Annotated in this window: 45 protein-coding genes and 5 pseudogenes (1 of these 50 running past the window's edge); 28 read left to right on the top strand and 22 right to left on the bottom strand. The window is 68.0% G+C overall.

Annotated features, from left to right (window positions below; translation table 11 throughout):
* Positions 1-96, bottom strand: the start of a protein-coding gene (locus ASF49_RS09655; protein WP_056471382.1) for a methyl-accepting chemotaxis protein. Its footprint begins 1581 nt before the window's first position; the window shows 96 of its 1677 coding nt (coding positions 1-96); its start codon is at positions 94-96; its stop codon lies off the left edge, out of view.
* A gap of 137 nt (positions 97-233) precedes the next feature.
* Complete coding sequence (locus ASF49_RS09650; protein ID WP_056471379.1) at positions 234-890, bottom strand: GntR family transcriptional regulator; 657 nt, start codon at positions 888-890, stop codon at positions 234-236.
* A gap of 180 nt (positions 891-1070) precedes the next feature.
* Between ASF49_RS09650 and dctP the strand changes: the two genes are divergently transcribed.
* The 6 genes from dctP (at position 1071) to minE (ending at position 6228) form a co-directional block, all read left to right on the top strand.
* Complete coding sequence (gene dctP / locus ASF49_RS09645) at positions 1071-2090, top strand: TRAP transporter substrate-binding protein DctP (RefSeq protein ID WP_056471375.1); 1020 nt, start codon at positions 1071-1073, stop codon at positions 2088-2090.
* On the top strand, positions 2087-2803 hold the full coding sequence (locus ASF49_RS09640; RefSeq protein WP_056471372.1) for a TRAP transporter small permease: 717 nt from the start codon (positions 2087-2089) through the stop codon (positions 2801-2803). The genes dctP and ASF49_RS09640 overlap by 4 nt, the downstream gene beginning before the upstream one ends.
* Positions 2800-4152, top strand: a complete 1353-nt coding sequence (locus ASF49_RS09635; RefSeq protein ID WP_056471370.1) for a TRAP transporter large permease — start codon at positions 2800-2802, stop codon at positions 4150-4152. Before ASF49_RS09640 ends, ASF49_RS09635 begins: the two co-directional genes overlap by 4 nt.
* Before the next feature lie 237 nt (positions 4153-4389).
* Entirely contained in the window at positions 4390-5103 is a 714-nt protein-coding gene (minC, locus tag ASF49_RS09630; RefSeq protein ID WP_056471367.1) for a septum site-determining protein MinC, read from the top strand.
* A gap of 13 nt (positions 5104-5116) precedes the next feature.
* Positions 5117-5932, top strand: coding sequence for a septum site-determining protein MinD (minD, locus tag ASF49_RS09625; RefSeq protein WP_056471364.1), 816 nt, complete (start codon positions 5117-5119; stop codon positions 5930-5932).
* A complete protein-coding gene (gene minE, locus ASF49_RS09620) occupies positions 5929-6228 on the top strand; it encodes a cell division topological specificity factor MinE (protein ID WP_056471360.1) in 300 nt (99 codons plus the stop codon). Before minD ends, minE begins: the two co-directional genes overlap by 4 nt.
* Positions 6229-6261: 33 nt before the next feature.
* Here minE and ASF49_RS09615 read toward each other — a convergent pair whose 3' ends face one another.
* Positions 6262-7512 (bottom strand): NupC/NupG family nucleoside CNT transporter, encoded by a 1251-nt coding sequence (locus tag ASF49_RS09615; RefSeq protein ID WP_056471357.1) that lies wholly within the window; start codon positions 7510-7512, stop codon positions 6262-6264.
* Between the two features lie 259 nt (positions 7513-7771).
* Here ASF49_RS09615 and ASF49_RS09610 point away from each other — a divergent pair, with 259 nt between their 5' ends.
* The 3 genes from ASF49_RS09610 to ASF49_RS09600 all read left to right on the top strand — a co-directional run bounded on the left by ASF49_RS09610 (position 7772) and on the right by ASF49_RS09600 (position 11870).
* Positions 7772-8794, top strand: a complete 1023-nt coding sequence (locus ASF49_RS09610; protein ID WP_056471354.1) for a CorA family divalent cation transporter — start codon at positions 7772-7774, stop codon at positions 8792-8794.
* Positions 8795-8919: 125 nt separating this feature from the next.
* Positions 8920-11262 (top strand): Orn/Lys/Arg decarboxylase N-terminal domain-containing protein, encoded by a 2343-nt coding sequence (locus ASF49_RS09605; RefSeq protein WP_056471351.1) that lies wholly within the window; start codon positions 8920-8922, stop codon positions 11260-11262.
* Positions 11262-11870: a GNAT family N-acetyltransferase gene (locus ASF49_RS09600; RefSeq protein WP_056471347.1), complete on the top strand. Its 609-nt coding sequence runs from the start codon at positions 11262-11264 to the stop codon at positions 11868-11870. Before ASF49_RS09605 ends, ASF49_RS09600 begins: the two co-directional genes overlap by 1 nt.
* Before the next feature lie 47 nt (positions 11871-11917).
* Here ASF49_RS09600 and ASF49_RS09595 read toward each other — a convergent pair whose 3' ends face one another.
* Together ASF49_RS09595 and ASF49_RS09590 are read right to left on the bottom strand one after the other, a co-directional pair.
* A complete protein-coding gene (locus tag ASF49_RS09595; protein WP_056471345.1) occupies positions 11918-12133 on the bottom strand; it encodes a hypothetical protein in 216 nt (71 codons plus the stop codon).
* 89 nt (positions 12134-12222) lie between these two features.
* Positions 12223-12846, bottom strand: a complete 624-nt coding sequence (locus tag ASF49_RS09590) for a helix-hairpin-helix domain-containing protein (RefSeq protein WP_056471343.1) — start codon at positions 12844-12846, stop codon at positions 12223-12225.
* 191 nt (positions 12847-13037) lie between these two features.
* Here ASF49_RS09590 and ASF49_RS09585 point away from each other — a divergent pair, with 191 nt between their 5' ends.
* A complete protein-coding gene (locus ASF49_RS09585) occupies positions 13038-14894 on the top strand; it encodes an ABC transporter ATP-binding protein (protein ID WP_056471340.1) in 1857 nt (618 codons plus the stop codon).
* Positions 14895-14900: 6 nt separating this feature from the next.
* On the opposite strand, the gene ASF49_RS09580 is transcribed toward ASF49_RS09585, so the two are convergent.
* Entirely contained in the window at positions 14901-15341 is a 441-nt protein-coding gene (locus ASF49_RS09580) for a response regulator (RefSeq protein WP_056471336.1), read from the bottom strand.
* On the bottom strand, positions 15338-16459 hold the full coding sequence (locus ASF49_RS24720) for a histidine kinase dimerization/phosphoacceptor domain -containing protein (protein ID WP_056471333.1): 1122 nt from the start codon (positions 16457-16459) through the stop codon (positions 15338-15340). The genes ASF49_RS09580 and ASF49_RS24720 overlap by 4 nt, the downstream gene beginning before the upstream one ends.
* 416 nt (positions 16460-16875) lie before the next feature.
* Between ASF49_RS24720 and ASF49_RS09570 the strand changes: the two genes are divergently transcribed.
* The gene (locus ASF49_RS09570) at positions 16876-18069 is read left to right on the top strand and encodes a patatin-like phospholipase family protein (protein ID WP_056471330.1); all 1194 of its coding nucleotides are present in this window, start codon (positions 16876-16878) and stop codon (positions 18067-18069) included.
* 147 nt (positions 18070-18216) lie between these two features.
* Positions 18217-19842, top strand: coding sequence for an ABC-F family ATP-binding cassette domain-containing protein (locus ASF49_RS09565; protein WP_056471327.1), 1626 nt, complete (start codon positions 18217-18219; stop codon positions 19840-19842).
* Between the two features lie 19 nt (positions 19843-19861).
* On the opposite strand, the gene ASF49_RS09560 is transcribed toward ASF49_RS09565, so the two are convergent.
* Positions 19862-19990: a hypothetical protein gene (locus ASF49_RS09560; protein WP_055945825.1), complete on the bottom strand. Its 129-nt coding sequence runs from the start codon at positions 19988-19990 to the stop codon at positions 19862-19864.
* Between the two features lie 194 nt (positions 19991-20184).
* On the opposite strand from ASF49_RS09560, the gene ppk2 reads away from it, so the two are divergent.
* The gene (gene ppk2, locus ASF49_RS09555; RefSeq protein WP_056471324.1) at positions 20185-21102 is read left to right on the top strand and encodes a polyphosphate kinase 2; all 918 of its coding nucleotides are present in this window, start codon (positions 20185-20187) and stop codon (positions 21100-21102) included.
* A 95-nt stretch (positions 21103-21197) separates the two neighbouring features.
* Positions 21198-21992, top strand: coding sequence for an enoyl-CoA hydratase/isomerase family protein (locus ASF49_RS09550; RefSeq protein ID WP_056471316.1), 795 nt, complete (start codon positions 21198-21200; stop codon positions 21990-21992).
* A gap of 3 nt (positions 21993-21995) precedes the next feature.
* Here ASF49_RS09550 and minC (ASF49_RS09545) read toward each other — a convergent pair whose 3' ends face one another.
* Entirely contained in the window at positions 21996-22661 is a 666-nt protein-coding gene (gene minC, locus ASF49_RS09545) for a septum site-determining protein MinC (RefSeq protein WP_056471313.1), read from the bottom strand.
* Positions 22662-23146: 485 nt separating this feature from the next.
* Between minC (ASF49_RS09545) and ASF49_RS09540 the strand changes: the two genes are divergently transcribed.
* The 5 genes from ASF49_RS09540 to ASF49_RS09520 all read left to right on the top strand — a co-directional run bounded on the left by ASF49_RS09540 (position 23147) and on the right by ASF49_RS09520 (position 28257).
* On the top strand, positions 23147-23449 hold the full coding sequence (locus tag ASF49_RS09540) for a hypothetical protein (protein WP_056472610.1): 303 nt from the start codon (positions 23147-23149) through the stop codon (positions 23447-23449).
* A complete protein-coding gene (locus tag ASF49_RS09535) occupies positions 23446-24984 on the top strand; it encodes a PepSY-associated TM helix domain-containing protein (protein ID WP_082511074.1) in 1539 nt (512 codons plus the stop codon). Before ASF49_RS09540 ends, ASF49_RS09535 begins: the two co-directional genes overlap by 4 nt.
* Positions 24981-25319, top strand: coding sequence for a DUF3325 domain-containing protein (locus ASF49_RS09530; protein WP_056471306.1), 339 nt, complete (start codon positions 24981-24983; stop codon positions 25317-25319). The genes ASF49_RS09535 and ASF49_RS09530 overlap by 4 nt, the downstream gene beginning before the upstream one ends.
* A gap of 52 nt (positions 25320-25371) precedes the next feature.
* Positions 25372-26664: an ArgE/DapE family deacylase gene (locus ASF49_RS09525; protein WP_056471302.1), complete on the top strand. Its 1293-nt coding sequence runs from the start codon at positions 25372-25374 to the stop codon at positions 26662-26664.
* A gap of 93 nt (positions 26665-26757) precedes the next feature.
* Positions 26758-28257: a hypothetical protein gene (locus ASF49_RS09520; RefSeq protein WP_243214541.1), complete on the top strand. Its 1500-nt coding sequence runs from the start codon at positions 26758-26760 to the stop codon at positions 28255-28257.
* Positions 28258-28261: 4 nt separating this feature from the next.
* On the opposite strand, the gene ASF49_RS09515 is transcribed toward ASF49_RS09520, so the two are convergent.
* From ASF49_RS09515 to ASF49_RS09505, 3 genes are all read right to left on the bottom strand, one after another.
* Positions 28262-29590 (bottom strand): dicarboxylate/amino acid:cation symporter, encoded by a 1329-nt coding sequence (locus ASF49_RS09515; RefSeq protein ID WP_056471299.1) that lies wholly within the window; start codon positions 29588-29590, stop codon positions 28262-28264.
* A 279-nt stretch (positions 29591-29869) separates the two neighbouring features.
* A complete protein-coding gene (gene aspA / locus ASF49_RS09510; RefSeq protein ID WP_056471296.1) occupies positions 29870-31285 on the bottom strand; it encodes an aspartate ammonia-lyase in 1416 nt (471 codons plus the stop codon).
* Positions 31286-31505: 220 nt separating this feature from the next.
* Positions 31506-32405, bottom strand: coding sequence for a LysR family transcriptional regulator (locus tag ASF49_RS09505; RefSeq protein ID WP_056471294.1), 900 nt, complete (start codon positions 32403-32405; stop codon positions 31506-31508).
* A gap of 161 nt (positions 32406-32566) precedes the next feature.
* Here ASF49_RS09505 and ASF49_RS09500 point away from each other — a divergent pair, with 161 nt between their 5' ends.
* The 3 genes from ASF49_RS09500 to ASF49_RS09490 all read left to right on the top strand — a co-directional run bounded on the left by ASF49_RS09500 (position 32567) and on the right by ASF49_RS09490 (position 39275).
* Positions 32567-33883 (top strand): MFS transporter, encoded by a 1317-nt coding sequence (locus ASF49_RS09500; protein ID WP_200930034.1) that lies wholly within the window; start codon positions 32567-32569, stop codon positions 33881-33883.
* Positions 33884-34040: 157 nt separating this feature from the next.
* On the top strand, positions 34041-35861 hold the full coding sequence (gene typA, locus ASF49_RS09495) for a translational GTPase TypA (RefSeq protein WP_056471283.1): 1821 nt from the start codon (positions 34041-34043) through the stop codon (positions 35859-35861).
* Positions 35862-36299: 438 nt separating this feature from the next.
* Positions 36300-39275: an Eco57I restriction-modification methylase domain-containing protein gene (locus tag ASF49_RS09490; RefSeq protein ID WP_056471280.1), complete on the top strand. Its 2976-nt coding sequence runs from the start codon at positions 36300-36302 to the stop codon at positions 39273-39275.
* Positions 39276-39302: 27 nt separating this feature from the next.
* Here ASF49_RS09490 and ASF49_RS09485 read toward each other — a convergent pair whose 3' ends face one another.
* Complete coding sequence (locus ASF49_RS09485; protein WP_056471278.1) at positions 39303-40958, bottom strand: acyl-CoA synthetase; 1656 nt, start codon at positions 40956-40958, stop codon at positions 39303-39305.
* Between the two features lie 97 nt (positions 40959-41055).
* Entirely contained in the window at positions 41056-41583 is a 528-nt protein-coding gene (locus ASF49_RS09480; RefSeq protein ID WP_243214558.1) for a lipocalin-like domain-containing protein, read from the bottom strand.
* 24 nt (positions 41584-41607) lie between these two features.
* On the opposite strand from ASF49_RS09480, the pseudogene ASF49_RS23045 reads away from it, so the two are divergent.
* Positions 41608-41859, top strand: a pseudogene (locus ASF49_RS23045) (efflux transporter periplasmic adaptor subunit); the annotation flags it as partial.
* Between the two features lie 191 nt (positions 41860-42050).
* On the opposite strand, the gene ASF49_RS09470 reads toward ASF49_RS23045, so the two are convergent.
* From ASF49_RS09470 to ASF49_RS09460, 3 genes are all read right to left on the bottom strand, one after another.
* Positions 42051-43313, bottom strand: a complete 1263-nt coding sequence (locus tag ASF49_RS09470; RefSeq protein WP_082511072.1) for a polysaccharide biosynthesis/export family protein — start codon at positions 43311-43313, stop codon at positions 42051-42053.
* 698 nt (positions 43314-44011) lie between these two features.
* Complete coding sequence (locus ASF49_RS09465) at positions 44012-45895, bottom strand: polysaccharide biosynthesis tyrosine autokinase (RefSeq protein WP_056471269.1); 1884 nt, start codon at positions 45893-45895, stop codon at positions 44012-44014.
* Positions 45896-45907: 12 nt separating this feature from the next.
* Positions 45908-46843 carry a hypothetical protein gene (locus tag ASF49_RS09460; RefSeq protein ID WP_156652951.1) on the bottom strand — a complete coding sequence of 312 codons (936 nt, stop codon included), beginning with the start codon at positions 46841-46843 and terminating at the stop codon, positions 45908-45910.
* A 287-nt stretch (positions 46844-47130) separates the two neighbouring features.
* Here ASF49_RS09460 and ASF49_RS09455 point away from each other — a divergent pair, with 287 nt between their 5' ends.
* The 4 genes from ASF49_RS09455 to ASF49_RS09435 all read left to right on the top strand — a co-directional run bounded on the left by ASF49_RS09455 (position 47131) and on the right by ASF49_RS09435 (position 52463).
* On the top strand, positions 47131-47967 hold the full coding sequence (locus tag ASF49_RS09455) for a sugar transferase (RefSeq protein ID WP_272481501.1): 837 nt from the start codon (positions 47131-47133) through the stop codon (positions 47965-47967).
* Positions 47968-48386: 419 nt separating this feature from the next.
* Positions 48387-49853 (top strand): hypothetical protein, encoded by a 1467-nt coding sequence (locus ASF49_RS09445; RefSeq protein WP_056471259.1) that lies wholly within the window; start codon positions 48387-48389, stop codon positions 49851-49853.
* The gene (locus ASF49_RS09440; protein WP_082511070.1) at positions 49850-51403 is read left to right on the top strand and encodes a lipopolysaccharide biosynthesis protein; all 1554 of its coding nucleotides are present in this window, start codon (positions 49850-49852) and stop codon (positions 51401-51403) included. The genes ASF49_RS09445 and ASF49_RS09440 overlap by 4 nt, the downstream gene beginning before the upstream one ends.
* Before the next feature lie 739 nt (positions 51404-52142).
* Positions 52143-52463 (top strand): hypothetical protein, encoded by a 321-nt coding sequence (locus ASF49_RS09435; RefSeq protein WP_056471252.1) that lies wholly within the window; start codon positions 52143-52145, stop codon positions 52461-52463.
* Between the two features lie 1123 nt (positions 52464-53586).
* Here ASF49_RS09435 and ASF49_RS09430 read toward each other — a convergent pair.
* The 5 genes and pseudogenes from ASF49_RS09430 to ASF49_RS09415 all read right to left on the bottom strand — a co-directional run.
* Entirely contained in the window at positions 53587-54723 is a 1137-nt protein-coding gene (locus tag ASF49_RS09430; RefSeq protein WP_056471249.1) for an FAD-binding domain-containing protein, read from the bottom strand.
* Between the two features lie 95 nt (positions 54724-54818).
* Positions 54819-55151, bottom strand: a pseudogene (locus ASF49_RS23035) (transposase); the annotation flags it as partial.
* A gap of 134 nt (positions 55152-55285) precedes the next feature.
* Positions 55286-56492 (bottom strand): IS3 family transposase gene (locus ASF49_RS09420; protein ID WP_156652963.1). Its coding sequence is split into 2 segments (ribosomal slippage), with 1208 coding nucleotides annotated over them: positions 55286-56213 and positions 56213-56492; the frame shifts between segments, so codons are not numbered across the junction. This gene is flagged as partial in the annotation.
* Positions 56493-56549: 57 nt separating this feature from the next.
* Positions 56550-56652 (bottom strand): annotated as a pseudogene (locus ASF49_RS23605) (IS110 family transposase); the annotation flags it as partial.
* A gap of 49 nt (positions 56653-56701) precedes the next feature.
* Positions 56702-57422 (bottom strand): annotated as a pseudogene (locus tag ASF49_RS09415) (IS110 family transposase); the annotation flags it as partial.
* Positions 57423-57488: 66 nt separating this feature from the next.
* Here ASF49_RS09415 and ASF49_RS24855 point away from each other — a divergent pair.
* Positions 57489-57671: pseudogene (locus ASF49_RS24855) on the top strand (hypothetical protein); the annotation flags it as partial.

Raw genomic sequence — 57671 nt, 5'->3', positions numbered from 1 at the left:
ATCCATCTTCGACAGGGACAGCAGACCCTGTCCCGCGGTGATGATGGCCAGCAGGCCGAAGAGGCCGATCAGTGTCGATTTGAGCGAGAAGCGCATGGGAAGCACCGCGTGGCGAAGAGATGCGTCCTCGAATAATCGATCCGCCTTAAGATTGACTTGCGCTTCCCATCGATACAACCAATAATTGTTATTCCATTTCTCGTAATGACTTTGATGGCATGCCTGCTCGGCCGTTAGGCCGCGGCATTGATCGAGCGCAGGCCGGCCACGAGATCCGAGAAGCGGTCGCCCTGGACGATGACGTGCGCCCGCAACCGGTCGGAGGCGCCCGCCTCGTCGCCCGACACGATGGCGGCGACGATGGCCTCGTGTTCGGCCAGGGACTGGCCGAGACGGTTGCGGGCCCGCAGCTGGAGGCGGCGGAAGGGAGCGAGCCGGCGATGCAACTGGCGCGCCTGCTCCTCCAGGAAGCCGTTCCGGCAGGCCCGGTAGACCACCGTGTGGAAGATGTAGTTCTCCGCGTAATAGGTCTCGGGATCGCCGGCGGCGGCCGAGGCGGCGCAGGCGGCCAGGGCCGCCTTGAGAGCGGCCTCGTCGTCGGGGACGAGCCGGCGCGCCGCCAGCCGCCCGCACGAGGCCTCGATCTCCGCCATCGTCTCGAACATCGCGATCAGGAGCTGCGGATCGGGGGCGCTGACGATCGCCCCCCGGCGGGGCTTGATCTCCACGAGTCCGGTCATCGCCAGCTGCAGGAGCGCCTCGCGGATCGGCGTGCGCGAGACCCCGAAGCGCTCGGCGAGCTCCGTCTCGTCGAGGCGCGCGCCGATGGAGAGGCGTCCATCCACGATCTCGGTCTCGATGGTCTGCCTGAGGCGGCGCGACTGGTTCATGCGCTGAGGTCCCGGCCCGTTTTAATCCCGCCGACTCGCAAAAATCAGGCGTCCACTATTATTCAATCGCATTGACAAAATATACAAGACATCGTTTCATGTATAACGAAGACGCGGCGCAGTATAAATGCTGCGCCGCAAAACGACGCGGCCGCGCACCGGCCCAGGGAGAGACACGCCATGATGCTGACACGCCGTGCCCTCGTGGCCGGCGGCCTCGCCGCCCCCGCCATCCTGTCCCTGGGCTCGCGCGCCCGGGCCGCCACCACCCTCAAGCTCTCGCACCAGTTTCCCGGCGGCACCATCGACGAGGGTGATTTCCGGGACCGCATGTGCCGCAAGTTCGCGATGGCGCTGGCCGAGCGTTCGAAGGGCGCCCTGGAAGTGCAGGTCTATCCCGGCTCGTCGCTGATGAAGACGAACGCCCAGTTCGCGGCCATGCGCAAGGGTGCCCTCGACCTGTCGCTGTACCCCTCGCCCTACGCCGGCGGCGAGGTGCCGGAGCTGAACATCGGCCTGATGCCGGCGCTGGTGAGCTCCTACGAGCAGGCCATCGCCTGGAAGAAGGCGCCGGTGGGCCGAAAGCTCACCGAGATCCTGGATTCCAAGGGTATCATCCTCGTCTCCTGGGTCTGGCAGGCCGGCGGCGTCGCCAGCCGCGAGCGCCCCCTCTACGCGCCGGCCGATGCCAAGGGCCTCAAGGTCCGGGGCGGGTCGCGCGAGATGGACCTGATGATGAAGCAGGCCGGCGCGGCGACCCTGTCGATCCCCTCCAGCGAATCCTATGCCGCTATGCAGACGGGCGCCTGCGACGCGGTCATCACCTCGTCCACCAGCCTGATCTCGTTCCGCCTGGAGGAACTCGGCAAGGCGCTGACCTCGGGGCGCGAGCGCTCCTACTGGTTCATGCTCGAGCCGCTGATGATGTCGAAGCTCGCCTTCGAGCGCCTGCCTAAGGACCAGCAGGACCTCATCATGGCCATCGGTGCCGAGCTCGAGCCGTTCGGGCAGGCCGGCGCCAAGGCGGACGACACCAAGGTCGAGGAGATCTTCGCCAAGGCCGGCGCCAAGGTCCAGAACCTCGACGAGAAGACCCTGGGCCAGTGGCGCGACATCGCCCGGGACACGGCCTGGAAGGACTTCGCGGGCAAGTCCGCCGGCTGCGCCGAGCTCCTCAAGCTGGCGGAGCAGGTGTCGTGAGCCACGCCTTCGACGCGGCCTCGGCCGCCGCCGAGACGCACACCGTATCCGAGCCCCGGGTTCCGGGGCTCCTCGGCACCATCGACCGGGCCCTGAAGGGGGTCAACCACGTCATCATGCTCCTGGGTGGCATCGCTCTCGTCTGCGCCTGCCTGGTGCTCAGCTACAGCGTGGTGATCCGCTACGTCCTGCACGAGCCCACCGACTGGCAGGACGAGATGGCGGTGTTCCTCATCGTCGGCGCCACCTTCTTCTCGGCCGCCGCCGTGCAGGCCAAGCGCGGCCACGTGGCGATCGAGGCCCTCACCGGCCTGCTCTCGCCGCGGGTCAACCGCGCCCGCCTGCTGATGGCGGACGTCATCAGCTTCGTCTTCGTGGCGTTCTTCGCCTGGAAGAGCTGGACGCTGCTCCACGAGGCCTGGGTCGACGGCCAGGTCTCGCAGTCGAGCTGGGGGCCGCCGCTCTGGATCCCCTACGTCCTGATGGCGATCGGCATGACCCTGCTCGGCATCCAGTTCGCCCTGCAGATCGCCGAGGAGATCCTCTACGGCGCCGAGAAGGCCGGCTGGGCGAACCCGAAGATCGGCCTCGGTGCCGATCTGAACCGCGACACGCAGGCGCGCGCCGGCCTCGCGCCGGAGGGCACCCGGCCCCTGGGCGATCCCCTCGCCAACACCGTGCAGGACACGAAGGTCACCGGGAGGCATCCATGAGCGTCGCGGCCATCGGCTTCCTCTACGCGGGCGCCACCCTGAGCGCGATGCTCGCCGGCATCCCCATCGCCTTCGCGCTGGGCTTCGTGGCGCTCGCCTTCATGTACGTCTTCATGCCGGGCGCCTCGCTCGATACGGTGGCGCAGAACGTCTACGAGGAGATGGCCTCGATCACCCTGCTGTCGATCCCGCTCTTCATCCTGAAGGGCGCGGCGATCGGGCGGTCCAAGGCCGGCCAGGATCTCTACTCGGCCATGCATGCCTGGATGCACCGCATCCCCGGCGGCCTCGGCATCGCCAACGTCTTCGCCTGCGCGCTCTTCGCCGCCATGGCGGGCTCAAGCCCTGCGACCTGCTCGGCCATCGGTTCGGCCGGCATCCCGGAGATGCGCAAGCGCGGCTACTCGCCGGGCTTCGCCGCCGGCATCATCGCGGCGGGCGGCACCCTCGGCATCCTGCTGCCGCCCTCGATCACCATGATCCTCTACGCGGTGGCGGCCGAGCAGTCGCTGGGACGCCTGTTCCTCGCCGGCATCGGGCCGGGCCTCCTCCTCGTCGGGCTGTTCGCGACCTGGTCGGTCTACCGCTTCCGCTCGGAATACGCGGCCGCCAAGATCGCCTACGAGCGGAACGGCACCGCTTCGGCGATCCTCGCGGAGGACACCTACAGCATGCGCCAGCGCTTCTCGACGCTGCCGCGGGTGCTGCCCTTCGTGATCCTGCTCACCGGCGTGATGGTGGCGCTCTACGGCGGCTACGCCACCCCGTCGGAGACGGCGGGCCTCGGCGGCCTCCTGGCGCTGGGCCTGATCGCGGTCATCTACGGTGTCTGGCGTCCGCGCGATGTCAGCCCGATCCTGACCGCGACCCTGCGGGAATCGACCATGCTGATGCTCATCATCGGCATGTCGCTCCTCTACGCCTACGTGATGAGCTACCTGCACATCTCGCAATCGGCGGCGGCCGCGATCGTGGCGATGCAGCTGTCGAAGTGGGTGCTGCTGGTGACGATCCTCGGCCTCGTGATCCTGCTGGGCTTCTTCCTACCGCCGGTCTCGATCATCCTGATGACGGCGCCGATCATCCTGCCGCCGCTGAAGGCCGCCGGGTTCGACCTCGTCTGGTTCGGCGTCGTGATGACCATCACCATGGAGATGGGCCTGATCCACCCACCGGTGGGGCTCAACATCTTCGTCATCAAGAACATCGCCCCCGACATTCCGCTGAAGGACATCATCTGGGGCACGCTGCCCTTCGTGATCCTGATGGCGGTGGCGATCCTGATCCTCTGCTTCGTGCCCGGCATCGCCATGTGGCTGCCGAACTGGCTCCTGCCCACCACGCGGTGAATTGCGGGCGTCGCTCGAGCGACGACCCTCCGAGACGGAACCGGCCCCGGACGGGGCGCGCGACAGGCCGAGGCCGTCGCGCGTCCCGTCCGGGGCCGCTGCGTTTGGCGTGCCCGCCGCATCCCTGGATCACCGGATCAGAGGAAAATGTGCGCCTTTAATCCTTTGAACACGGGTTGTTAACGAAGCGGTAACCATACCGGGCATCAATGGTCTGGTAAGGAATCGCGAGAGCCCGTGACTGACACAAGCCCTCCCCGCAGACCCGTTCAGCTTCGCGGCCGCGCCTTCAAGTCCTTGGTGCTGGCCCCGGAGACTCCGCTTCCCGATTGGTTCGCCGATCTGGACGAAGCGCTCAAGCGCTCGCCGACCCTGTTCGACGGGCGCGCCCTGATCCTCGACGTGGCGGGGCTGGCGCCCGCCGCGCCGGACCTCGACAGCCTGCTCGCCGAACTCGGCAGCCGGCAGATCCGCATCCTCGGCATCGAGGGCACGGACCTGTCGCTCCTCGGACCCGGGCGCCCGCCGCTCCTCGTCCAGGGACGGCCCTCGAGCACGATCGAGATCCCGGCCCAGCCGGAGCCGGAGCCCGAGCTGCCGCTGGCGCCGCCCGAGCCGGCGACGACCTCTCTCACCATCGAGGGGTCGGTCCGGTCCGGGCAATCCATCGTCCACCCCACCGGCGACGTCACCGTCATGGGGTCGGTCTCCTCCGGCGCCGAGATCCTCGCCGGCGGCTCCATCCACGTCTACGGCGCTCTGCGCGGCCGGGCCATCGCCGGCGCCGCCCGCAACCCCCGCGCCCGCATCTGCTGCCGCAAGTTCGAGCCCGAACTTCTCGGCATCGACCGCCTCGTCCGCACGGCCGAGGAGATGGGCAACCACCTGCGCGGCAAGGCCGTGCAAATCTGGCTCGATGGCGGCGCCATCAAATTCGCATCCTTGGATTGAGGAGACAGCTCATATGGCCAAAGTTCTGGTCGTGACATCTGGCAAGGGCGGCGTCGGCAAGACGACGACGACCGCGGCCCTCGGCGCGGCGCTCGCGCAGGCCGGCAAGAGCGTGGCGGTGGTCGACTTCGACGTCGGCCTGCGCAACCTCGACCTCGTGATGGGCGCCGAGCGGCGCGTCGTCTACGACCTCATCAACGTGGTCAACGGCGACGCCAAGCTCAACCAGGCCCTCATCCGCGACAAGCGCCTGGAGAAGCTCCACCTGCTGCCCGCCTCGCAGACTCGCGACAAGGATGCGCTCACCGACGAGGGCGTCGCCCGCGTCATGGACGAGCTCCGCGAGAAGTTCGACTGGGTGATCTGCGACTCCCCGGCCGGGATCGAGCGCGGCGCCACGCTGGCCATGCGCCACGCCGACGTCGCCGTGGTGGTGACCAACCCCGAGGTCTCCTCGGTGCGCGATTCCGATCGCATCATCGGCCTGCTCGACTCCAAGACGCTCAAGGCCGAGCGCGGCGAGACGATGGACAAGCACCTGATCCTCACCCGCTACGACCCTGCCCGGGCCGATCGCGGCGACATGCTCAAGATCGAGGACGTGCTCGAGATCCTCTCGATCCCGCTGCTCGCCATCATCCCGGAGAGCATGGAGGTCCTGCGCGCCTCCAACGTCGGCTGCCCGGTGACCCTGAACAACCCGCTCTGCGCCCCGGCCCGCGCCTACACCGACGCCGTGCGCCGCCTCAACGGCGATGCGGTCCCGATGTCGGTCCCCACCGACAAGAAGTCCTTTCTCGACAAACTCTTCACCCGGAGGGCAGCATGAGCCTCCTCAACATGTTCAACCGGCGCGGTTCGGCGCCGGTCGCCCGCGACCGCCTGCAGCTCATCCTCGCCCATGAACGGGCGGGGGTCGGCGGCTCCGATCTCGTGATGGTGCTGCGCGAGGAGATCCTCGCGGTCATCGCCAAGCACGTCGAGGTCAACAGCGACAAGGTCCAGATCCGCCTCGACCGCGGCCAGGACATGTCGACGCTCGACATCGACATCGAGCTGCCGCTCACGGCCATCACCAAGGCTGGTCCCGCGAAGGTCAAGGCGGCGAAGCTCGCCGCCGCATGAGCCTCTCCACGCCCGTCCCGGCCGGCACAGCCGTCAGGCACCGATGAACAACCCGGCGAGCGTCGCGCTCGTCAGGTTGGACAGGGTGCCGGCCAGGATCGCGCGCAGGCCGAACCGGGCGATCTCCGCCCTGCGCTCCGGTGCGAGGCTGGCGAGGCTCGCGAGCTGGATGGCCACCGAAGTCAGGTTGGCGAAGCCGCAGAGCGCGAAGCACAGGATCGCGGCCGTCCGCGGGTCCAGGGTGCCGCCCTTCAGTACCGGCGAGAGTTGCGCGTAGGCCAGGAACTCGTTGAAGGCGATCTTCTGGCCCAGCGCCCCGCCGACGAGGCCGGCCTGCTCCCAGGGCACGCCCATCAGCCAAGCCAGGGGCGCGAACACCGCGCCGAGGATGCCCTCCAGGCTCAGGGCGGGATAGCCGGCGAGACCCCCGGCCCAGCCCATGAACCCGTTCAGCAGGGCGATCAGGCCCGTGAACGCGATCAGCATCGCCCCCACCGACACCGCCACGGCCAGCCCCTTCTGGGTGCCGTCGGCCGCCGCCTCGATGACGTTGACCGCCCGCGTCTCCGCGAAGGTGACCCGCGTGGAGGTGACCCGGCTCGGCTCCGTCGTCGGCACCAGGATCTTGGCGAAGAGGAGTCCGCCCGGCACCGCCATGGCGCTGGCCGCCAGCAGGTACTCCATCGGCACGCCGAGGGCCGCGTAGCCGGCGAGAATCGTGCCCGCCGTGGACGCGGCCCCGCTCGACATCACGGCGAACAGCTCGGCCGAGGTCAGGGCCATCAGGAACGGGCGCAGGGCGATGGCGATCTCGCTCTGGCCGATCGCGATGGTGATCACTGCCGAGAAGGTCTCGATCCGCGACGTGCCGATCACCCGCTGCAGGACGGTGCCGATGGCCCGCGCCGCCGCCTGCATCACGCCGAAATGGTAGAGCACCGCGATCAGCGCCGAGACGTAGAGGATCTGCGGCAGGATGCGCAGGGCCAGGATGAAGCCGCTGCCGCCGAACAATTCGAACATGCGCGGCTCGACGAGGCCGCCGAACAGGAACGCGGTGCCCCGGTCGCCGTAATTCAGCACGGTCTGGACGAAGGAAGCCGCCGCGGCGAGGCCCATGCGGCCCGCCGGGACGAACAGCACCAGGGCGCCGAGCGCCACCTGCAGCGCCAGGGCCGAGAGCACCACCCGCGGCGAGATCGCCCGCCGATTCGTCGAGAACAGCACCGCGACGGCCAGCAGCAGGGCCAGGCTCGCGCCTGCGTGGAAAAGTTTCTCGACCATGCCGCCCCGCTGTTCTGGCTCAAGCGGAGCAAGCCCGATGCCGGGCCGCTTGTCGCGGGGGAAGTGGCGGCATCCACCGCTGCTCGCCCCGGAGGATTCGCCCATGGCGGCGTGCCTCCCTTCGCCGCTTCGTCGGGAGGCGAGACGGCGGGCGGTCGCCGTCCCATCTCCCGTGCCGGCCACCGTCATGACAGTGTCGCCCGCACTTGCGATCCAGCGCGGCGACCGTCGGCGGTTTGCCGGCAACAGGGCCGCCCGCATGCAGCGCCTTCTCACCGATACCACCGCCCTCCCGTGCCTGCTTTTCGCGATCGCGTTCGACGCGGAAGGGCGCGGGCGCCTGCTGGAGGCGGATGGCGGCCTGCCGGCGCCCGTCGCCGAGGGATTTCTCTGGCTGCATCTCGACCTGGTCGATGCACGCCTCGACGGGCTGATCGCCGCCGGGCGCCTCGGCCCGCCCGCGCTCGCCGCCGCCACCTTCGCCCGCGACGGGCATCAGCGCGTGGTGATCGAGGGCGCCGATCTCGGCCTCGTGATCGCCGATCGGGAGCGCGAATTCGGCGGCCGGATCGAGGACGAACCGGCCGGGCGCCTGCACTGCGTGCTGGGCGCGCGCCTTCTCGTGAGCGGACGACGGCATGCCACCGCCGCGGCGGAAGCCGCCCGCGACGCGGTGCTGGCCGGGCGGCGCGTCTCCAGTCCGGCGGGACTTCTCGAGATGTTCGTCACCGGCGTCGCCGCCTCTCTCGACGCCTCTGCCCGGCGCTTCTCCGACGCCCTCGACGCCATCGAGGACCGGATGCTCGACGAGGATCAGCCCGACGATCCCCGGCCCCTGGCGCCGATCCGCCGGCAGGCCGTGCGCCAGCATAGGCAGCTCGCCGGCCTCAGCGCGGTCTTCCACCGCCTCGAATCCGAGACCGAGGAAGAGGACGACGCCCTGCCGGAGGCGGTGGTGACCATGGCCGCCCGGGTGGTCCAGCGCCTCGATTCGCTTCACCGCGACATGCTGGTCCTGTCCGAGCGCAGCCGCCTGCTGCAGGACGAGATCGCCGGGCGCACGGCGGCCGAGACCAACCGCCAGCTCTTCACCCTCTCGATCCTCACGGCCCTGTTCCTGCCGCCGACCTTGGTGACCGGCGTGTTCGGCATGAACACCAAGGGGTTGTTCCTCGGCGATTTCGAGAACGGCTCGTTCCTCGCCCTCGTCATCTGTGCGGCGGCGGCCCTGGCGGTCTACGGCGTGATCCGCCGCCTCGGGCTCGTCAAACGGCGCGGCTGATCGTAAGCCGGCTCCCCGTCGCGCCGCGCGGAGCCAGAAAACACCGCGGCCGCCGCAAGATCGTCATCGAAGCGTCACGTCCCGTCGCGAACGGTGCGCCAAACGCCCCTGGGAGCCTTTTCCGCATGGATTTCTTTCGCCGCTTCACCGTCCTGATGTGCGCGCCGAACTTCGACCCGGACGATCTCGAGGGCGTGCGCGTCCAGCAGATCATCGGCTCCGTGGAGAAGCTCGGCTTCGAGGTGGTGCGGGCCCGGCGCGTCGAGGACGCGGCCATCGCGGTCCAGACCGATTCGGCCATCGGCTGCATGGTGGTGGATTGGGGCAAGCGCGGCCTCGACGGCAAGGCGGCCGCCCTCATCAACCTCATGAGGAAGCGCGGGCTGGAGATGCCCATCGTCATCATGGTCCGCCGCAAGCGCCTGGAGGACATCCCCGTCGAGGTGCTGGACTTCATCGACGGCTACATCTTCCTCGCCGAGGAGACCCCGGACTACATCGCCCGTGGCCTGGTGAGCCGGGTGAAGCAGTACGCCGAGACCCTGAAGACGCCGTTCTTCGGCGCGCTGGTCGACTATGCCGAGCAGGGCAACCAGCTCTGGACCTGCCCGGGCCACAACGGCGGCATCTTCTACAACCGCTCACCGATCGGGCGCATCTTCGTCGAGCATCTCGGCGAGGCGGTGTTCCGCGACGATCTCGACAACTCGGTGCTCGATCTCGGCGACCTCCTCGTCCACGAGGGCCCGGCCCTGAAGGCGCAGAAGGAGGCGGCCGTCATCTTCGGGGCGGAGAAGACCTACTTCGTCCTCAACGGCACCTCGGCCTCCAACAAGATCGTGCTCTCCGCCCTGGTGGCCGAGGGCGACCTCGTGCTGTTCGACCGCAACAACCACAAGGCCGCGCATCACGGGGCGCTGTTCCTCGGCGGCGCGATACCCGTCTTCCTGGAGACCGACCGCAACGCCTACGGCCTGATCGGCCCGATGTACCACGAGGCCCTCGACGAGACCGTCATCCGCCAGAAGATCCGCGACAACCCGCTGATCACCGACAAGGAGGCCTGGCGGCGCGAGCGCCCGTTCCGCGTCGCGGTGATCGAGCAGTGCACCTACGACGGCACGATCTACAACGCGCAGATGATCCTCGATAAGATCGGGCATCTCTGCGACTACATCCTCTTCGACGAGGCCTGGGCCGGCTTCATGAAGTTCCACCCGCTCTTCGCCGGCCGCTTCGCCATGGGACTCAAGGGTCTCGACGAGACCTCGCCCGGCATCATCGCCACCCAGTCGACCCACAAGCAGCTGGCGAGCTTCTCCCAGGCCTCGCAGATCCATACCAAGGACAGCCATATCCGCGGCCAGACCCGGCGCATCGAGCACCGGCGCTTCAACGAGACCTTCCTGGTCCACGCCTCGACCTCGCCGTTCTACCCCCTGTTCGCCTCCCTCGACGTCGGCGCGCAGATGATGAAGGGCCGCTCCGGCGTCGTGCTGTGGGACGACACCATTCGCCTGGGCATCGAGTGGCGCAAGAAGGTCCGCGCCATCCGCCGCGAATTCGAGGAGAAGGAGGGCGATCCCCTGCGGCGCTGGTTCTTCGACCCCTTCGTGCCGGACACGGTCAAGGGACCCGACGGCAAGGTGCCGTGGGAGAGCCTCTCCACCGACGAGCTCGCCGGCAACGCGAAGTACTGGGAGCTGACGCCGGGGGCCGACTGGCACGGCTTCACGCACGTGGCACCCGACTATGCCATGACCGACCCCAACAAGCTCACCGTGCTCACCCCCGGATTCAACCGGCACACGGGCGAATATGCCGAGCACGGCGTGCCGGCGCCCATCGTGGCGCAGTACCTGCGCGAGAACCGCATCGTGCCGGAGAAGAACGACCTCAATTCGCTCCTCTTCCTGCTGACGCCGGGCGTCGAATCTTCGAAGGCCGGCACGCTGATCTCCGGGCTCGTGGCCTTCAAGCGCCTGCACGACGACAACGTGCCCCTCGAGGAGGCGATGCCGGAATTCGTGCGGCGCCGGCCCAATCGCTACAAGGGCGTGCGCCTGCGCGACCTCTGCGCCGACTTCCATGCCTTCCACCGCGAGCACGGCACCAGCACGCTCCAGCGCAAGCAGTTCGAGCCGGGGCACCTGCCCGAAATGGTGATGACCCCCAAGGAGGCGGTGCAGCAGCTCACCCGCAACAACGTCGATTACGTGCCGATCGCGGAGGCCGAGGGGCGCGTGGCGACGACCTTGCTTCTGGTCTACCCGCCGGGCATCGGCACGGTGCTTCCGGGCGAGCGATTGGACGAGCGGGCCAAACCCATGCTGGACTACTTCAAGATGTTCGAGCGCTCCGCGAACCTGTTCCCGGGCTTCGAGGCCGAGATCCAGGGCGTGTTTCGCGATGTCGATCCGGATGGGACCATCCGGTTCTACACCTACGTCATGCGCGAGGGCCGCTGATGGCGGGCTCGTCCGAGAGCGACCCCGACCTCGTCATCCGGCCCTCGTCGGATGCCGACGTGCCGGATATGGTGGACATCTACGCCCATCACATCCGGCGCGGCGTCGGCGATGTCGGGGATTTCGAGGCGGACCCGCTCCATCCCGACGACCTGAAGAAGCGGCGCAAGGCCATGCGCAAGAAGCGCCTGCCGCACCTCGTGGCCGACCGGGACGGGATCGTGGCGGGCTATGCCTACGCGGTGCCGTTCCGCAAGCGCCCGGCCTACCGCTACACCCTCAAGCACTCGATCTACGTCCATCACGAGCACCTGCATGCCGGCATCGGCCGGCGTCTGCTGCCAGCGCTGATCGAGGCCTGCGCGGCGGGGGGCTACCGCCAGATGATCGGCTACATCGACGCGCAGAACGAGGCGTCGTTACGCCTCCACGAGGCCTGCGGCTTCGTTCGCGTCGGGCTGCTGCCGGCGGTGGGCTACAAGTACGGGCGCTGGAGCGACAGCGTCATGGTCCAGTGCGCCCTCGGAACCGGGGCCACCGACCAGCCCGGCACCTGGACGCGCCCGGTCGAGGCGGTGGTGGCCGGGCACGACTGGATCGGGAAGTAGGGATCGACGGGATCGGTTTAGCCTCACAGGGCACCGGACCGCAGACTCTATTGCTGCGACCGGTTGATCAGCGCCTGCAATGCCCGGGCCACCGCCTCGCTGACGTTCTTGCGGTACTTGCGGTGGACCAGCTGGCCGTTGTGATAGATGTCGTGTTCGACGTAGAGCTTCTCGCCGTCCCAGCGGACGACGTTGTCGGTCTCGGTGGTCTCCTCGACGCCGAGATCCTCGCGAAAGGTAACGCCCCCGGCTTGCGCAAACATGGCTCGTCCCTGGTGATCGAAGCGACTTTCCGGCTTCCTGGAGCCGCATCTTAGGCAGGCGGCGCGCGCCGCGCTACCCGAAACGGGCTTCAGCGCACCGTGACCTGATCCTTGATCCGCTCGTAGACCGCCCGGCTGAGGACGCGCTTCGACAGGAGCTCGCCGACGGAAGCGTAGGGACGCTTCTGCACGATGGCCCGCCCGATCATGCCGCCGCCCCGCAGGCCGTTCAACTCGGCGACGCTCCCCGTATTGAGGTCGACGATCGCAATCCCGCGTGGCCCCGCCGTCTCGGCGGCGTTGTCGATCTCCTGCTCGCCGGCCGATGGGGCCGCCGGGCGAGCCGTATCGACGAAGCTCCTGTCGGGGGGCGAGGGCGCCTGGATCGGCCCCGGGAGGCTCGGCGGCAGGGGCACGTTCGGCGATGGCGCCGGCCCGGCCGGCGGAGACGCGGCGGGGGGAATGGCGGCCTGTGGCGCCGGGGCGGGGCTCGGCTGGGGCGCGGGCGCCGGGGCCACCGGGGAGACCGGACGCGTGACGGCCGGCGGCACCGCCGCCTGGGTTCCGGCCTTTCCGGTCTCGGGGGTCGTCCGGACGGTGGGGGCGTCCGCCGGTCCGCCGTCGTGCGGACGCAGGACCTGGACGATTCCGGCGAGGATGGCCGCCACCACGATGAGAACGCCGACCCGCAGGACCGCTGAACCGCTGAGCATTGAGGGCGGCCTCGCGCCTGTGGACATGACGAACGCCTAACATGGGCGATAAAGTGAAGTCTCGCCGTCGAATCGGCTGTCCTCAAGAGCTTGAACACTTCGGCCGGTCACCCACTGACATCTGCGCGACCGCGCGGGTGCGGCGTCTGCGGTATCGACGGAGGTGCCGGCCCCGGTCATGGTCCCGGCCGATGCCCGACCACCTCTCCCCCCTGACGGCCCTATCCGCGCGCCTCGGCGCCCTGCGTCACCTGCCGGCCCTGGCCCGCCTCGTCTATTCCGCCAGTCCGCGCCTCCTGGTGGCGAGCCTCGGCCTGCGCCTCGCGCGGGCGAGCCTGCCGGTCCTGATGCTCTACCTCGCCAAGCTCATCCTCGACGCGATCGTGGCCGAGCATGCCCGGCCGCACCCGATCGGCCTCGGGTTCGAGGCATGGCTCGCAGATCCCGCCCTGCGGCACCTCGCCCTGCTGGTGGCGGCGGAGTTCGGTCTCGCCATCCTGGCCGACCTCCTCGGCCGCGCCAGCACCTTGGTCGACGGTCTCGTGGCCGACCTCTACGGCAACGCCGCCACCCTGAAGCTGATGCGGCACGCCGCCGACCTCGACCTCGAACAGTTCGAGGACAGCGCGCAGCAGGACCGCCTGGAGCGGGCACGGCGTCAGGTCACGGGCCGCTCCAACCTCCTGTTCCAGCTCTTCGGTCAGGGGCAGGACCTCATCACCCTGGTGGCTTTCGCCCTCGGCCTCGTGGCCTTCGCGCCCTGGCTGATCCTGCTCCTCGTGGTGGCCCTGGTGCCGGCCTTTCTCAACGAGACCCACTTCAACCGCGAGGGCTACCGGCTCGCCTGGACCCGGACGCCGGAGCGGCGCGAGATCGACTATCTGCGCTTCCTCGGAGCCAGCGTCGAATCCGCCAAGGAAGTGAAGCTGTTCGGGCTGAACGGCTACATCGCCGAGCGCTATCGCGGGCTCGCGGCCCGGCTCGTGGCCGACAACCGCGCCCTGGCCCTGCGCCGGGCCGGCTGGGGCGGGGCCTTCGCGGCGCTCGGCACGCTGGCCTACTACCTCGCCTACGCCACCATCGTCTGGCGCACCGCCGCGGGCCAGTTCTCCATCGGCGACCTCGCCTTCCTGGCGGGCTCCTTCCAGCGCCTGCGCGGCCTGATCGAGGGGCTGCTGCTGGGCTTCTCGCAGATCGCCTCGCAGGCGCAGTATCTCGACGACCTGTTCTCGTTCTTCGCCGTGGTGCCGGCGATCCGCTCGCCGACCGACCCCGTTTCCCTGCCGCGCCCGATCCGGAGCGGGATCGTGTTCGAGGATGTGGGCTTCCGCTATCCCGGCACCGAATCCTGGGCGGTGCGACACCTGAGCTTCCACCTCGCGGCCGGCGAGGTCCTGGCCCTGGTGGGCGAGAACGGGGCGGGCAAGACGACCATCGTCAAGCTCCTCACCCGGCTCTACGACCCGACCGAGGGCTGCGTGCTCCTCGATGGCCTGCCCCTCTCCGCCTACGACCTCGACGACCTTCGCGGCCGCATCGGCGTGACCTTCCAGGATTTCGTGCGCTTCAGCTTCACCGCCCGCGAGAACGTGGCCGTGGGCCGGATCGAGGCGCGCGGCGACGCCGGCCGGGTCGCCCGGGCGGCCGGACGCAGCCTCGCCGACGGAGTCATCGGGCGCCTGCCGCTCGGGTACGACCAGCCCCTGGGCAAGCGCTTCGCCGAGGGCGTGGATCTGTCGGGGGGCGAGTGGCAGAAGATCGCCATCGCCCGGGCCTACATGCGGGAAGCCGAGATCCTGATCCTCGACGAGCCCACCGCCGCCCTCGACGCCCGAGCCGAGTTCGAGGTGTTCCAGCGCTTCCGCGAGCTGAGCCACGGGCGCACGGCGGTGCTGATCTCGCACCGCTTCTCCACCGTGCGCATGGCGGATCGCATCCTGGTGCTCTCCGGTGGACGCGTGATCGAGTCGGGGAGCCATGCCGAGCTGCAGGCGCTGGGCGGGCGCTACGCCGAACTGTTCGAGCTGCAGGCGGCCGGCTACCGCTGAGCGCGCCTACCCGCCGAGGGCGGCGCGATAGGCCGGCGCGAGGCGCAGGCCGAGGGGCACGGCGGAGCGCGGCGGCGGCTCGCGCACGCACTCGCTGAAAAACGCCATCGTGTCGAAGATGACGGCCTCGGTGAAGGGCTTGGCGATGACGCCGGCGGCCCCTTCGAACCCCTCCGGCAGATGCTGGGCGTTGGCGGTGACGAAGACCAGCACCATGGCGGCATCGGCCCGCAGCGCCCGGACGATGTCGATGCCGGACGAGCCGCCGCGCAGCTGAAGGTCGACGAAGACGAGGTCCGGGCGCACGTCACGGGCGATCCCGATCGCCTCGTCCGCGGTCGCCGCGGTGCCGACGACGAGGTGGCCGGCATCCTCGACGAGGAATTCCAGCTGCATGAGGATGAGTGCTTCGTCTTCCGCGATCAGGACCCGGAGAGGTTCGCTCACGTGCTGTCCTTCGCGCCCGGCGATTCGCGCGGGAGGCGAATATCGATCGAGGTCCCGGGATGTCCCGGTTGCCAAGCGATACTGGCATTCAGCTGGCGGGCCAAGCTCTCGATCAGGCGCTTGCCGAAGGACCGCGTACCCACGACCTCCTGGGGCATGCCGATGCCGTCGTCGATGATCCGGATGCCGAAGTAGCGCCCGTCGGGCTGGACGCGGATCGAGAGGCGGCCGGGGCGGTTGTCGGGGAAGGCGTGCTTGAGAGCGTTGGTGATGAGTTCGTTCATCATCAGCGCCACCGGGGGCGCCTTCTCCACCGGCACCTCTACGGGTTCGAGGTCGAGGTGCAGGCTGATCTCCGAGCGGCCGGATCCGCGCACGAGGTCGGTGGCGAGCTCGCGGGCGAACTCGGCGACGTCGAAGCGCTCGACGTCGTGGGACTGGTAGAGCCTCTTGTGCACCGTCCCGAGCGCCTCGACCCGGGTCAGCATCGACTTCATCGCGTCCCGCGCCGTGGGATCGGAGATGCTCCGGGTCTGCATGGTGAGGAGGGAGGCCACCATCTGGAGGTTGTTCTTCACCCGGTGGTCGACCTCGTGCACGAGCATGGTCTTGGCCGCCAGGGCATCGGAGAGTTCGCGCGTCCGCTTGGCGACTTCGCGCTCGAAATGCTCCTTCTCGTTCTGCGTCCGCATCTGCGCGTCGACCCGGTCGGTGACGTCGAGCTGCGAGGCGAAGAAGTAGTGCAGGTCACCGCCCTTGGTGACGACCGGGCTCATGTACAGGGCGTTCCAGAACGGGCTGCCATCCTTGCGGTAGTTCAGGATGTCGACGGCGATGTCGCGCCGGGCATTTACGGCCTCGCGGAGCTGCTGGATCGCATTCGGATCCGTGTCCGCGCCCTGCAGGAAGCGGCAGTTGCGGCCCATGATCTCGTCGCGCTCGTACCCGGTGAGGCGCAGGAAGGCGTCGTTGACGAAGACGATCGGGTTGTCGTCCCGGCGCGGATCCGTGACGATCATGGGCATGCGGGTCGCCCGGATGGCGGCGGCGAAGGGGTCGCCCTTGCCGTCCTCGACCATCAGGTCGTCCGTCATGTGCCACGCGTCGTCTCGTTCCATCGCCTCTGCCTCCTCCTCGTGCCACCGACCTGCGGGGCCGCCCCGCCCACGCCGACATCGTCAGGACCATCGGCGGCACGTGCGGCCGGCGCGGCTGGCCTGCGCGGGCGCGACCGGTCGGCTGGAGCAGGTGTCGTGAGGTGTGTGGGATGTCGGGCCGTGACCGTGACGGTCAACCGTCACCGTATGGTGCTCCAACGGACGTGTGCCCGGGAAGTTCATTTGATGCCGCAGCCGACCGCGCAGCGCCGGGATGCCTACACGCTTTCGCGAGTCCGGGCGAGATCGGCCCGATTGCTGCGCGAATGACACACCGGTGCGACGTCGGGAAGCGTAGCCGGAACACGGGAACGGCCAAGCTCGTTTTTCATGCTAGGGTCGCGTAGGGGTCGGGCTCCGGAATCTTGGCAGTGAACATGTCGAACATGCGTCGTCTCCGATGGAGCCGGGGGCTCTTGGCCCTCGTCGCCCTCGGCCAGCTCGCGGCCTGCGGCACCACCCCGCGCACGCCCTACACGGCGAGCGAGGCCGCCGCCGCGGTCCTGCCCGGGCTGGATCCGAATGTCCGCGCCTACGCGGACGCCTCGGAGAAGACCTTCACCGAGATGTCGGCGCGGCCTCAGAACAGCAAGGTGCCGTTCGCCTACCTTGCCCTGTCGGGCGGTGGCGGCGACGGGGCCTATGGCGCCGGCCTCCTCAACGGCTGGACCGAATCGGGCAAGCGCCCGGAATTCTCCCTGGTCTCCGGCGTCTCCACGGGTGCCCTCATCGCCCCCTTCGCCTTCGTGGGCCCGGAATACGACGCCTACCTGAAGGACATCTACACCAGCGGCGTCGCCTCGACGCTGGTGCAGTCGCCGAGCTTCGCCAACGTGCTGTTCGGCTCGGGCCTGTTCGGGGACGGGCGCCTGCGCGATCTCGTGCGCCGGTACGTGACGCCGGACCTTCTGGCCGCGGTCGCGGCCCAGCACGCCAAGGGCCGTCGTCTCCTCGTGGTGACGACGAACCTCGACGCCCAGCGCGCCGTGATCTGGAACATGGGCGCCATCGCCACCAGCGGCGGCCCGGCCGCGCTCGACCTGTTCACCGACGTGCTCACCGCCTCGGCCAGCATCCCGGCGGTGTTCCCGCCGCAGCTCATCGACGTCCAGGCGGCGCAGCGCACCTTCCAGGAGATGCATGTCGACGGCTCGGTGGTGACGCCGGTCTTCACCCTGCCGCAGTCGTTCCTGCTGCGCGACGGCCGGTTCAAGGCGGGCGCCAAGTCGGACATCTACGTCATCATCAACGGGCGCCTGGAGCCGGAATTCGACCTCGCCCAGAACAACACGCTCTCGATCGTCGAGCGCTCGTTCACGACGGCCAGCCGCGCCCGCAGCCGCGCCACCCTGGCCTCGACCTACGCCTTCACGCGCTCCAACGGCATCGGCTTCAACCTCGCCTATATCGACGAATCCGCGCCCAACACCTCCACGGCCCGCGGCTTCGACACGGGCTACATGCGCAGCCTGTACGAGACCGGCTACCAGACCGGGCGCTCCGGCAGCTTCTGGCACAGGAACGTGCCGGTGGCGCCGCTGGTGAAGGCCTCCGTGGTCGCCGCGCAGTAGGGCCGCCTCCGGCTGGCGCGGCCGGGAGGGCGCGTGGGGCGAGGGGGCCGGTTGCACCGGGCGCCCCTCGCGCCGGATGGTGCGGTGCGGTAGGGTCCGGGACGCGTCCGGGTCCGTCCGGTGCCCGCACCCCCGACGAGCCCCAGCATGATCCAGATCGAAGACCTGACGTTCAGCGCCTGGGGCCGGCGCTTCTTCGATCGCGCCAGCGTCGCGGTTCCGCCGGGCTCGAAGGTCGGGCTCGTCGGCCGCAACGGCGTCGGCAAGTCGACCCTGTTCAAGATCATCCTCGGTGAGTTGCAGCCGGACGGCGGCGCCATCCTGCTGCCGAAGACCGCCCGCGTCGCCTCCGTCGACCAGGAGCATCCCGCGACTCCCGTCAGCCTGATCGACACGATCCTGGCCGCCGACGTGGAGCGCGAGGCCCTGAACGCCGAACTCGAGACCGCCGCACCCGAGCGCATGGGCGAGATCTACGGCCGCCTCATCGAGATCGACGCCGACCGGGCGCCGGCCCGGGCCGGCGAGATCCTGGCCGGTCTCGGTTTCTCCGTCGAGGACCTGGCCCGGCCGATGGCGGAGTTCTCCGGCGGCTGGCGCATGCGCGTGGCGCTCGCCGCCGCGCTCTTCGCCGAGCCGGACATGCTGCTCCTCGACGAGCCGACCAACTACCTCGACCTGGAGGGCGCTCTCTGGCTGGAGGCGCGGCTCAAGCGCTATCCCCATTCGGCCCTGATCATCAGCCACGACCGCGAATTGCTGAACAACTCGGTGGACGCAATCCTGCACGTGGCCGGGGGCAAGCTCGAACTCTACACGGGCGGCTACGACGATTTCGAGAAGCGCCGGGCCGAGAAGGCCCGTCTGCAAGCCTCGACCAAGCAGAAGCAGGAGGCCGAGCGGGCGCATCTCCAGAGCTTCATCGACCGGTTCAAGGCCAAGGCCTCGAAGGCCGCACAGGCCCAGTCCCGCGTCAAGCGCCTCGCCAAGCTGGAGCCGATCGCCACGACCATCGAGGAGCACGTGGCCCCGTTCCATCTGCCTTCGCCGAAGCGCCCGCTCGCCCCGCCCCTGATGCATCTCACCGACGCCACCATCGCGTATGGCGACGACGCGCCGGTACTGCGCGACCTCAACCTGACTCTCGACGTCGACGACCGCATCGGCCTGCTGGGCGTCAACGGTGCGGGCAAGTCGACCTTCGCCAAGATGGCAGCGGGCGCGCTTCAGGTGCGCGACGGCCGGATGGTGCGGGAAGGCCGGGTGCAGGTCGGCTGGTTCCACCAGCACCAGATCGAGGCCCTCGATCCCAAGGACACGCCGCTGGCGATCATCCGGCGCGAGCGGCCCGACGACAGCGAATCGGCCCGGCGCGCCAAGCTCGCGAGCTTCGGGCTGGCCTTCGACAAGCAGGAGACGACGGTGGACGCGCTGTCGGGCGGCGAGCGGGCGCGGCTGCTCCTCAACCTCGTGGCGATGCAGGCGCCGCACCTGCTGATCCTCGACGAACCGACCAACCACCTCGACATCGACAGCCGGCGGGCGCTCCTCGACGCGCTCAACGATTACGGCGGGGCGGTCATCCTCATCACCCACGACCGCTCGCTGATGGAGCTGGTGGCGGATCGCCTCTGGCTGGCGGCCGACAACACGGTCAAGCCCTTCGCCGGAGACATGGACGACTACGCGAAATTCGTGCTCGACCGGACCCGTGCCGGCCAGCGGGCGCCCGGACAGGGACGCGAGAAGAAACAGAAGCGCCGGGCCGCCTGAGCCGCCCGGCCTCCAAACCTCACTTACGCAGGATCTTAGTCACGAGGCGGCCGAGCGGCGTGCCGGAATCGTAGTTGCGGTCGTCGCGGACCACGGGACGGTCCTCGTTGCCGAGGAGCTTGGTGACGATGCGTCCGATCAGGCTCATGGGTGGACCCTCTGGCTGTGTGGGGCGCCGGGCGAGCCGGGCTCGCGGCCCGCGAAATGGCGCAGCTTGCCCTTTAACCCGCAGGGGTCGGTCCCCGTTCCCTCGACCGACGCCTCGTGTGCGGTGCCGTATCAAGCCTGTCATGAATCCGTGATCTAAGCCGGGCGGTATTTCGGCAGGGACGGGGCTTCCACATGGACAGCGCGCAGCGAGCGGCGGAGGTCGAGGCGATCCGTCGGGAAGTCGCCGACGACTTCGACGAGGAACTCGAACTCGAGATGGAGGACGAGCGCCTGGAGCGTCTGGCCGACGAGCTCGGTCAGCCCGCCCGTCCGCCCGGCCTCGACCGCAAGGTCTATTTCCGCGAGCTGTTCCGCCTGCAGCACGATCTGGTGCGCCTCCAGGACTGGGTCCAGGCGCACAAGCTGCGCGTCGTAGTGATCTTCGAGGGGCGCGACTCCGCCGGCAAGGGCGGCGTGATCAAGCGCATCACCCAGCGGCTCAACCCGCGCGTCTGCCGCGTCGCGGCGCTGCCGGCGCCGAGCGAGCGCGAGCGCACGCAATGGTATTTCCAGCGCTACGTCACCCACCTGCCGGCCGGCGGTGAGATCGTGCTGTTCGACCGCTCCTGGTACAACCGCGCCGGCGTCGAGCGCGTGATGGGCTTCTGCTCGCCCGACGAGGTCGAGGAGTTCTTCCGCTCGGTGCCCGAGTTCGAGCGCATGCTGACCCGCTCCGGGATCATCGTGCTGAAGTACTGGTTCTCGATCACCGACGAGGAGCAGGAATTCCGCTTCCACATGCGCATCCACGACCCCCTGAAGCAGTGGAAGCTCTCGCCGATGGACGTGCAGTCCCGCCGCCGCTGGGAGGACTACACCAAGGCCAAGGAGGACATGCTCGCCCGGACCCATATCCCGGAGGCCCCGTGGTGGGTGGTCGAGGCCGTGGACAAGAAGCGCGCCCGCCTGAACTGCATCAGCCATCTCCTGACGCAGATCCCCTACGGCGACGTCGAGCATCCGCCCGTGCACCTGCCGGACCGCGAGCGCCACGACGCCTACACCCGCCACCCGGTGCCGCCCGAGATGTTCGTCCCCTCGGTGTTCTGAGACCGGGGAGGGCGTAGGCCGGCCGCTTGCTCCGGCCGGCCCCGATGGGCGAGAGGGAGGGATACGCTTCCGTGCCTCGCACCCAGGAACCTGGCATGACCCAGACCGACGAGCTCCTCTTCACGGTCGAGGGCGGCATCGCCCGCCTCACCCTCAACCGGCCGCAGGCGCGCAATGCGCTCACCTTCGGCATGTATCAGGGCTTGATCGATGCCTGCGCGCGCATCGAAGCGGACGGGGGCGTCAAAGCCGTGATCGTCACGGGGGCGGGCGACAGGGCCTTCGCGGCCGGCACCGACATCGCCCAGTTCCGGAGCTTTGCGAGCGCACAGGACGCGATCGACTACGAGCGCTTCATGGACCGGGTGATGGGCGCTCTGGAGCGCCTGTCCGTCCCGACGATCGCGGCCATCGCGGGCGCTTGCACCGGCGGGGGCGCGGCCATCGCCGCCACCTGCGACCTGCGGATCGCGACCGGTGATGCCAAGCTCGGATTTCCGATCGCCCGGACCCTGGGCAACTGTCTCTCGCTCGGCAACCTGCGCCGCCTCTCGGCCCTGATCGGCCCGGCGCGGGTCAAGGACATGATCTTCACCGCCCGCCTCGTCGGGGCCGAGGAGGCCCTGGCCATCGGTCTCGTCGGCGAGGTGGTGGCCGACGCGGAGGCCCTGGCCCTCCGCGCCACGGAGCTCGCAACCCTGGTGGCCGGCCACGCGCCGCTGACGCTCAGGGCGACCAAGGAGGGCCTGCGCCGCCTCCAGATCGAGGACGAGACGGGCGAGGAGCGTCCCGGCGATGACCTCATCCGCCTCTGCTACACCAGCGCGGATTTCCGGGAGGGCATGGAGGCGTTCCTCGCCAAGCGCCCGCCGAACTGGACGGGGCGCTAGCGCCTAGTCCAACGCCGCCACCTTGATCGCGTCGCCCTCGAGCCGGACCTGGGCGGGCAGCCCGCGCTGGACCGGGCCGAGGTCGTCGGCTGTGCGGTAGAGGCCATCGATGGCGATGAGCTCGGGCTCGAAGCGACGGCAGGTGATGCGCGCCTCCGGGTTGCCCGCCGCCCCCGCGATCGCCCGGCCGCGCAGGGCGCCGTAGACGTGGAGCGAGCCGCCCGCGATCACCTCGGCGCCGGAGGCCACCGAGCCCATCACGGTGATGTCGCCCTCGAGATGCAGGATGGTCTGGCCGGAGCGCACCGGTGCATCGAGGATCAGAGAGCGGAAAGGGGCCGGCGCGGACGGCACTACGGGCGCATCCGGCCCGGCGTCCGGTGTCGCCTCCGGCGCCGGGACCGCGTCGACCGGACGCCCCCCCGCCGGAGGCGGCGGCAGACCAGGTCCGAGCTGCCCCGGATCCGCGCCCTCGATGCCCATCACGGCGACGTCCCGGGCGGCGAGATCGGCCACCAGGGCGACGAAGGCCTCCCGCTCGAGCCCGAGCCCGGCCACGTCGAGGATGACGGGCCGCCCGACGAAGAAGGCCGGCGAGCGCCGCGCCAGCGCGTCGAGGTCGTCGAGCCAGTCCGAAACGGGCAGCACCGGGGCGAGCACCAGAGCCATGAACGAGCGGCCGCGGAAGCGGATCGGGGGACGTGGGGAGCTGGAGGTCACGATCGGGTGTCTTGTTCTCGGGCGGTGTTCGCGGGAAGCGGGCGCTGGCCGTCACCTTATCCTAACCCGCGTTCCGGGTGCACAGGGCGCGACCTGCGGCCCGTCAACACGATTTCCGCCGGACCGCCGGCATAGGGACATCCAGCATAGGGACATCCAAAGGGTGTCCGGGGCTCGACGAAGTCGCAGGCAATCCGCCGCGTGCCGCGGCCGAATTGGAATGATTCCATAACATAGCGTTTGCGAGCCCAAGACCAGGATCGCTATAGCGGGGCGATCCCCGTGAGATCGGGGGCCGGTCCGGCAGGTTGTCCCGGTAGGAACTGCCGATTCTGCCTGCCATTGTGGGGCTCGTCTCCGCCCTCGTCTCGCCCGCGCTCGTCTCGAAGGTGTTGCCCGTGACGGATGTTTCCAGTCTTCCCGACAGGGTCCGCCTGCGACGAGGCTGGCGCTACCGCTCGGAGGTGGCCGCGCGCGTCGGGCTGGCGGCTTTCGGGGGTTATGCGCTGGCGGCGCTCGCGACCGCCTTCCTGTCCCTGACCCTCCCGATGGTGCGCTCGGAGGCGGTGGCCACCGCGACCCTGATCAGCTTCGCCATCCTGGCCGGCGCCGTGATCTGGGTCTTCGCCGCCCGCACCCTGCTGCTTGCCGCCTTGGGCCTCGGGCTTCCGATCGCGCTGCTGGGCCTCGGCCTTTGGCTCGCCTTCGATGGCGCTTCGATGGGGCCGCCCGCATGAGGCAGGGTTTTCGCCAGTCCATGGCCTGGCTTCACACCTGGGCCGGGCTCGTCACCGGGTGGGTGATGTTCGCCGTCTTCCTCACCGGCACCGCCACCTATTACCGCACCGACATCTCGCTCTGGATGCGCCCGGAGCTCCGCGCCGGCTCCACCGATTCCGTCCCGGCCGCCGAGCGGGGCGTCGCCTACCTGAAGGCCCATGCACCGAGAGCGATGGCCTGGTACGTCTCGGTGCCGCAGCCGGACCGGCCGGTGATCGGCGTCTACTGGATGGACAGCCTCGAGGCGCCCCTCGGCCAGGCCCTGCTCGACGTCGAGTCGGGCGCGCCCACCCGGGCGCGGGACACCCAGGGCGGCGACTTCTTCTACCGCTTCCACTACGAGCTCCAGATGATGCCGACGCTCGGCCGCTGGATCGTCGGTGCCGCCGCGCTGATCCTCTTCGTCGCTCTGATCTCCGGCATCGTCACGCACCGGCGCATCTTCGCCGACTTCTTCACCTTCCGGCGGGACAAGTCGGCCCAGCGCGGCTGGCTCGACGCGCACAACGTCACCGGCGTGCTCGCCCTGCCGTTCCACCTGATGATCACCTATACGGGGATCGTCACCCTCGGCGTGATGTACATGCCCTGGGGCGTGTCGGCGGCCTACAAGGGCGACGAGCTGCGCTTCTACGTCGAGGCGGCCCAGACCACGACCTGGCGCGCGGGCGCGGGCCGGCCCGCCGAGGCGCTGCCGCTGGCGCCGCTCCTGGCCCGGGCCCAGCGCGAGGTGGCCGAGCCCCTCGAGATGGTCATCGTGAACAATCCGGGCGACGCCAACGCGACGGTGGTCGCCGTCTTCGAGGAGCCCCACGGGCTGGCGCACCAGCACCCGCAGGTCGCCTTCGACGCGGTCTCCGGCGCGGTCGTCGAGCGGGTGGGCACGCTGAAGCCGGCCGCCCGCGTCTTCACCAGCTTCATGGGCCTCCACGAGGCGCATTTCGCCAGCTCCGCCCTGCGGGCGCTGTTCTTCCTCTGCGGCCTGCTCGGCGCGGCCACCATCGCCACGGGCCTCGTGCTCTGGACCGTCGCCCGGGCGCCCAAGGCGGGCGAGGCGCCGGGCTTCGGCCTGCGCCTGGTGCGCGGCCTCAACATCGGCACGGTCCTCGGGCTGCCCATCGGCATGGCGGCGTTCTTCCTCGGCAACCGCTTGCTGCCCGTCGACCTCGCCCACCGGGCGACCTGGGAGGGCGCCGTGTTCTTCGGCGCCTGGGCGCTCGCCGCTCTCGTGCCCCTGGTTCGCCCGCACCGCCGGGCCTGGACCGAGATGGGCCTCGCCGCGGGCCTCCTCTTCGGGATCGTCCCGGTGGTGGGCGCCCTGACGACGGATCGCGGCCTCGACTTCCTGGCCTTCGACGCCGCCATGCTGGGGCTGGGCCTCGCCCTCGCCCTCGGGGCGCGCAAGGTTTCCCACTATGAGGCCCGCCGGCAAGCCGCGAAGGCCGCGCGCCCCGGCCCGGCCCGGGTGACCGAAGGTCTCGTCGAAGCATGACGCCGCTCTCCATCGCCCTCAACCTCGCCCTGAGCTTCGCCGGGCTCGCCGCCCTCTGCCTCGCCATGGACCGCCACCACCGGACGATCGTGGGGCGTGGCCAGAGCCGGGCCCGCGCCCGGGCGCTGCGCCTCGCCGGCTGGGCCGCCATCGCGGCCTCCTTCGCGGCGGCTGTCGTGACCGCGGACTGGAACTTCGGCCCGGTGCAGTGGATCGGCTCGCTCACCGGCGCGGCGCTCCTCGTGGTCGCACTGGTCTCCTACCGCCCGGCCTGGATCCGCCCGGCGGCCCTCCTGGCCCTGCCGCTGGCCCTCGCGGCGGCGCTGCTCGCCTGAACGCCCCGGCGTCGCTATCCTCGGCGCAGACGCTGCCCGCGCAGGAGAGCCGATGCCCCTCGATCCCGCCCTTGCCGCCCGCATCGCCGAGGCCGTCGCGGCGGGATTTCCCGAGCAGGTCGCCTACACCCAGGCCCTGGTGCGGTTCGGCTCGACGCGCGGTGCCGAGCACGCGATCCAGGACTTCGTCTTCCGAGCCTTCCGCGCCCGCGGCTACGCCCTTGACCGCTTCATCATGGACGGGGCCGCCCTTGCCGCCCATCCGGGCGCGGCGGCGATGTCCGAGACGCATTCGCAGGCGCCCCTCGTCGTCGGCATCCACCGGCCCCGGATCGAGACGGGGCGCTCGCTGATCCTCCAGGCTCATGTCGACGTCGTGCCGCCCGGCCCCGCCGACCTCTGGACCCACCCGCCCTTCGAACCCGTCATCGACGGCGACTGGATGTACGGACGCGGCGCCGCCGACATGAAGGCTGGCCACGCCGCCAACCTGTTCGCCCTCGACGCATTGGCCAGGATCGGCCTGCAGCCGGCCGCCACCGTCACCCTGCAATCCGTGGTCGAGGAGGAATCCACCGGCAACGGCGCCCTGATGACCCACCTGCGCGGCTACCGCGCCGACGCCGTGCTGATCCCCGAGCCCGAGGACGAGAAGCTCGTGCGCGCCAATGTCGGCGTGCTCTGGTTCACCGTCGAGGTCCGCGGCCGCCCGGTCCATGTCCGCGAGATGGGCGCCGGCGCCAACGCGATCGACGCCAGCTACCGGGTGATCGGCGCCCTCCGGGCCCTCGAGGCGCGCTGGAACGCCGAGAAGGCGGCCCATCCCCACTTCGCCGACCAGCCCGACGCCATCAACCTCAATGTCGGCCGGATCGAAGGCGGCGACTGGGCCTCGTCGGTACCGGCCTGGTGCCGGATCGACTGCCGCATCGCCCTCTATCCGGGCCTCTCGGCCCGGGAGGCCGCCCGCGCGGTCGAGCAGGCGATCACCGATTTCGCCCGGGACGACGCCTTCCTGTCGAACACGCCGCCCCGTATCGCCTTCAACGGCTTCTTTTCCGAAGGCTACGTTCTGGCGGAGGGGTCGGAGGCCGAGGCGGTGCTCGGCCGTGCGCACCGGACCGCGACGGGGACGGAGCTGCAGAGCTTCATGTCGCCGAGCTACCTCGATACCCGGGTCTACGCCCTCTACGACCGGGTGCCGGCGCTGTGCTACGGACCGATCAGCCAGAACATCCACGGCTTCGACGAGCGGGTCAGCCTCGCTTCCGTGCAGCGGACCACCACCGCGATGGCGCTGTTCATCGCCGAATGGTGCGGGACGGAGAGCCGGGACGCCGGCTGACCCGGGGGCAGCCGCGACATTGTGAGGAATGGCGATGTGGATGGCCACGGCGAAGCCTTGCTGAACCGCGGGGCTACGCTAACCCTCTCCCCCGTGACACATTCGCGTATCCGCTCCCTCGCCGCGCCGCCCGGCGTCCTGCGCAAGCCGCTGCTCCTGTCGGCGTTTCTTCCGCTTCTCCCGGGACTCGCCGCCGGTGGTGCGGGCGCGCAGACCACCGACACGAGCTGCTACGTCACCGGTGGCGGCACCCTGGAGATTTGCCGCGGAAGCGAGGCCGAGGGGGTGTTCTTCGCGCCCCGGGCCTGTGAATCCGCCAGCGGCGTGCAGGTCGTCCGCACGACGCCCGGCACCGGTCCGCTCCAGGCGGTGTACCAGGCCGAGACCCCGTCGGCGGCCGGAAAATCCCGGCGCGCCGAGGCCGCCGAGTCTTGTGCGCCGCGGCGAGCCACCGATCCCCTCGACGGCGGTTCGGTCCGCTCCGGTGCGATGCCGGAGCAACTGGCCACCACGATGCCGCCGACCCAGGGACGCCTGTGGGAGATGGCCCGCGAGGTCGCCCGCAGCCAGGAGGGCCGCCGAGAGCGTGGCCGTCGCGGCCGTCGCCGGGCCGAGGTGTCGCCGCCGCACGAACCGGCCGGCGAGGGTGTCGCGGCCCGTCACCCGATGACGGTGTCCGGACGCGCCTGGGGCGGAGACGCCTATAGCTACGTGTTCTTCCTCGCGGCGGTGCCCACGGAGGCGGGCAACCGGCACGCGCTGCTCCAGGCCCAGACGCTGGACTTCACCAGCTTCGACATCCGCGGCCGCACCGAGGCGGGGACGGTCTGGACGCCGTTCGGCGGTGACCGTGCGGAGGGGCGCTCCCGCCGCGGCCGGTCCCGGCCGCCCGAGGCGCCCAGCCCCAGCGCCGTCCTCGACGAGACCGGGGCGGCGATCATTGGCAACTGCGCCGGCCAGGGCTTCGACCGCACCGATCTGGTCGGCGCGATCAGCGTGGTCGATCAGGTCTACCACTACCACTACACCGACGTGCTGCCCTCCGACTGCAACGAGCCGGTGGCGACGCGGCGCATGGGCCTCTACCTGCGCACCAGCCGCGACCTCGCCGCCGACCGCGTCTGGTCGCCGGCCCGCACCATCGTGGAGCCGCTGCCGGCCCAGAGCCTGGTGCGGGTGGCCAAGGCACGGGACATGGACCGGTGGGTCGCGGCCTATCGCTGCAACCGCCCCGCCAACACCATGGACGGACCCGTCGCCGACATCTGCGTGCAATACACCGCCGACCTCGCGCCCGGCTCCCTCGCGGCCCTGACCTGGTTCTCGGAGCCGCAGGCGATCATGCGCTCCACCGCCTATCTGGGCCTGCGCTCGGGCGGCGACGGGTCGGGCCGATTCGGGCGCAGCCAGCACTTCTGGATGACCGACCGCTTCGGCAATCTCGCGACCCCGACGAACTACCGCGCCAAGGCCGGCTTCCTGACCTGGCTCGACCGCCTGGCGCCGGGACCGGGCGGCGCGAACGCGTCCAGCGTGTTCGGCCGCCCGGTCTACTGGGCGACCTGGTCCGTCCGGCCGGTGGCGCCGAAGTAGCGCCTCAGGCCCGGGCCGGGGCCAGCATCGCCCCCGCCTCCGCCGTCGGCGCGTCCGTTCCGGTTTCCCTCTCGGCATCCATCTCGCCCTGCCACTGGGCGACGGCCGCCGTGGCGAGGCCGTTGCCGAGGACGTTGGTGACGGTGCGGCCCATGTCGAGGATCTGGTCGACACCCATGATCAGCAGGATGCCGGCGGCCGGCAGTCCGAACATCGGCACGGTCGCGGCCACCACCACGAGGGAGGCGCGCGGCACACCGGCGATACCCTTGCTCGTCACCATCATGACGAGGAGCATGGTGAACTGCTCGGCCACGCCGAGATGGATGCCGAAGGCCTGGGCGATGAAGAGCGCCGCCATCGCCTGGTACATCATCGAGCCGTCGAGGTTGAGCGAGTAGCCGAGCGGCAGCACGAAGCCGGTGACGCGGGGGCGCACGCCGAATTTCTCCAGCACCTCGACGGTGCGGGGGAAGGCGGCCTCGCTCGAGGCGGTGGAGAACGCCAGGATCATCGGCGCACGCAGGAGATCCAAGAGGCGCACCACCCGGTTGCCGAGGACGAGCCAGCCGGCGCCGATCAGGATCACCCAGAGGACCGCCAGGCCGAGGTAGAACGCGCCGATGAACTTGCCGTAGTCGATGAGGACGCCGAGGCCCTGGACGGTGATCACCGCCGCGATCGCGGCGAAGACCGCCAGGGGTGCCAGCCGCATCACCGCGTCCGTGACGGCGAACATCACGCGGGCGAGGCCGTCGATCATGTGCACCATCGGATCGGCGTAGCGCCGGTCGATCACGCTGAGGCCGGAGCCGAAGAAGATCGAGAACACCAGGATCTGCAGCACCTCGTTGGTCGCCATGGCGGAGACGATGCTGGTCGGGAACACGTGGGTGAGGAAGTCGCGCAGATTGAGCGAGGCGGCCTTCAGCCCGGTCTGCGTGCCGGCATCCGGCAGCGGCAGGGCGAGCCCGGCGCCGGGCTGGAACAGGTTCGCCACGAGGAAGCCGAGGGTCAGCGACACCACGGAGGCGGTGAGGAACCAGCCCATGGCCATGGCGGCGACCCGTCCGACGGAGCGGGTGTCGCCGAAGCTCGCGATGCCCGACACGATCGTGGCGAAGACCAGGGGCGCGATGATCATCTTGATCAGGCGCAGGAAGATGTCGGTGCAGAGGGTGAGGTAGCCGGCGATCTCCTTGGCTTCCGCCGGCCCCGCCGCCATCCCGTGCAGGATCGCCCCGACGAGGATTCCGAGCACGAGGCCGAGGCCCGTGTAGAGGGTCAGGCGGCCGGGTTTCTTGCCGTCCGCCTTGGTGTCGCCGTGGGTCATGGTGTGCCTCCCGAGGTTTGATTGGCGCGCGTCATCGAGGCGCTTGGATTCGAGGTCTCGTCGCGGGTCATGGCGTGACCCGAGGTGTCGAGCTTGACGGTACGCGGCTCTCCTCCCCGGTGGATCTCGGACCTGTCCGAGATCGACCGGGCGTGCGGGGCGCCGTTGGAAGCGAGGGCGGTCGGGTGGCCCTGACGGTGCGAAAGCTGGAGGAGCCACGCCCGGCCCCTCCGCGCGAGGGGGGTGGGGAGGTCCGCACGATCACCGAAGGCGTCTGGCTCAGGCCGCTGCGAAGGCCTGCGGTCGCGTCAGGCGGTCCGGCTGGAGCACGGCGTCGAGCTGCGCCTGGGCCATCAGGCCCCTCTCGAGGACGAGCTCGTAGACCCCGCGCCCGGTGGCATGGGCCTCCAGGGCCACGGCGGTGGCGTTGCGATAGCCGATATAGGGGTTGAGGGCGGTGACGATGCCGATCGATTGCTCGACGCTGGCCCGCAGGCGCTCGCGGTTGGCGGTGATGCCCTGGATGCAGTGGACGTCGAGGGTGATGCAGGCCGCGCGCAGGTGCGTGAGGCTGTTGAACAGGCTGTAGGCGATGACCGGTTCGAAGGCGTTGAGTTGGAGCTGGCCGGCCTCGGCCGCGAAGGTGATGGTCACGTCGTTGCCGATGACCTCGAAGGCGACCTGGTTGACCACCTCGGGGATCACCGGGTTGACCTTGCCGGGCATGATCGAGGAGCCCGCCTGGCGCGCCGGCAGGTTGATCTCGTTGAAGCCGGCCCGCGGGCCGCTGGAGAGGAGCCGCAGGTCGTTGCAGGTCTTCGACAGCTTGACGGCCACCCGCTTGAGCACGCCCGAGAGTTGCACGAAGGCGCCGCAATCCTGGGTCGCCTCGACGAGATCCTCGGCGGTCTGGAGAGGGATGCCGGTGATCTCGGACAGGCGCGCGCAGACGAGGGCGGCGTAGAGGGGATGTGCGGTGATGCCGGTGCCGATGGCGGTGGCGCCCATGTTGATCTCGCGGATCAGCAGCGCCGCTTCCCCCAGCCGGGCCTCGTCCTCGCGCAGCATCAGTGCGTAGGTGCCGAATTCCTGGCCCAGGGTCATCGGTACCGCGTCCTGCAGCTGGGTGCGGCCCATCTTCAGGATGTCGGCGAACTCGGTCGCCTTGGCGGCGAAGCTGCCGCGCAGGGCCGCCATCGCCTCGATCAGCCGGCGGATGGCGCCGGTGGCGGCGATCTTCAGGGCGGTCGGGTACACGTCGTTGGTGCTCTGGCCCATGTTGACGTGCTCGTTCGGGTGCAGGTGCTCGTAGGCGCCGCGCCCGTGGCCGAGGATCTCCAGCGCCCGGTTGGCGATGACCTCGTTGGCATTCATGTTGGTGGAGGTGCCGGCCCCGCCCTGGATCAGGTCCACCACGAACTGGTCGTGCAGGGCGCCGGCGCGGATCTCCTCGCAGGCCGCCACGATGGCGTCCGTGCGGGCCGCGTCGAGGAGGCCGAGCTCGCGGTTGGCCAGCGCCGCGGCCTGCTTGATCGCCGCGAGCGCGTTGATGAGGTCCGGGCAGTCGGCCAGGGTCCGGCCGGTGATCGCGAAGTTCTCGACCGCCCGGAGGGTGTGGACGCCGTAATAGGCCCCCTGCGGCACCTCCCGGTCGCCCAGAAGGTCGTGCTCGGTGCGGGTCGGATGGTCGGTCACGGCTCTCTCCTGGTGTCCGGCTGCGATCGGCGTGCTCGGCGGGAAACGGCCACGCGGACGCGTCGGCGCAGCCGCGCGGGCGGCTTCGCCTGGGGTCTTCGTGGAAGGTCGGGATGTGTCGCGCCCGGGGTTCGCGGCGGGGCGGCTGCGGCTCGGTGCGCCGCCGAGGAGGGCAGTAGTCCCGTGCCTTCGCGGACGCCAATGCTAGTTTCGACCGAGTTTATTCCTGCAATGCATAGTTTGGCTCATCGAGGGCGGCGGCGGCCCAGACCGCATCGAGGAAGGGCCGGGCGCGCTCGGCGCTGCGGTAGAGCCGGATCTCCATCAGCATCTCGGAACTGACCACTTCCAGGGCACCGGCGGCGATCTCGCCCGCCACCAGGCTGACGGGGAGCCAGGCCACGCCGTGGCCGGCCAGCGCCATGGAGCGCAGGGCCTCGGCCATGGAATTCTCGTTCGTGTGAATGGGGTAGGTGACCGGCGCGCCTTCCCTGGACTGGGCGATGGCGGCCAGGAGACCGAGGAAGGAGCCGCGCGAATACTGCAGCAGCGGCAGCCGGCCGTCTCGGTCGGGCGGGAGGCCGTCCGGAGCGGCCACCGCCACGAGGCTGTCGCGCCCGATGACCCGATGCGGGTATCGCTCCGGATCGAGGGGCATCGGGATGCCCGGATGGTGATAGGTCAGCAGCAGGTCGTAGCCGCCCTCCACCAGGGCCTGGACGCAGATGTTGAAGTTGTCGGGCAGGACCCGGCTCGCCATGGGCCCCACCGCCTCGCGGATGCCGTTCAGCCAGCGGGGCAGGACGGACAGGCAGAGGGAGTGGAGCGCCGCGATCGTCACCACCGGCAGGCTCGAGCGCTCGCTCCGGTTGCGGAAGTCGGTGCGGCTGAGGGTGAGGAGGCGGAGGACCTCCTCGGCGGTCTCAAGGAACTGGCGGCCATCCGCCGTGAGGGTGATCGGGTAGGTGCTGCGGTCGAGGAGCACGGTGCCGAGCCAGACCTCCAGGGAGCGGATGCGCCGGCTGAAGGCCGATTGCGTGACGAAGCGCGCTTCGGCCGAGCGCGAGAAGCTGCGGGTCTCGGCGAGGCTGATGAAGTCCTCGATCCACTTGAGTTCCATCGTCGTCCTTCGGCGCCGCCCCCTGCCGCTCCGGAAACCGGCCGCGAACTCTCGCATCCAGGCGCGCGAACCGGCAAGGTGGAGGCCGCTCCGACGCCGTCCGGCCGATCGGTCCGTCCCTTGCTGGGTGCCACGGCCTTGATGCCCCGAGAGAATCGCGCATGCGCCCGACCCCGATGACAGACCCTGCGCCGCGCCAGCCCGCGCGGGCCGCCGTCGCCGCCTTCGTCGGCACCACCATCGAGTGGTACGACTTCTTCATCTACGGCACCGCCGCCGCCCTGGTGTTCGGACCGCTGTTCTTTGCCGAGGCGACGCCCTTCGTGGCGACGCTGGCCGCCTTCGGCACCTTCGCGGTGGGCTTCCTCGCCCGTCCCCTCGGTGGGTTGGTGTTCGGCCATGTCGGCGACCGGCTCGGCCGCAAGAAGGCGCTCGTCGTCACCCTGGTGATGATGGGGCTGGCCACCACCGGCATCGGCCTGCTGCCGACCTATGCCAGCATCGGGATCTGGGCCCCGATCGCGCTGGTCTGCCTGCGCATCCTCCAGGGCATCGCGGTGGGCGGCGAATGGGGCGGGGCGGTGCTGCTGGCCGCCGAGCACGCGCCGAAGGGTCGCTCGACCTTCTTCGCCTCCTTCGCGCAACTCGGCAGCCCGGCGGGGCAGATCCTGTCGCTGCTGGCCTTCCGCCTCGCGGGGCTGATGGACAAGGGGAGCTTTCTCGCCTGGGGCTGGCGGCTACCCTTCCTCGTCAGCATCGTCCTGCTCTTCGTCGGCCTGTTCATCCGCCTCGGCGTCGGCGAATCACCGGATTTCGAGGCGAACCGGGTGGCGCGCGGCCCGGTGCCCGCGCCCATCCGCGAGGTGCTCGCCACCAGCTTGGCGCCCGTCGCCCTCGCGACCGGCGCCAACACCTTCGCCATCGGCTCGGTCTATCTCTTCAACACCTTCATGATCACCTACACGACCCAGTATCTGGGCCTGCCGCGCGCCACGATCCTCGACGCGCTGCTGGTGGCGGCCTGCGTCCAGTTCGTGATGACGCCGGTGGGCGCGCGCCTCGCGGAGGCCATCCGCAACGAGCGGCTGTTCCTTCAGGGCACCCTGATCTGGGCGATGCTGGCGCCCTATCCGCTGTTCCTCCTCGTGGACCTCGGCTCGGTGCCCGCCCTGATGCTGGGGCTCGCCCTCAACGTGGTGGGCAGCGCCACCTTCTACGCGGTCATCGCCGGCTACGTGGCCGGCGCCTTCCCGACGCGGGTGCGCTACACCGCGATCTCGGTGGCCTATCAGGTCTGCGGCGCGGTGGCGGGCGGGCTCACCCCGATCATCGGCACCGTCCTGGCCGAGCGCTTCCAGGGCCATTGGTGGCCTATCGCCGCCTTCGGCACCACGCTCGCGGCGATATCGTTCGTCTGTGTCACGGCCCTGGGCCGCTACCGGGCGCGCACCCCGCGCCCCGAGGCCGCTCGCGCCTGACGAGGGTGGGGCATGCCCGGTCTCTCGGCGGTCGCCCCTTGCCCCGGAGCCCCACACCTTATATTGCGACGCGATAGCTCGATCCCGTGACCCGGCGCTGCCGGCCGCATTCTTGCGGCCCGTCGCGTGACGGGCTCTTCTCGCTTCCGGATACCCTATGAAGCTTCGCAACATCGCCATCATCGCCCACGTCGACCACGGCAAGACGACGCTCGTCGACAAGCTGTTGTCGCAGTCCGGATCGTTCCGCGAGAACCAGCGCGTCGAGGAACGCGCCATGGACTCGAACGACCTCGAGAAGGAGCGCGGCATCACCATCCTGGCCAAGGCGACCTCGGTCGTCTGGAAGGACACCCGCGTCAACGTCGTCGACACCCCCGGCCACGCCGATTTCGGAGGCGAGGTGGAGCGCATCCTCTCGATGGTGGACGGCGTGATCGTGCTCGTCGATGCCGCCGAAGGCCCGATGCCCCAGACCAAGTTCGTGGTCGGCAAGGCCCTCAAGATCGGCCTGAAGCCGATCGTGGCGATCAACAAGGTCGACCGTCCGGATGCCCGCATCACCGAGGTGGTGAACGAGGTGTTCGACCTCTTCGCGGCCCTCGACGCCACCGACGAGCAGCTCGACTTCCCGATCCTCTACGGCTCGGGCCGCGCCGGCTGGATGGCGACCGCCCCCGATGGCGACCAGAGCCAGGGCCTCGCGCCGCTGTTCGACCTCGTGCTGGAGCACGTCCCCCAGGCCAAGGTCGAGGAGGGTCCGTTCCGGATGCTCGGCACCCTGCTGGAGGCCAACCCGTTCCTCGGCCGCATCATCACCGGCCGCATCGCCTCCGGCACCGTCAAGCCGAACCAGGCTATCAAGGTCATGGACCGCACGGGCAAGCTCGTGGAGACCGGCCGCGTCTCGAAGATCCTGGCCTTCCGCGGCCTGGAGCGCGCGCCCATCGACGTCGGTGAGGCCGGCGACATCGTCTCGATCGCGGGCCTCGTGAAGGGCACCGTGGCCGACACCTTCTGCGACCCGCAGGTGGACACCCCGATTCAGGCCCAGCCGATCGATCCGCCGACCGTCACCATGTCGTTCATCGTCAACGATTCGCCGCTGGCCGGCACCGAGGGCGACAAGGTCACGAGCCGCATGATTCGTGACCGCCTGTTCAAGGAGGCCGAGGGCAACGTCACGCTCAAGATCGAGGAGGCGGCCGACAAGGATTCGTTCTTCGTCTCGGGCCGCGGCGAACTCCAGCTCGCCATCCTGATCGAGACCATGCGCCGCGAGGGCTTCGAGATCGCGGTCTCGCGTCCCCGCGTGGTGCTTTCCAAGGACGAGGACGACAACGTTCTCGAGCCGGTCGAGGAGGTCGTGGTCGACGTGGACGAGGAGTATTCGGGCGTCGTCGTGCAGAAGATGTCCGAGCGCAAGGCCGAGATGATCGAGATGAAGCCGTCGGGCGGCTCCCGCCTGCGCCTCGTCTTCCATGCGCCCACCCGTGGCCTGATCGGCTATCAGGGCGAGCTCATGACCGACACCCGCGGCACCGCGATCATGAACCGCCTGTTCAAGGCCTACGAGCCCTACAAGGGCGAGATGCCCGGCCGCCGCAACGGCGTGCTGATCTCGAACGACAAGGGCGAGGCCGTGGCCTACGCCATGTGGAACCTCGAGGACCGCGGCCCGATGATGATCGAGCCCGGCGCCAAGGTGTACCAGGGCATGATCATCGGCGAGCACAACCGCGAGAACGACCTCGAAGTGAACGTGCTCAAGGGCAAGAAGCTCACCAACATCCGCACCACCTCGAAGGACGAGGCCGTGCGCCTCACCCCGCCGATCCGCATGACCCTGGAGCGCTCCCTCGCCTGGATTCAGGACGACGAGCTGATGGAGGTCACGCCGAAGTCGATCCGCCTGCGCAAGACGTATCTCGACCCGAACGAGCGCAAGCGCTTCGAACGCTCGGGCGGCGTCGCGTAAGCGCGCGCAGCCACCCCACGCACAGACGACGCGAGGCCGGGCGAAAGCCCGGCCTTTTTTCGTTCTGTCTTCCAGATTCCGGTGCGTTCGACAGCGCCCAGGACGATTGGAAAATAATACCTAGAATAAATTCGTATCCAACGTTAGGTTGGCTCATGCGTAGCGTTTCCGCCAACGATCGCCCCGACCTCGCAGGCTTCGCCGGTTCGCCTGTGCGTCGGATCGGATCCCGCCCCGGCGGAGTACCGGTCCCTTGGATTCCACCCGGTCCCTTCGGACGCAGGTCGATGCGGTCTGCGCGGCAGCGCCCTGCACCGCCGAGTGGGAAAGCCCGGCGGGCAGCGAAGCCTGTCCTTCCTCGCCCTGGTGCCGGTCCGGCGATCGGCTGACCCCGGAACGCTCGTTCGAGACGGATGCGGATGCGTTGGAGTGTGTTGGATGGACCTGCAGCGAGGCCGCGAGTTCGATCAATTTCTCCAAGTGCTGGACCGGTTGTGCCAGCGCTTCGCGAAATATCGTCCGGAGTATCGCAAGGGCATGGACGAATACTCGCTGCGAAACGAGTACCTGGATCCGTTCTTCGAGGCCTTGGGCTGGGACGTCAGGAATACGAAGGACGATCCGCCCTTCATGCGAGACGTGCGGGTCGAGTACAGGGCCTATGATGGGATCATCAACGGCAAAGCCGATTACGTGTTTCGGATCGGCGGGTTCGATCGGTTCGTCTGCGAAGCGAAGAAGTTTCCCGAGAAGCTCGAGAACCACCGGTTCCAGCTGCAGAACTACGTCTACAATCTGCGTCTCTGGATCGGCCTGACGACGAATTTCGACGAGCTGAACCTGTTCGTCGTCGGGGGGAAACCGAGCCGGGAGAAGCCGTTCAGCGTCGTGCCGGGCTGGCGCCTCTGCTACCAGGATTACCTGGATGCGGCGCCCAAGATCTGGGATCTGCTGTCACGGCAAGCCGTCGCGGCCGGATCCCTGGAAGCCTTCATCCAGAACCTGCCCAAGGTCACCTCCCGGACCGACCGACAACTCTGGCTGATCAAGCCGGACCGCAACCGGGCCGTCGATACCGATTTCCTGCAGTATCTCGAAGGCGAGCGCGCCCGGCTGGCCAAGTCCCTGATCCGGCACAATGCCGCCCTGCACTGGGACGTGGACTCGATCAACGAAGCCGTCCAGGTGATCCTCGATCGCCTCATCTTCCAGCGGGTCTGCGAGGATCGCGACATCGATACCTTCCAGACGCTCCGGCAGGCGCTGGCGCTCTGGGAGCGGCACGGACGCCGGAAGGGTGAGTTGTGGATCCTGATCGTCGGCAACCAGGCGAACATGCGGGCGGCCTTCAACGGTGGGCTTTACGGCCGGGCCGGAACGCCGTCCCACTTCGTCGAGTCCTGCGTGGTCGATGACCGGTGGCTCGCGGATTTCATCGATCATCTGGCCGGGGACGAGTCGCCCTACCTCTTCAGCACCCTGCCGATCGAGATCCTGGGTTCCGTCTACGAGCGCTTCCTCGGCTCGATCATCGACGCACAGGGGAACGTGACCCCGAAGCCCGAAATTCGGAAGCAGGGCGGCGTCTTCTACACGCCCGAACACATCGTCGCCCACATCGTCGACGGCGCCCTGGCGCCGCTCCTCGAGGGCAAGACCCCGGAACAGATGCGCCGGATCCGGATCCTCGATCCGGCCTGCGGCTCCGGGACCTTCCTGATCCGTGCGTTGGAAAAGCTCTTCCAGGCGCATATCCACTATTACCATCTCAACGTGGACAAGCGGGACGGGAAATCCATTTATATCGACTCGCATGGCGACCTGAAGCTGACCAGCGAGCTCAAGAAGCGCATCGCCAAGGATTGTATCTTCGGTGTCGATATCGATCGCCAAGCGGTCGAAGTCTCGGAGATGTCGATCTATCTCAAGATCCTCGAGGGCGAGACCCAATCCACCCTGGGGCGGCAGAGGGTGCTGTTCCCGAACGAGACGTTTCTTCCGGACCTGTCCGGCAACATCCATGTCGGAAACAGCCTCGTCGGACAGGATGCCTACGCACTTCTGCCGGCCGACCTGCGGATCACCGAGGCGAAACCGTTCTCGTGGGAGCTGTCGTTTCCGGAGGTCCGTGCCCGCGGCTGGTTCGACGCGGTCATCGGCAATCCGCCCTACGACGTCATCGAGAAGGAGCGCGGCGCGGCCTCCTGGCCGCACGACGTCTTCCGCGCCTACCTCGCCCGGACGGACCGCCTGGACGCTGCGAAGGGCGGCAAGCTGAACCTGTTCCGGTTCTTCCTGATCCAGAGCCTGGAACTCGTCAGGCACAACGGTTCCCTGGGCATGATCGTACCCATGGCAATCCTGGCCGACTTCAGCTGCAAGAAGACGCGCCTCTCGCTCCTGGATCAGGTCGACGAGCTGAGCGCGCAGGCCTTTCCGCAGAAGGACATCCGCCAGCATCGCGTCTTCTACGATGCCAAGCTGTCGACGGTGGTCGTGGGAGGCCGCAAGCGCTCACCGTCCCGGCGCAAGCACAATCCGCGCATCGGCCTCCAGGTCTATCCCCGGGCGTCCTTCGATGATCCCTCCCGTGACGTCACGATGCGACGGAGCGAACTGGCGGCCATCGATCCCCTGGGCCTGCCGATCCCGATCACCGATCAGGCCTCATGGGAGCTGGCCAAGAAGCTGCATCAATCGAACTCGGTCGCGCGCCTCGACGGGATCGAGGGCATTCGGATCGCCCGGGGCGAGATCAACCAGACGGTCTACCGCGCCTACATCACGGACGATCCCCGACACAGCCGGCTCCTGAAGGGCGTCGAGGTCTCGGCTTACGCGATCCATCGCACCTTGAGCCAGGGCCGGGTCGAATGGTTTGACCGTGTGCGGTACGAGCGAACCCACATCACGCCGGATGCCGTCGGCGTCCGGCGCATCGCGACCCAGAGGATCACCGGCGTCGACGAGCGACATCGAATCGTCGCGACCCTCTCGGAGCCGGGCTGGTACTTCGCCGATTCGACCAACGCGGTCGTCGTCGCTCCGACCTGTGACCTGTCGCCGGAATACATCCTCGCCTGCCTGAACAGCCGGCTGCTGCAATGGCGATTTCAGCTCACCAGCTCCAACAACAACGTCGGGACGAACGAACTCGCCGCCCTGCCTATCAGGCTGCTCGACCTGGGGGATGCCGGCGAGGCGCGGACCCACGCCGCGATCGTCGCGCAGGTCGGGCACCTGCTGCAGCTCGGCGCGCACCTCACCGCCCATCCGAGTCTCAAGGTCCGGGCCGAGGCGATCCCGCGCTTCCGGGAGGTTCGTTCCGGTCTCGATCGGACGATCGAGACCCTCTACAACCTGACGGCCGATGAGGCCGCTCTGGTCCATCGCAGGTTCGCGGCCCCACCGTGAGCAGCGACGAACGGGACCGTCGATCGCTCACTCTTCCTTCGCCCGCTCCCGCAGCAGGTACTTCTGCACCTTGCCGGTCGAGGTCTTCGGCAGTTCGCCGAACACGATGTGGCGCGGGAGCTTGTAGCCGGCGAGCCGCTCGCGGCACCAGGCGATCAGGGCGTCGGCTTCCACCGTGGCGCCGGCTTTGAGTTCGACGAAGGCCATCGGCGTCTCGCCCCATTTTTCGTCGGGACGGGCGACGACCGCGGCGGCGGAGACGGCGGGATGGCGGAACAGGGCATCCTCGACCTCGATGGAGGAGATATTCTCGCCACCCGAGATGATGATGTCCTTCGAGCGATCTTTCAGCTGGATGTAGCCGTCGGGGTTCTTGATCCCGAGATCGCCGGAGCGGAACCAGCCGCCCGCGAAGGCGGCCTGCGTCGCCTTCGGGTTCTTGAGGTAGCCGCGCATCACCACGTTGCCGCGGAACATCGCCTCGCCCATCGTCTCCCCGTCGGCCGGCACGGATTCGCAGGTTTCCGGGTCGCGGATGTCGAAGCCCTCGAGAACTGGGTAGCGTACGCCCTGGCGCGCCATCTTGGCGGCCCGTTCCTCGTCGGCGAGGGCATCCCAGTCCCGGTGCCAGGCATTCACCACCGCTGGGCCATAGGTCTCGGTGAGGCCGTAGAGGTGGGTGACGTCGAAGCCGGCCGCGCCCATGGCACCGAGGACCGCCTGGGGCGGGGGCGCCGCCGCCGTCAGGAAGGCGACCCGCCGGGGCAGGGGACGGCGCTCGGCCTCGGAGGCGTTCAGCAGCAGCTGCATCACGATCGGCGCGCCGCAGAGATGCGTGACACCGTGCTCGGCGAGCGCCTGGTAGAGTGCGCCGGCGCGGACTTGGCGCAGGCACACATGCGTGCCGGCCACCACCGACAGGGTCCAGGGGAAGCACCAGCCGTTGCAGTGGAACATCGGCAGGGTCCAGAGATAGACCGGGTGCTGGCCCAGGGCGCCTGTGATGACGTTGCCCAGGCAGAGCAGGGCGGCACCCCGATGGTGGTACACCACCCCCTTCGGATCGCCGGTGGTGCCCGAGGTGTAATTCAGGGAGATCGCGTCCCACTCGTCGCCGGGCATCGCCCAGTCCCAGGCCGGGTCGCCCTCCGTCAGCAGGGCCTCGTAGGCGAGACTGCCCAGCGACTCGCCGGGACCGTCGAATTCGGGGTCGTCGACGTCGATCACCAGGGGCTTCACCCGCGCCTGGGCGAGGGCCGGACCGACGACCTTGGAGAACTCACGGTCGGTGATCAGCACCCTGGCCTCGCCGTGGTCGAGGCAGAAGGCGAGGCCGGCGGCGTCGAGGCGGGTGTTCAGGGTGTTGAGAACGGCGCCGGTCATCGGCACTCCGTAATGGACCTCGATCATCTCGGGCGTGTTGGCGAGGATGACCGCGACGGTGTCGCCGCGCCCGATGCCCCGCGCCGCGAGCGCCGCGGCAAGGCGGCGGCAGCGCGCGTAGAGCTCGGCGTAGCTGCGCCGCAGGGGGCCGTGGATGACGGCGCCGTGGTCGGGAAACACCCGCGCCGCCCGGTCGAGGTAGCTCAGGGGCGTCAGCGGCTGGTAGTTCGCCGGATTTCGGTCGAGATCCCGGTCATAGATCGATGGCGCGGCCGTGTCGGCCGTCGTTGAAGTGGTCATCGGCGTGTCTCCCTGAGAGGAAGAGTACTCCGCCGGGACCATCCGACAAATCGTTCCGGAGGATCGCCCACAGCGGGGCGTCGCCAGGCGGAAGGTTTCAAGAGTTGGCCGCGGCGCGGCGCCAGATCAGATGGTAGGTGACCTCTCGGCCGCCGGACCGGATCGGTGCCGCCGTGCTCAAGCGAAGAACATCTCCTTCGATGGAGACGAGGCGCGGCTGGGTCTGCCCAAGCCACTTCGGGAACAGCGACACGGTCATCGTGTGGGTGAGCTGTCCGGTATCCGCTTCCGTCCCGAACGGTCCCGAATAGGCGATGTAGCCTGTCGCCTCCGCGGCGAATTCTTCCGGCGTGCCCACGAACCAGTCGCCCGATGCGAAGTCCGGCCGGTCCGGCCGCATCAGTTGCGCCGACATGTAGCCGTCCGGTGTGTACAGGATCAGTCCCTGCGGATTCTCGCCCATCGGATAGGACGGCGCCGAGCCGTCGGTGGGCTCCTCGACATAGGACACCAGCGTCCAGGCCCCGATCAACTGCTCGCGCAAGGTCTTGGTCATCCCGCTTCCCATGCTGGTCTTAACCCGCCCCGTCACCGCCGGGCTGCCGGCGGACGCACCGGCGGTCATCGAAACGCATCGTCCGAGAACCCGCTCCGCCTGGCCGAGGCGATGGTCGAGGGCAAGCGGGCGAGCGTCGAGCAGGCGGCGGCCGACCATGCCCGCTACGCCAAGCTGAGCGATGCCGCCGTGTCCCAGCAGAAGGTCGAGGCGGCCCAGGCGACCGGCCTCGAGGCCAAGGCGACCTACGATCAGGCCATGGCGGACCGCGACGTGGACAGGCTCAATCTCGCGCACTCCGCCGTGAAGGCCTCGGCGAACGGGCGCATCACCAATATGGGCCTGGCGCGCCACGCCAGCTGCGGGCCGCTGAGATTCCCGGGCACTTCAAGAATTCTCACGACGAAGCCCGCATCGCGGGCGAATGAACCGAACTCGGCCTTGTCCGCGCACCGTATCGGTGCCGTGACCCTTGTCTCGCGCGATCCGGCGTCGCACGCAGTACGGATCGTCGCACGGCCGATCCGCGATCCGGCCTAGTTGGCCATCGAACTCCCGTTGGCGGTCAGGGTCATCTTCACCTCCACCACGTCACCGGGTTCGAGCGGTGTATCCGCATCCGCGGAAAGCGATTTGGCGGTTCCTGAGACCTGTCGAACGACTGAGATCTGCGGGGAATTCACCCCGGACCCGAGCAACTGCGACCGGAGGGCGCTCGTATAGACAAGCTTCTCGGTCAGGGCGTCGATGCGGGACTGCGTCTTCGAGATCAGGTCGTTGGTTTCCTTGAGATCCTTCAAGACCTGCTCGGACCGATCGCTGATCAGCTTCTGAAGTGCCTGCTGCGCGTCGCTGCGCACTCTCCTGTCCGCCTCGAGCTGGGAACTGACCTGCAGGGAGCGGGTCGCCGACAACAGGGCCAAGCGGCGCGCATCGGCCACCCGGTTCGCAGGCAAGGTCCCCTTCGCGAAGAGATCGTTGATCCGGGCGGCTTCCGAGTTGTCGAGCTTCGCGTTCTCGTCCTCGTTCTTCTTCTGTTTTTCGAGTGCCTCGAGACCATCGTTCAGGAGCGTGATCTTGCGCTCGAAGGCGACGCGCTCCGCGTTGAAGGCATCGAGGCTCGCGCGCAACTGGTCTGTCTCGGCCTTCGCGGCCTGGTCGCGCAGGCCCTTGGCCAGGGGAGATCTCAGGGCGAAGGGTTGAGTGGCTTCCTTGGAACGATCGAGGAGCTTCTGCAGGAAGTCCCGACGCGCATAGGCGTGCTCGAGATCCATCCACTTCGTCCTGAGTTCATCCTCCAAGTCGACATTCGCCATCATGGGATTCTCGACGCGGAATCTCACGACATCGTAGCCCCCTGCGAGCGAGATCGATTGTCGAACTGTCATGCCGGGCCGGAACTTCTGTTCGCCCGGACGGCTCACATCGCCGTTGACGTAGACCGGGACATAATCGGCGATCGAGAGGGAGATCTCCTGGGGATCGATGATCGTGATCTGGTCTCGTCCCTCGGGAGTTCTCAGGTTCAGCGACTTCTTCGGCAACTCGCGTCGAAGGTAGGTGAGGATTTCCGTCAGGGTCTTTCCCTTCGCGTCCAAGGGGCCGACGAGCGGAAGCGACACGCGGCCATCCGTATCGACGGTCGCGGTCCGCTGGAGCGATACGCCTGCGACCGAGAAATCGAGGGTGTCACCGATGTGCAGGCGATACTCGTCCGCCCGTGCCGCCGATTGCAGGCACAAGGCAATCGCAACACATAGGACGAAGCTCCAGCATCTCATCGAAGTCTCTCTGTTCATGCGTTTCCGCCTGATCCTGGATGCACGCCGGCCGGGCTCAGGGGCAAGGAGCCCGGAACGCCGATCGGTAAAGGACGGATTTCGGCCTCGATTGGAACGATATTTACATAATACAGACGCGGCCTGTCTTATTTTTCATCTCTGGGATCGCCCGTACCTTGTGTCCCGGATCTCGCTTGCTTGAGATATCAAGCCGGCTTCTACGGCCACATCGCCCGGAGCATTGGAACAACGCCCACGCTCACATGGAACTCCCTACACATCAAGCTGCCGGAGGGTCATCGCCGATCCTGTGTCCCGAGGGAAGACGTATGTCCGCTCGCGTCCAATGGCGGGGCATCGCCGTCCAGGGTTCGACCGTGCCCGAACCGGGCGCCGTCCGACCGGGGATTGGTCCTTCGAGGGCCACAAGGCCTTCGGGATCTGCCGTTGCGCTCGCGCCGATTTCGCAGAGAGCGACCAAGCGACGTCGGCGCCACCGGTCCCGTCCTATCCGCCCTGGCGCTCGGCGCGCGGGCTGACGCTCCCTCCGCCCGGCATATGCCGGTTCGCGTGACGCAGGCGCATCCGACGCGCGCGGGGCGACTCTATCGACACCCATCCCTTCGGCGCCGGAGGCCGTCCCGAACCTCCGGCGAACGTCCCGGCATCCTCGAACCGTAGGGGTCGGGTCAGCCAGAACGACGCTCGAGGGCAGCTCAGGAGTTCTGGACGCCGTGGAAGAGGTCGGCTTGCCCCGTCTGCTCAGCCGCCAGCGATCGAGCGTGCCGGGCGCGCCGGCGCGGAACCATGTTGAGGACCAGCGCGAGGATATCGACCTGAGCGGCCTCGAAATGCGCGGAGAGATCCCCGAAGGTGCGCCGCTGGGTAACCCCGGACCGGGCAACCAGGATCACGCCGTCGAGCATCGGGCTGAGGATGAGAGCGTCGGCCACGTGGTTCGTGGGTGGAAGGTCCAGGATCACCGCGTCGTAGGTCCTGCGTGCCTCTTCCAGAACCTGCTGCATCTGGCCGGACCCCAGGAGATCGCTGGAATGGGCGATCAGGGTGCGCTTGGGTGCCGGAAGGATATCGAGCTTCGGAATCTGCGTCCGCTGGACCACTCCGGCGAGGCCCTCGCCACCCAGGAGCACCTCGACGAGCCCCTTGTCCGCCCGCGGAGCGAAGCGGTGCGTCAGGGCACTGTCACGGATGTCGGCGTCGATGACGAGGGTGCGCGCGCTCGAATAGGCGAACAGGGCAGCGAGATTGCTGACGATCGTGCTGCGGCCCTCACCCTCCGCACAGGAGACGACGCCGATGATCTGCGCCGTTCCGCGGGACCTGCGATGCATCGCGAAGGCCTTGACCCGGCGAAGTTCGTCGCTGAATTCCGAGAAGGGGGCGAGGAGAACTTCAACGAAGGCGGCGCCCGGCTTGCGCCGCAGCTTGCGCAACCGAGACGGGTCGCCCGAGACGGAGCCGATATGAGGCAGCTCGACCGTTCCGATATGGCCCGGATTCGCCATCATCTGTCGCGCGTTGGAAATGCTCGAGTCACGGCCCTGCCGAACGATCGCGCAGATGATGCCGCACACGCCGCCGAGGAGGATCGCGAGGGCGAGGATGAGAATCGTCCGCGGATGACTGGGCATCAGCGGACGGGTCGCCTGCGTGATGACGCGGGCGCCGGCAATCGGAAAGCTCTGACGCTGCACCGAATCGGCGAAGGCCTGAAGGAAGCTCTCGTAGATGCGCCGGGATGTCTGCGATGCGGTCTCCAACTCCTCCAGGGTGATCGACTCGTCCGGATCGAGCAGATTCGCGGGCTTGGTGCCGTTCGAGGCGTCGGATGATTTCCGGGTGGGAATCCGGTAATCGTGACTGGCCTTGAATTCCTGGACGAGCCGGGACGCCGCATTCATCTCGCGCCGAAGCTGTTGAATTCGCCCCTCCAGCCACGCACTGCCCTGACGAGCCGCTTCCGACCGGCTGTCGAGTTGGTCTCGGACATACGCATCGGCGATCGCGTTCACGATCTGCGCCGAACGCTCAGCACTGGGGGATGTGAAGGCGATCTCGAAGGCGTAGGAGGTTCCAAGCCGCCTGACACTCAAGCCGTTCTCGATCATCCCGATGGCGTCGCGCATCCGCTCATAGGGCGTAGGCGGGGATGGGGGCGGGTAGTCGAGCCAGCGAAGCACGTGCGCCTTCAGCTTCGCACGCAGGCCCACTTCCTTGGGAAGCTCTTCGATGCGCAGGGTCTCGACCACGGCCGTTGCGATCGTTTCGGACCGCATGACGATCATCTGGCTCTCGACGAGCGCTGCGTCCATGGAGGCTGCGATCTCCGGAGTCTGATCCCGCGTCGGGATCTGCGGCATCCGCGGATCGACGATGATCTGTGCTCGGGCCTGATAGAGCACGGTGGTTTGATGGATGTAGACCGCCGCCGCGACGACGGCGAGAAGCACGAAGGCGAGGATCGTCCAGCGGTAACGCTGGAGGAAGGCGACCATGTCGACCTCCCTGGCGGCGATCGCGTCGGACATCGCCCCGGCGCGTCGATCGTCGAGCAGTTCGGTCGGTGTTTGCTTCAGCACGGTCTGCTATCCTCAGCTACGTTGAGCAAGGAGCGTCAGCATCGCTTCCGTCGAGATCCGTGACGGGCCGGTGAAGGGAGCGGCATCGACGACGACCGAATAGCCCCCGCGCTGGGATCGCTCCGCTGCCCGCAGCAGACGAGCCGAGCCGTCCGGACCGAGATGCGCGACCAGGAGTGCGGCGGAGGCGTCGGCGACTGCGTTCGGCAGATCCGCCGTCGACCCGGTCATCAGGTCCGCCAGGGGTTCCGCCAGACAGGGCGGCAGAAGGGCCGGGCGTCCGCGGAGCAGATGGCCCATCCAGGCGCCGACGGCGAGGGTCTCCTGAAGGGGCGCCAGGTCCTCATAGACATAGGCCGCGTTGATTCCCGAGTGGATCGACCGGAACAAGGCCTGGGCGCCCGTCACGGGACCCCGTCGTTCCGCCGCGAGGCATGCGTCTTCGTGGAACCGGTCGAGTTCGGCCATCACCAGACGGGCGAACGGATCCGCGCCGGCGTGGGCGATGGCACCCGCCGGCCATCCGGGAATCCGGCTCTCGGCAGGGCTCGCCACCACATGCGCTGTGTCGAGGCGCCAGCTCGCGCGCGTCGCCGGCGGCCGGACCGGAACTCCGGAACGCGCGCGGGAGGCCAGGACGCGCCGGATGCGGGCGGCGGCGCCATCCAGGCTGTTTGCCTGGGCACGGAGCACACCCGGCATGAGGAAGACGAGTTCATCGTCGGATACGTCGCTCCAGCCCCGCGCCGACCAGAGGCCCGCCAAGCCGCTCTCGACGATGCCGTCGCCCCAGAGATCGGGCCTGGCCGTCGCGGGATGTTCGTCCCGCATCGGCCAAAGCATCTTGGATCTGCCGTGCCAGGCAGCCAGCGTTGTTTTGAATATGCCAGCGAATGTCATCGGCTCACACTTCTGCGACACCCGACCATCAATCGTTGAGACGCGCACGTGAACCGCACCAATTGAGGTAGCGATCCTCCTTCCGGATGAGGCCGGCGGTCCTCGGTGATCCGAGGCTGCGCAGTCCGCCGCATCGGTTGGCGTCGCCTGATCGCGAGGCAAGATCAGCATTGCTCAGGACCGGACCGGGTACAGGCGTTCGTAAAAGGCACTCTTACGCCTAAGGCAGTAGTCACAAGACCCAAATTCCACCCTTTGAGGTTTTGACGCTGTGCAGCTAGATGCAGTGAATGGACGTCTGAGACAGTTTGATTTCGGAAATCGCGTGAACAGCAATGAAAACGCTCAGTTTCCCTCTTTTCGGTTTTCGTGGGCAGTCACGGCGTGACCAAGTTGCCTCCGTGACAGTGGAAAGCGATCTGGAAGGCCGGTTTTCCACGCCCCTACCGATGGAGGCGCTCACGATCACGGCGCCGCGCGATCCTGCATTCTTATCGAAGCTGATGACGCAACCGGTTCCGAGTGCCGGCTCCGGCCAAGTCCGCTCCCGGATCGCTCCGCTCGGAGGCTTGCGGAAGCGCTACGTCGACTTCGCTATCGCCGTTGGGGTCCTGATCCTCGTCCTGCCGCTGCTCCTGATGATCGCTCTTGCGATCAAGCTGTCCATGGGTGGACCCGTCATCTATCGCCACCGCCGGATCGGGTGTTACGGGCGCGAGTTCGATTGTCTCAAGTTCCGAACCATGGTGACCAACGCCGACGCTGTGCTCGAGGCCCTGCTCCGCACGGATCCGGCGGCCGCTGCGGAATGGCGTCGGACACAGAAGCTCGTTCGCGATCCGAGAATTACGTGGATCGGCCGCACGCTGCGGCGCACGAGCCTCGACGAGTTGCCGCAGATCTTCAATGTTCTGCGTGGTGACATGAGCTGCGTCGGCCCGCGTCCGATCGTGCGCGCCGAGTTGATCCGGTATGGCGCCCACGGCGATCTTTTCCAGAGCGTGAGACCCGGCATGACGGGTCTGTGGCAGGTCAGCGGGCGCAACTCCCTCGCCTATGAGGACCGGGTCATGCTCGATTGCCAGTATGTCAAAGACTGGTCCGTCTGGAGTGATCTGAAGATCTTGATACGGACGATCCCTGCTGTTCTCAATACGCGACAGACCTGTTGAGCAGGTCCCGGCTCGACGCGCGAAGTCAACGCGCGGAGTTGATGAGCAGAGCCATGGCGAAATAGGACAGCTGAAGCGTTATGACACAGACCAACAGCTGCCACCACGCCAGTCCCAGCCCAATTCCCGCAACGACAACGAAGGCTGAGCCGGCGATCGCCGCGGGTGCCTTGTACCGCAGGCTTCCGAGGAGGCTCGCGACCACCGAGAAAGCAAGAAGCCAGATCATTCCGCCGCCTTCGTTCCGAGACGCGATTGGCCGCGTAGATCGGTGCCCACTGGTCGAGGATCGCATCGGGTCCCGCTTCGGTCAACGCGGCGGGCGCGGTCCGTCGGGGGCGAAGGCCCGTGCCGCCCGGCAGCGCCGACATGGGCCGCCGGTGCCCGTCTCGCGCTCGTAGCAGCAGGTCCTGACCTCCATGGATCTCTCCCTGATCGGCATCGTCGTCGCAGCGATCCTCCTCTGCGTGTCGGCCTTCCTCGGCCCACCGCTCATCGTCGCCACCATCGCGTCCTTCGCGTTCGGCGCGACCGCGATCGGGTCACTTCCGGCGCTCGGCGGATCTTCGCCCCTGATCTACATCGTGCCCGGGTGCATGCTGATCGCCGCGCTCGCAGTTCGGCGCGGAACCATTCCGAAGCTTGGCATCGTGCTCATGCGGGACCAGACCACCTGGGCTGTTCTGCTTCTGGCGGTGTACGCCGCCGCCGGAGCCGTGATCCTGCCACGGCTCTTCGAGGGGGCGACGACGTCCTTCGTCACGTCCCGGCTGGTCGGCGTCTTCGAAAGCTCCCTGGCGCCGGGCCCCGGTAATATTTCGCAGACGGCATATTTTCTCTTCGGCGCGTTGATCTTCGCCGCCTTTTCCATCCTGCTGCTGCAGCCTCAAGCGATCAGACCCGTCGCCCGGGGCTTCTTCCTGTGGGCTGCGCTGACGGCCACCTTCGGCGTGATCGACCGCGTCGGTAAGCTCATCGGCGCGGGCGACGTGCTCGAGCCGATCCGGACGGCCTCCTACGCGATGCTGACGGGTGCCGATCTGACGCTCGGGAACGTGACGCGCATCTCGGGTGCGTTCTCGGAGGCGTCCGCCTTCGGTGGGGCCGCGCTGGCGAGCTTCGGGTTCAGCTTCGCCTATTGGAGGAGAACCGGCTCGTCCCGCGCCCTCGGCCTCGCCATTGTGCTTCTGATTCTCGTACTGCTCTCGACCTCGACCACCGCTTACGCGGGCTTCGCTTTCCTCGCGAGCGTCCAGATTGCCATGCTTGCCCGGACTGCGGTGACGAACCGCCTGATCCGCAGCGATCTCGTGGTCCTGATGGCTCTGGCGATCGGTGGAGCTCTGGTTCTGCTTCTGTATCTCACCACTCCGGGCGTCTTCGATCCGGTGTACGAACTGTTCCGCGTGACGATTCTGGAAAAGGACGAGTCTCAATCCGGGATCGAACGCAGCTATTGGAATTCCCGCAGCCTCGACAGCTTCGTCGATACCTTCGGCTTCGGCATCGGGATGGGAAGTTCCCGCGCTTCGAGCTGGGTGATCGCGATCCTGTCGCAACTGGGCTTCGTCGGCACCGCGCTCATGGCAGCGATCGTCGTCAGCCTGCTGAGACCATGTCCGCCCACTCCCTCCGATCCGTCGATGCAGTGGATCGCCGGCCTCCACGACGGAGCGCGCCTCGCCGCGCTCACGCAACTCTTCACGGCGACGATCTCCGGCGGTCAGGCGGATCCGGGATCCCAGTTCTTCATTGCGCTGGCGACAGTGCTCGCCTGCCGCGCGCATCTGCGTGCAAAGCTCCATCTACGGAACGAAATGATCGCGGCTGAGCCGCCCGATCTCAGCCGGTACGCGGGCGCATTCACCTACGCCACGAGGTCATGATGCTTGCGGGACGGGTCGTTACGGGAGCCATGCTGCTCGTCGGAGCCCGTCTGATGGGGCGCCTCATCGATTTCTGTGCTCTCCTCGTCTTCGCTCGGCTGCTGACCCCGAATGATTTCGGAGTTGTCGCGGCGGCCATGACGTTGATCTCGCTGATGGAAGCCATCTTCGAATTGCCGGTCGGCCTGGTCCTCGTCCGGACCCCGAATGTCGAGTCCGACCATTACGACACGGCCTTCACGCTCTCGATGCTGCGCGGTGTGTTGCTCGGCCTGCTGATCGCCTGCATCGCGTGGCCCTATGCCTGGGCCTTCGACGACTTCCGTCTCGTTCCGATCATCCTCTGCCTCGGATGGGCACCGATGATCCGCGGATGCGTGAGTCCCCATCTCTGGGTCAACCTGCGCCAGCTCCAGATGGGTCCCGACTGTCTCGCGCAGACCGTGGGCAAGATTGGCGCCTTCGTGGTCGCGATGCTGGTCCTCGCCCTGGAGCGGAACTATTGGGCGCTGGTCGTCGCGACGGTGAGCAGCCCGGCCATCATGGTCGCGACCTCCTACTACCTGGCGCCGTACCGACCGAGGCTTTCGCTCAGGCAATGGCGGGTCTTCTGGGATTTCCTGTCCTGGCTCGGCGGTGCGCAGTTCCTCGCCGCGCTGTCCTGGCAGTGTGATCGCTTCGTCCTCGGTCAGTTGTCCAGCCGCGCGGAACTCGGCCGATACACCATGGCGGATTCTCTGGCGGCGCTGCCGATCCAGGCTCTCGCCGCTCCCGCCGCCGCGATGCTCTTCCCGGCACTCGGCGCGATCCACGTCCAGCACGAGCGGCTCAGGCGCGCATTCCTGATCGGCCTCGGTGGCGTCTACATCCTCTGCCTCCCGATCATGGTCGGTCTCATCGTGCTGGCCGAACCCTTCTGCCGAACGGTCCTCGGGCCGCAATGGGGCGAAGTCGTCCTGCCCATGCAGATGCTGACCGCCGCGGGCGCGCTGAGCCTGATCGCGCAACCGCTCGGGGCTCTCTACAACGCCTTGGGTCAAACGAAGGCCGGGATGGTCCGCAGTATCCTGGGCTTGTCGATCAAGCTCCCGCTGGTTCTCGCGGGCTGCTTCGCCGGCGGCCTCGCCGGTGTCGCACTGGCACGGCTGGTGACCGAGTTCATCATGTTCGTCGTGTCCGCCTACAGCATTCGCCAGTTGACCGGCGCATCAACGAAAAACATCCTGTCGGTCCTCGTGAGGCCCGTCGGCGCCTCGGCTGCAATGATATTGGCCTTGGTGGTCATCCAGCCCCTGATCGGAGCTTCCGACGACCCGACGATCCGCGGGCTCATTCTCGCAGCCCTCGTCCTGGCAGGTGCACTTGTCTATTCCACGACGATTCTGATGCTCTGGGTTCTCGCCCAGCGTCCCGCCGGTTTGGAAGCGAGGCTGATGGCCATCGTGCACGAGGCGCTGCGACGCATAGCGAGCAGGCGGGGCGGCCTTTCCCTTGATTCTCAGGCGATTGTGCCGGTTGAAGTGCACGGCCGGCCCAACCGGCCCGGATGACCCTGCCGATCATCGATCTGACTGGCATGGGACCGGGCTCTGAAGAGGATCGGCACGGACCGGAGGTGCTGGACGTCAAGCGCGGCCAGAGAGACCCGTGCACAGCTCGCGTCGACGCTCAACCATATCGAGGTGCAGACAGCCCGGGTCAGGATGCTGGGACTGGCGTGCCGAGAGGCGGAGATCTCTGCGCGGAGCGATGACCGCTGATGAAGGTTCACGGCAGACTCGGGTCGATCGGACGCGGACGAGGAAGGATCCGGAGCACGAACGCTCGATTGCGCCGCCCCGTGGCCGATCTAACTCGCGACCGTGGTCACCGGCTAAGTCGTGGCCTGCAGGGTCGGTACGGCCGTGCTCGAGCCGCATGGACCGTGACCGGTCTTTGACCGGGCCGTGTGAAGAGCGACCGCGCGGTGGCGGCCACGGCCCGTCGTCAGCTCGATCCGGCGCCACGTGAGCCTTCTGATCCAGACTCGCCTTCCGGCCCTGCCGTATCTCCGCCGGCTTCGGTTCCGGCCAAATTTCTCGATCATCTCGATCGAAAGCCAGACGGTCAGGTCGAGGGCCTCCTTCGCGTTCTTCTGGTATATTGAATAATTGCCGTACTTTATCGATATACGAACAGGAATAGGCTATAATCCATGACAATAATTTCAACTGTCCTCGGGAACATCACCGTCTTGGCAGACTTACAGCCGCACTGTGCCGCTCGTGAGCACATGATCGGAAGTCTAACATGAAGACCCTCGCACTGGTTCTGGCCACTGGCGTGATGCTCGCCAGCTTTTCCATCGGCTCAGCCTCGGCTGCTCCCGGAATGACGCACGCCGAGCGGATGCGTGCCAGCTCGTCGATCGGCTATGCCGGCAACTACAAGGCCCGCAAGCATCACATGCGCCACCACGGCAATCGCCACGACGCGATCCACCATTCCCGCGCCAACCGGACCTATCACACCCGCAATCGCCTGATGCATGGCGACCCGAACGCGCGGAACCCGATGCAGCCCGGTTACGCGCAGCAGCGCGGCACCACCTCGGGTGGCCCGCGCTACTGAAGCCGGCTCGACAGGCCCGAGGGCGGTGGTCCCATCGCGGCGCCGCCGCCCGATACCATGCTTGCCTTGGTGAAGCCGCGGAGCGGCGCCCCACGCCTACACAAGGCTAGGCCACGCCACAGGGCCTCGTCATTGGTCCAAGCCTTGATTCGAAGGCGCGTACAGAGCACACGATGCTCGGTCGTCAGAGGCATTCATGCAGCTGTGACAGAACATCGTCGAGGTGATTGGATGGCTCCGATCGCGTGAGCACATGCGGCCGAGATCGAACGCGGCAATTGTCCAGTTGCGGAGACTGCGATATTCGAGCCTCGCTCTAAGCCTATCGGAAGCGTGATGCTATCAAGGCTCCCGAGAATCATACGATTTGCCTCTCAGATGCTTTGATCTGTTTCGAGGAAGCATAGCGTTCGATCCACTGGACGCATGACGTCATCGACAAGATCGCGACAGCCGCCCAACGCGTCCGCACCTGATCGGTGGTGGAATCGAGCGCTCGAACAACGTCCGGTCGAAGCTGTATCGACTGTCGATGCTCTTCCAACTCCGCCAATCGCTCAGTGCCTCACTGACGGCGGAGTTGGCTTCAGATAGAGAAAGCTTCGCTCTCCTGTGGCAGCCTCAGTGATATGATCGATCGCGTTCAACAATTCACCGAGGTTCTGGTCGAGTGCGGGTTGAAGGAGAACACGTCGGCCGGTCGTGCGCCCGGCGATGAGTTGCGCTTCGGTCAGGGGATCAAAATCGGGTCGAACCCGTCGCTTCTGACTCATCGGTCTTCCGGTTCACTGATGGCTCCAGCCGCCGCAGCGCTGAGGGCAGCGGTCAGGGCTATGAGCAAGGCCGCCTCGATCATGATGGGGTCCTCCTCGTCGACTCGTCCCTTGGGGCGACCGCGGGTTCGACTAGGACTGCCTGCTGCATGGTTAACGAAACGTTAGCCGCCATACCCGCGCGGTAATCTGATCCACATCTCCAGCGGTCTCGCCTCGGTCGGGGGACGATGGAAAAGTACGTCATCGACGGAGTACGATAAGCGCATTCTCGCGACGCCACACGGCTCGCGGCCCTGCGAGCTGAGCTCCGTCAAGAACACTGGCCGTCGATGCGGCGAGAAGCGACGTCAGACCTGGGCCGCGAGCACGGCTGGAATGGCAGCGCGCAAGCGAGAATACCCGCGTGTGGATCGCGGCCAGGCAGCCTCGTCCCAGGCGCGGCGCACGCGCAGGCACCTGTCCGGCAGGGCCGCTGCTGACGGCCCAACGGGTGCCCAGGCCGTCACCACCGGCAGGTCGCCTGCCCATCCGCCCTCGACCAGTCCGACCGGGCAACCGAAATGCACCTCGGCCCGGGCCAGGGCATCCATCATCGCGGCCGTATCCGCGGACCTGACGCGGTCGGACGCCCCAACCGCATGGGCGATCAATCCGCCGACGCGCACGACCGTCGCACTGTCCATGGGCAGGCTCTCCGGATGCAGGTCGTCGAGATGCAGGAGCAGCGCGACGGTGCCTGATGGCGGAGTATCGGCCGCGGGCAGCGGGATTTCGCGCGGCGACATCGGCTCCTCCAGCGCATCGGGGTACTCGTCGAGACCGGCCGGATCGTAGCGGCCCTCCGTGTACCGGCGGATGTTCTCAGCCCGGGCGACGTAGTGCTTGCCGCGGGTGTGCAGGCCTGCCACCCAGCGCCACGACAGCGTGTTACTCGCCGGATCGCCGTCGAGAAGATGGCGCATGAAGAAATCCGCCCCGAGGGTCCAGGGCAGCCGCAGGGTGAAGATCCAGATCGAAGCGAACCACATCCGGGCATGGTTGTGGAGCCACCCGGTCTCGACGAGGTCCCGCACCCAGTCGTCGAAGCCGTCGATGCCGGTCCGCCCGTCGACCGCCGCCTCGTAGGTCCGACGCAGGCCGGGCTCGGCTGCCAGGCGCTGATGATCCGCAACGGCCAACGTGCGTGCGTTCGTCCAGGCGGACGGGTGAGTCTCCAGATGGCCTTTGAAATAGGTCCGCCAAAAGACCTCCGATACGAACTTCTCCGCGCCCCCGTCGCCGAAGGCGCTGTCGGCGGCGGCCACGACCTCAGCCTCGGTCACGAGGCGGCGGCGCAGGTAGGGCGAGAGCGCCGATGTCGTCGGTGGGTGGCCCGGCCCCCGATCGGTGTTGCGGTCGGCAGCGTAGGCCGCGCCGGCGCGGGCGAGAAAATCGGAGAGGCGCTCGAGCCCCGCGGCACGGGTCATGGGAAAGCTGGGATCCATGCCATTTACCTAGGGTGAGGTCCAATCTGGCCGATGCGACCCATTCCCCAGTGATCGGACCTGCGCGAGCTGAGCTTTAAGCCCTCTAGGGTCTGTCATCGCTTGAGCCAATCGAGGGCCGCGGCAAGACAGAGGACGCCCATGAAGCTGGCGGCAGTCTTCTCGTAGCGGGTGGCGATGGCGCGCCATTCCTTGAGCCTAGCCCAGAGGCGCTCGACCTGGTTGCGGTTGTTGTCGATCCAATCCGGGCAGGCGACGGGCGCTTCGTGGCGCTGGGGTGGGATCACCGGCCGCGCGCCCATGTCCCGGATGTGCTTGCGGAAGGCATGGCTGGTGTAGCCGCGATCCCCGACGACCCATTTGGGTACGCCGGGCAGGTGATCGAGCAGCGGAACCGCATGGGGCAGTTCATGGGCCTGACCGGGCGCCTGGGATTACCCCGTTTCTGTGGACGGTTAGGGGGCTTGGCTGAGCCGGGTCTCAGGTGACGGGTGCGGCCGGGTCTCCTGCTCGTATACGACGGGCGAGCGGTATCCGAGCGCCGAGTGCCGGCGCAGCGGGNGCTTGGCTGAGCCGGGTCTCAGGTGACGGGTGCGGCCGGGTCTCCTGCTCGTATACGACGGGCGAGCGGTATCCGAGCGCCGAGTGCCGGCGCAGCGGGTTATAGAAGCCCTCGATGTAGCTGAAGCAGGCCATTCGTGCCTCGGCCTGCGAACGGAAGCGGCGGCGGGCGAGCAACTCGCATTCGAGGGTCGAGAAGAAGCTCTCGGCCATGGCGTTGTCGTAGGCGTCGCCGACCGAACCCATCGAGGGTCGCACGCCCGCCTCCTGGCAGCGGCTGCCGAAGGCCAGCGACGTGTACTGCGATCCTTGGTCCGAGTGATGGATCACGTCGCGGGGCCTGCGCTGTGTCACGGCCATCTCCAAAGCGTCCAGAACCAACTCCGAACGCAGGTGATTGGCCATGGTCCAGCCGACGATCCGGCGGCTGAAGGCGTCAAGCACGATGCTGAGGTAGAGGAAGCCCGCAGCAGTCGGCACGTAGGTGATATCCGCTACCCAGAGCCGGTTCGGGGCAGCGGCGGCAAAGTTACGGTCGACCAGGTCGGGAGCCGGGCGCGCCTCTCGATCTCGCCGCGTCGTGACAGGGCCACCACGCCGATGGCTGGCTCCGACAAGGCCAGCCTCGCGCATCAACCGGGCTATGCGTTTGCGAGAGTGCCGCTCGCCCTGTTCGCGCAGGTCGGCGTGGACGCGTGGCGCGCCATAAGTCTCGTGCGAGCCGAGATGGACGGTGCGGATTCGCTTGAGCAGGGCTGCGTCCGCTGTCCGACGCCCCGAGGGCTGCCGGCCAGCCCAGGCATAGTATCCCGCCTTCGACACGCCGAGCATGCGTGCCATGGCAGCGATCGGGAAGTCGGCCTGGTTCGCGTTCATGAACCGGAAGACCCCGACGGCAGAACCCCGGTCTCCCGAGCAAACCAGGCCGTCGCGCGAGAGAGGATATCGCGCTCCAGCTTCAGCTGCCGGTTCTCGCGCCGTAGCCGGACGAGTTCATCGCGCTCAACCGCTGTCAGGCCGGGGTCGGCAGGCGGTGGCTTCGCATCACGCCGTCCTTCGCTGCGGTCGGCCTCGGCCACCCAGTTGCGGATCGCCTGTGCGGAGGGCTCGAACTCGCGAGCCAGATCGTTCGGATCACGGCCGGCGCGGACCAACTCGACCATCTGTCGGCGGAACTCGGCGGGGTATGGGGGACGGCTCTTGGGCATCGGATAAACACCTCACGCGAAAGCGTTGTCGGTGTCCACCAAACCGGGGCAATCCCAATCCCAGTTGCCGACGTCCGGCGTCGTCGCCGCGATGACCGTTGCCGAGAGCTTGCCGACGCCCGGGATCGTCGCCAGACGCTGGCTCGTCTCGCTTTGGGCGNATCGCGCTCGCCGACTTCATGACCGCCATGATGGCGCTGTCAATCCCAATCCCAGTTGCCGACGTCCGGCGTCGTCGCCGCGATGACCGTTGCCGAGAGCTTGCCGACGCCCGGGATCGTCGCCAGACGCTGGCTCGTCTCGCTTTGGGCGTGGGCCGTTTCGATCTCATGCGTCAACCGCTCGATCCGCGTGTCGGTATCGACCAACTGTTCGAAGAGCAGGCTGATGGGCAATCGGGCCGCTTCCGGCAGTTCGTGCAGTTGCGTCTTCAGCCGATCGACCTTCTGTGCGCCTTTCGCTGCGATGACGCCGAACTCCGTCATGTGGGCGCGGATCGCGTTGCAGATTTGCGTGCGCTGGCGGACCAGAAGATCCCGTGTGCGGTGGACGACCAGGACCGACGAGCAGGCTTCGCTCTTTACGGCAACGAACCGCATGGAGAGACGCGTGACCGCTTCACAGATGGCCGCCGCGTCGGCTGCGTCCGTCTTCCCGCGCTTCACGTAGGGCTTCACGTAAGACGGCGGCATCAACCGGACGTCATGCCCCAATTCCTGAAGCTTCCGCCTCCAGTTGTGAGCGCCTCCGCAGGCCTCCATGCCGATCAGGCATCGCGGCAGCTTCTCTAAAAAACGCGAGCAACTGACTTCGACGCAGTTGGCGACGCACGAGAACACGACTGTTCTCATCGACACCGTGGATCTGGAAAACACTTTTCGCGAGGTCAATTTTCGCGAGGTCAATCCCGACCGTAACAAGCTCGGACATGAGTGGCTCCTCAGCTTGAGGCGACAACATCCTGACTATGCCCCAACGCAAAGCCGGGAGCAGGAGCCATCCACACCATCAATCGAGATGGCTTTCTCGAAGCTGAAAGCGCTGTTACGCAAGCCCTCAGTGCGAACCGTCGAGGGACTGTGGTCAGCCATCGGGCACCTCGTCGACACCGTCACGCCCGTCCACTGCGCCAACTTCATCTCCGCTGCARRATATCCTTGCTCGGGACGGCGCGGCGGG

Source organism: Methylobacterium sp. Leaf104, from assembly GCF_001422885.1.
Taxonomy (GTDB): Bacteria; Pseudomonadota; Alphaproteobacteria; order Rhizobiales; family Beijerinckiaceae; genus Methylobacterium.
Note: the sequence above shows the minus strand (reverse complement) of the source record. Positions and strands in the feature narration are given on the sequence as shown.

Excerpts from the sequence above, each read along its gene's own strand:
- ASF49_RS09650 (WP_056471379.1), bottom strand. The coding sequence starts at position 890 with ATGAACCAGTCGCGCCGCCTCAGGCAGACCATCGAGACCGAGATCGTG.
- dctP (WP_056471375.1), top strand. The coding sequence starts at position 1,071 with ATGATGCTGACACGCCGTGCCCTCGTGGCCGGCGGCCTCGCCGCCCCC.
- ASF49_RS09635 (WP_056471370.1), top strand. The coding sequence starts at position 2,800 with ATGAGCGTCGCGGCCATCGGCTTCCTCTACGCGGGCGCCACCCTGAGC.
- minD (WP_056471364.1), top strand. The coding sequence starts at position 5,117 with ATGGCCAAAGTTCTGGTCGTGACATCTGGCAAGGGCGGCGTCGGCAAG.
- minE (WP_056471360.1), top strand. The coding sequence starts at position 5,929 with ATGAGCCTCCTCAACATGTTCAACCGGCGCGGTTCGGCGCCGGTCGCC.
- ASF49_RS09615 (WP_056471357.1), bottom strand. The coding sequence starts at position 7,512 with ATGGTCGAGAAACTTTTCCACGCAGGCGCGAGCCTGGCCCTGCTGCTG.
- ASF49_RS09610 (WP_056471354.1), top strand. The coding sequence starts at position 7,772 with ATGCAGCGCCTTCTCACCGATACCACCGCCCTCCCGTGCCTGCTTTTC.
- ASF49_RS09605 (WP_056471351.1), top strand. The coding sequence starts at position 8,920 with ATGGATTTCTTTCGCCGCTTCACCGTCCTGATGTGCGCGCCGAACTTC.
- ASF49_RS09600 (WP_056471347.1), top strand. The coding sequence starts at position 11,262 with ATGGCGGGCTCGTCCGAGAGCGACCCCGACCTCGTCATCCGGCCCTCG.
- ASF49_RS09595 (WP_056471345.1), bottom strand. The coding sequence starts at position 12,133 with ATGTTTGCGCAAGCCGGGGGCGTTACCTTTCGCGAGGATCTCGGCGTC.
- ASF49_RS09590 (WP_056471343.1), bottom strand. The coding sequence starts at position 12,846 with ATGCTCAGCGGTTCAGCGGTCCTGCGGGTCGGCGTTCTCATCGTGGTG.
- ASF49_RS09585 (WP_056471340.1), top strand. The coding sequence starts at position 13,038 with ATGCCCGACCACCTCTCCCCCCTGACGGCCCTATCCGCGCGCCTCGGC.
- ASF49_RS24720 (WP_056471333.1), bottom strand. The coding sequence starts at position 16,459 with ATGGAACGAGACGACGCGTGGCACATGACGGACGACCTGATGGTCGAG.
- ASF49_RS09570 (WP_056471330.1), top strand. The coding sequence starts at position 16,876 with ATGTCGAACATGCGTCGTCTCCGATGGAGCCGGGGGCTCTTGGCCCTC.
- ASF49_RS09565 (WP_056471327.1), top strand. The coding sequence starts at position 18,217 with ATGATCCAGATCGAAGACCTGACGTTCAGCGCCTGGGGCCGGCGCTTC.
- ASF49_RS09560 (WP_055945825.1), bottom strand. The coding sequence starts at position 19,990 with ATGAGCCTGATCGGACGCATCGTCACCAAGCTCCTCGGCAACGAGGAC.
- ppk2 (WP_056471324.1), top strand. The coding sequence starts at position 20,185 with ATGGACAGCGCGCAGCGAGCGGCGGAGGTCGAGGCGATCCGTCGGGAA.
- ASF49_RS09550 (WP_056471316.1), top strand. The coding sequence starts at position 21,198 with ATGACCCAGACCGACGAGCTCCTCTTCACGGTCGAGGGCGGCATCGCC.
- minC (WP_056471313.1), bottom strand. The coding sequence starts at position 22,661 with ATGGCTCTGGTGCTCGCCCCGGTGCTGCCCGTTTCGGACTGGCTCGAC.
- ASF49_RS09535 (WP_082511074.1), top strand. The coding sequence starts at position 23,446 with ATGAGGCAGGGTTTTCGCCAGTCCATGGCCTGGCTTCACACCTGGGCC.
- ASF49_RS09530 (WP_056471306.1), top strand. The coding sequence starts at position 24,981 with ATGACGCCGCTCTCCATCGCCCTCAACCTCGCCCTGAGCTTCGCCGGG.
- ASF49_RS09525 (WP_056471302.1), top strand. The coding sequence starts at position 25,372 with ATGCCCCTCGATCCCGCCCTTGCCGCCCGCATCGCCGAGGCCGTCGCG.
- ASF49_RS09515 (WP_056471299.1), bottom strand. The coding sequence starts at position 29,590 with ATGACCCACGGCGACACCAAGGCGGACGGCAAGAAACCCGGCCGCCTG.
- ASF49_RS09505 (WP_056471294.1), bottom strand. The coding sequence starts at position 32,405 with ATGGAACTCAAGTGGATCGAGGACTTCATCAGCCTCGCCGAGACCCGC.
- ASF49_RS09500 (WP_200930034.1), top strand. The coding sequence starts at position 32,567 with ATGCGCCCGACCCCGATGACAGACCCTGCGCCGCGCCAGCCCGCGCGG.
- typA (WP_056471283.1), top strand. The coding sequence starts at position 34,041 with ATGAAGCTTCGCAACATCGCCATCATCGCCCACGTCGACCACGGCAAG.
- ASF49_RS09490 (WP_056471280.1), top strand. The coding sequence starts at position 36,300 with ATGGACCTGCAGCGAGGCCGCGAGTTCGATCAATTTCTCCAAGTGCTG.
- ASF49_RS09485 (WP_056471278.1), bottom strand. The coding sequence starts at position 40,958 with ATGACCACTTCAACGACGGCCGACACGGCCGCGCCATCGATCTATGAC.
- ASF49_RS09480 (WP_243214558.1), bottom strand. The coding sequence starts at position 41,583 with ATGACCGCCGGTGCGTCCGCCGGCAGCCCGGCGGTGACGGGGCGGGTT.
- ASF49_RS09470 (WP_082511072.1), bottom strand. The coding sequence starts at position 43,313 with ATGAACAGAGAGACTTCGATGAGATGCTGGAGCTTCGTCCTATGTGTT.
- ASF49_RS09455 (WP_272481501.1), top strand. The coding sequence starts at position 47,131 with ATGAAAACGCTCAGTTTCCCTCTTTTCGGTTTTCGTGGGCAGTCACGG.
- ASF49_RS09445 (WP_056471259.1), top strand. The coding sequence starts at position 48,387 with ATGGATCTCTCCCTGATCGGCATCGTCGTCGCAGCGATCCTCCTCTGC.
- ASF49_RS09440 (WP_082511070.1), top strand. The coding sequence starts at position 49,850 with ATGATGCTTGCGGGACGGGTCGTTACGGGAGCCATGCTGCTCGTCGGA.
- ASF49_RS09435 (WP_056471252.1), top strand. The coding sequence starts at position 52,143 with ATGAAGACCCTCGCACTGGTTCTGGCCACTGGCGTGATGCTCGCCAGC.
- ASF49_RS09430 (WP_056471249.1), bottom strand. The coding sequence starts at position 54,723 with ATGGATCCCAGCTTTCCCATGACCCGTGCCGCGGGGCTCGAGCGCCTC.